The 57671-nt window shown below is 33.5% G+C and carries 47 protein-coding genes and 1 pseudogene (1 of these 48 cut by a window edge); 40 read left to right on the top strand and 8 right to left on the bottom strand.

All coding sequences use genetic code 11. The features are described 5' to 3' along the window. Nucleotide 1: 1 nt before the first annotated feature. A complete protein-coding gene (gene purB / locus H1220_08150; GenBank protein QMI85645.1) occupies nt 2–1300 on the top strand; it encodes an adenylosuccinate lyase in 1299 nt (432 codons plus the stop codon). A gap of 582 nt (nt 1301–1882) precedes the next feature. Next, nucleotides 1883–2635 carry a C40 family peptidase gene (locus tag H1220_08145; protein ID QMI86696.1) on the top strand — a complete coding sequence of 251 codons (753 nt, stop codon included), beginning with the start codon at nt 1883–1885 and terminating at the stop codon, nt 2633–2635. Between the two features lie 952 nt (nt 2636–3587). On the opposite strand, the gene H1220_08140 is transcribed toward H1220_08145, so the two are convergent. Further along, nucleotides 3588–4844, bottom strand: a complete 1257-nt coding sequence (locus H1220_08140; GenBank protein ID QMI85644.1) for an NAD(P)/FAD-dependent oxidoreductase — start codon at nt 4842–4844, stop codon at nt 3588–3590. 101 nt (nt 4845–4945) lie between these two features. On the opposite strand from H1220_08140, the gene H1220_08135 reads away from it, so the two are divergent. The 8 genes from H1220_08135 (at nt 4946) to H1220_08100 (ending at nt 14970) form a co-directional block, all read left to right on the top strand. Continuing rightward, nucleotides 4946–6427 carry a UDP-N-acetylmuramoyl-L-alanyl-D-glutamate--2,6-diaminopimelate ligase gene (locus tag H1220_08135; GenBank protein ID QMI85643.1) on the top strand — a complete coding sequence of 494 codons (1482 nt, stop codon included), beginning with the start codon at nt 4946–4948 and terminating at the stop codon, nt 6425–6427. A gap of 162 nt (nt 6428–6589) precedes the next feature. Beyond that, nucleotides 6590–7294, top strand: coding sequence for a response regulator transcription factor (locus H1220_08130; protein QMI85642.1), 705 nt, complete (start codon nt 6590–6592; stop codon nt 7292–7294). Nucleotides 7295–7303: 9 nt separating this feature from the next. Next, nucleotides 7304–9160: a cell wall metabolism sensor histidine kinase WalK gene (gene walK / locus H1220_08125; protein ID QMI85641.1), complete on the top strand. Its 1857-nt coding sequence runs from the start codon at nt 7304–7306 to the stop codon at nt 9158–9160. Next, entirely contained in the window at nt 9160–10407 is a 1248-nt protein-coding gene (locus H1220_08120) for a hypothetical protein (protein QMI85640.1), read from the top strand. The genes walK and H1220_08120 overlap by 1 nt, the downstream gene beginning before the upstream one ends. A 9-nt stretch (nt 10408–10416) precedes the next feature. Beyond that, on the top strand, nt 10417–11256 hold the full coding sequence (locus H1220_08115) for a two-component system regulatory protein YycI (GenBank protein ID QMI85639.1): 840 nt from the start codon (nt 10417–10419) through the stop codon (nt 11254–11256). Nucleotides 11257–11284: 28 nt separating this feature from the next. Next, nucleotides 11285–12073, top strand: a complete 789-nt coding sequence (locus H1220_08110) for an MBL fold metallo-hydrolase (protein QMI85638.1) — start codon at nt 11285–11287, stop codon at nt 12071–12073. Between the two features lie 126 nt (nt 12074–12199). Further along, nucleotides 12200–13921 carry a selenide, water dikinase gene (locus H1220_08105; GenBank protein QMI85637.1) on the top strand — a complete coding sequence of 574 codons (1722 nt, stop codon included), beginning with the start codon at nt 12200–12202 and terminating at the stop codon, nt 13919–13921. 470 nt (nt 13922–14391) lie between these two features. Then, nucleotides 14392–14970: a hypothetical protein gene (locus H1220_08100; GenBank protein ID QMI85636.1), complete on the top strand. Its 579-nt coding sequence runs from the start codon at nt 14392–14394 to the stop codon at nt 14968–14970. 344 nt (nt 14971–15314) lie between these two features. Here the strand turns inward: H1220_08100 and H1220_08095 are convergent, their stop codons facing one another. Genes H1220_08095 through H1220_08085 form a run of 3 tightly spaced genes read right to left on the bottom strand, consistent with a single transcriptional unit; the run spans nt 15315 to nt 16313 of the window. Then, on the bottom strand, nt 15315–15566 hold the full coding sequence (locus tag H1220_08095; GenBank protein ID QMI85635.1) for a hypothetical protein: 252 nt from the start codon (nt 15564–15566) through the stop codon (nt 15315–15317). An 11-nt stretch (nt 15567–15577) separates the two neighbouring features. Beyond that, on the bottom strand, nt 15578–15808 hold the full coding sequence (locus H1220_08090) for a hypothetical protein (GenBank protein QMI85634.1): 231 nt from the start codon (nt 15806–15808) through the stop codon (nt 15578–15580). Nucleotides 15809–15818: 10 nt separating this feature from the next. Then, nucleotides 15819–16313, bottom strand: a complete 495-nt coding sequence (locus H1220_08085; GenBank protein QMI85633.1) for a hypothetical protein — start codon at nt 16311–16313, stop codon at nt 15819–15821. A 758-nt stretch (nt 16314–17071) separates the two neighbouring features. Here H1220_08085 and alaS point away from each other — a divergent pair. The 8 genes from alaS (at nt 17072) to H1220_08045 (ending at nt 28038) form a co-directional block, all read left to right on the top strand. Beyond that, nucleotides 17072–19702 (top strand): alanine--tRNA ligase, encoded by a 2631-nt coding sequence (gene alaS / locus H1220_08080; GenBank protein ID QMI85632.1) that lies wholly within the window; start codon nt 17072–17074, stop codon nt 19700–19702. 238 nt (nt 19703–19940) lie between these two features. Continuing rightward, nucleotides 19941–22565 (top strand): family 20 glycosylhydrolase, encoded by a 2625-nt coding sequence (locus H1220_08075; protein ID QMI85631.1) that lies wholly within the window; start codon nt 19941–19943, stop codon nt 22563–22565. 85 nt (nt 22566–22650) lie between these two features. Beyond that, nucleotides 22651–23685: a M42 family metallopeptidase gene (locus H1220_08070; protein QMI85630.1), complete on the top strand. Its 1035-nt coding sequence runs from the start codon at nt 22651–22653 to the stop codon at nt 23683–23685. A gap of 141 nt (nt 23686–23826) precedes the next feature. Then, nucleotides 23827–24591, top strand: a complete 765-nt coding sequence (locus H1220_08065; protein ID QMI85629.1) for a mechanosensitive ion channel — start codon at nt 23827–23829, stop codon at nt 24589–24591. Nucleotides 24592–24768: 177 nt separating this feature from the next. Further along, nucleotides 24769–25764 (top strand): serine hydrolase, encoded by a 996-nt coding sequence (locus H1220_08060; GenBank protein ID QMI86695.1) that lies wholly within the window; start codon nt 24769–24771, stop codon nt 25762–25764. A 275-nt stretch (nt 25765–26039) separates the two neighbouring features. Further along, nucleotides 26040–27155 (top strand): 23S rRNA (adenine(2503)-C(2))-methyltransferase RlmN, encoded by a 1116-nt coding sequence (rlmN, locus tag H1220_08055; GenBank protein QMI85628.1) that lies wholly within the window; start codon nt 26040–26042, stop codon nt 27153–27155. A 140-nt stretch (nt 27156–27295) separates the two neighbouring features. Then, nucleotides 27296–27559, top strand: coding sequence for a hypothetical protein (locus H1220_08050; protein QMI85627.1), 264 nt, complete (start codon nt 27296–27298; stop codon nt 27557–27559). After that, the gene (locus H1220_08045; protein ID QMI85626.1) at nt 27556–28038 is read left to right on the top strand and encodes a hypothetical protein; all 483 of its coding nucleotides are present in this window, start codon (nt 27556–27558) and stop codon (nt 28036–28038) included. The genes H1220_08050 and H1220_08045 overlap by 4 nt, the downstream gene beginning before the upstream one ends. A 401-nt stretch (nt 28039–28439) precedes the next feature. On the opposite strand, the gene H1220_08040 is transcribed toward H1220_08045, so the two are convergent. Next, nucleotides 28440–28658: a hypothetical protein gene (locus H1220_08040; GenBank protein ID QMI85625.1), complete on the bottom strand. Its 219-nt coding sequence runs from the start codon at nt 28656–28658 to the stop codon at nt 28440–28442. A gap of 70 nt (nt 28659–28728) precedes the next feature. Next, nucleotides 28729–29019, bottom strand: coding sequence for a bacteriocin immunity protein (locus H1220_08035; protein QMI85624.1), 291 nt, complete (start codon nt 29017–29019; stop codon nt 28729–28731). Nucleotides 29020–29318: 299 nt separating this feature from the next. On the opposite strand from H1220_08035, the gene H1220_08030 reads away from it, so the two are divergent. From H1220_08030 to H1220_07965, 14 genes and pseudogenes are all read left to right on the top strand, one after another. Further along, on the top strand, nt 29319–30194 hold the full coding sequence (locus H1220_08030) for an ABC transporter ATP-binding protein (GenBank protein ID QMI85623.1): 876 nt from the start codon (nt 29319–29321) through the stop codon (nt 30192–30194). After that, complete coding sequence (locus H1220_08025) at nt 30194–30922, top strand: ABC transporter permease (protein ID QMI85622.1); 729 nt, start codon at nt 30194–30196, stop codon at nt 30920–30922. The genes H1220_08030 and H1220_08025 overlap by 1 nt, the downstream gene beginning before the upstream one ends. Next, nucleotides 30922–32013 carry a sensor histidine kinase gene (locus H1220_08020; protein ID QMI85621.1) on the top strand — a complete coding sequence of 364 codons (1092 nt, stop codon included), beginning with the start codon at nt 30922–30924 and terminating at the stop codon, nt 32011–32013. The genes H1220_08025 and H1220_08020 overlap by 1 nt, the downstream gene beginning before the upstream one ends. Then, entirely contained in the window at nt 32010–32609 is a 600-nt protein-coding gene (locus H1220_08015) for a response regulator transcription factor (protein QMI85620.1), read from the top strand. Before H1220_08020 ends, H1220_08015 begins: the two co-directional genes overlap by 4 nt. A gap of 245 nt (nt 32610–32854) precedes the next feature. Further along, nucleotides 32855–34609 (top strand): SpaH/EbpB family LPXTG-anchored major pilin, encoded by a 1755-nt coding sequence (locus tag H1220_08010; protein QMI85619.1) that lies wholly within the window; start codon nt 32855–32857, stop codon nt 34607–34609. A gap of 198 nt (nt 34610–34807) precedes the next feature. Beyond that, nucleotides 34808–35995 (top strand): prealbumin-like fold domain-containing protein, encoded by a 1188-nt coding sequence (locus H1220_08005; protein QMI85618.1) that lies wholly within the window; start codon nt 34808–34810, stop codon nt 35993–35995. Further along, nucleotides 35976–36857, top strand: coding sequence for a class C sortase (locus tag H1220_08000; GenBank protein QMI86694.1), 882 nt, complete (start codon nt 35976–35978; stop codon nt 36855–36857). The genes H1220_08005 and H1220_08000 overlap by 20 nt, the downstream gene beginning before the upstream one ends. After that, a complete protein-coding gene (locus H1220_07995; protein QMI85617.1) occupies nt 36826–37677 on the top strand; it encodes a class C sortase in 852 nt (283 codons plus the stop codon). Before H1220_08000 ends, H1220_07995 begins: the two co-directional genes overlap by 32 nt. Beyond that, nucleotides 37664–38275, top strand: coding sequence for a hypothetical protein (locus H1220_07990; protein ID QMI85616.1), 612 nt, complete (start codon nt 37664–37666; stop codon nt 38273–38275). The genes H1220_07995 and H1220_07990 overlap by 14 nt, the downstream gene beginning before the upstream one ends. Continuing rightward, the gene (locus H1220_07985) at nt 38260–38964 is read left to right on the top strand and encodes a transposase (GenBank protein QMI85615.1); all 705 of its coding nucleotides are present in this window, start codon (nt 38260–38262) and stop codon (nt 38962–38964) included. The genes H1220_07990 and H1220_07985 overlap by 16 nt, the downstream gene beginning before the upstream one ends. Further along, nucleotides 38963–39658: pseudogene (locus H1220_07980) on the top strand (ISL3 family transposase). The gene H1220_07985 and the pseudogene H1220_07980 overlap by 2 nt, the downstream one beginning before the upstream one ends. Then, nucleotides 39651–44051: a hypothetical protein gene (locus H1220_07975; protein QMI85614.1), complete on the top strand. Its 4401-nt coding sequence runs from the start codon at nt 39651–39653 to the stop codon at nt 44049–44051. Before H1220_07980 ends, H1220_07975 begins: the two are co-directional and overlap by 8 nt. 67 nt (nt 44052–44118) lie before the next feature. Then, nucleotides 44119–45189: an iron-containing alcohol dehydrogenase family protein gene (locus tag H1220_07970; GenBank protein ID QMI85613.1), complete on the top strand. Its 1071-nt coding sequence runs from the start codon at nt 44119–44121 to the stop codon at nt 45187–45189. A 33-nt stretch (nt 45190–45222) separates the two neighbouring features. Continuing rightward, nucleotides 45223–46506 carry a serine hydrolase gene (locus H1220_07965; protein ID QMI85612.1) on the top strand — a complete coding sequence of 428 codons (1284 nt, stop codon included), beginning with the start codon at nt 45223–45225 and terminating at the stop codon, nt 46504–46506. Between the two features lie 158 nt (nt 46507–46664). Here the strand turns inward: H1220_07965 and H1220_07960 are convergent, their stop codons facing one another. Then, a complete protein-coding gene (locus tag H1220_07960; GenBank protein QMI85611.1) occupies nt 46665–49307 on the bottom strand; it encodes a cation-translocating P-type ATPase in 2643 nt (880 codons plus the stop codon). A 674-nt stretch (nt 49308–49981) separates the two neighbouring features. Here H1220_07960 and H1220_07955 point away from each other — a divergent pair. Further along, the gene (locus H1220_07955) at nt 49982–50152 is read left to right on the top strand and encodes a hypothetical protein (protein QMI85610.1); all 171 of its coding nucleotides are present in this window, start codon (nt 49982–49984) and stop codon (nt 50150–50152) included. Nucleotides 50153–50262: 110 nt separating this feature from the next. Here H1220_07955 and H1220_07950 read toward each other — a convergent pair whose 3' ends face one another. Further along, nucleotides 50263–50883 (bottom strand): helix-turn-helix transcriptional regulator, encoded by a 621-nt coding sequence (locus H1220_07950; protein QMI85609.1) that lies wholly within the window; start codon nt 50881–50883, stop codon nt 50263–50265. Nucleotides 50884–51328: 445 nt separating this feature from the next. Between H1220_07950 and H1220_07945 the strand changes: the two genes are divergently transcribed. The 7 genes from H1220_07945 to H1220_07915 form a co-directional block, all read left to right on the top strand. Then, nucleotides 51329–52147, top strand: a complete 819-nt coding sequence (locus H1220_07945) for an HAD family phosphatase (GenBank protein QMI85608.1) — start codon at nt 51329–51331, stop codon at nt 52145–52147. Nucleotides 52148–52149: 2 nt separating this feature from the next. Then, a complete protein-coding gene (ftsY, locus tag H1220_07940; protein QMI85607.1) occupies nt 52150–53178 on the top strand; it encodes a signal recognition particle-docking protein FtsY in 1029 nt (342 codons plus the stop codon). Between the two features lie 71 nt (nt 53179–53249). Beyond that, on the top strand, nt 53250–54386 hold the full coding sequence (locus tag H1220_07935; GenBank protein ID QMI85606.1) for a nucleotidyltransferase family protein: 1137 nt from the start codon (nt 53250–53252) through the stop codon (nt 54384–54386). Further along, nucleotides 54367–55233: a YitT family protein gene (locus H1220_07930; GenBank protein ID QMI85605.1), complete on the top strand. Its 867-nt coding sequence runs from the start codon at nt 54367–54369 to the stop codon at nt 55231–55233. The genes H1220_07935 and H1220_07930 overlap by 20 nt, the downstream gene beginning before the upstream one ends. Continuing rightward, nucleotides 55233–55706 (top strand): nucleoside deaminase, encoded by a 474-nt coding sequence (locus H1220_07925; GenBank protein QMI85604.1) that lies wholly within the window; start codon nt 55233–55235, stop codon nt 55704–55706. The genes H1220_07930 and H1220_07925 overlap by 1 nt, the downstream gene beginning before the upstream one ends. 383 nt (nt 55707–56089) lie before the next feature. Then, the gene (locus H1220_07920) at nt 56090–57181 is read left to right on the top strand and encodes a spermidine/putrescine ABC transporter substrate-binding protein (protein QMI85603.1); all 1092 of its coding nucleotides are present in this window, start codon (nt 56090–56092) and stop codon (nt 57179–57181) included. Further along, nucleotides 57181–57671 carry the beginning of an amidohydrolase family protein gene (locus H1220_07915; GenBank protein QMI85602.1) on the top strand. 1099 nt of this gene lie beyond the right edge of the window, so the window shows 491 of its 1590 coding nt (coding positions 1–491); its start codon is at nt 57181–57183; its stop codon lies beyond the right edge, outside the window. The genes H1220_07920 and H1220_07915 overlap by 1 nt, the downstream gene beginning before the upstream one ends.

Below are 57671 nucleotides of genomic sequence, written 5' to 3'. Positions count from 1 at the left end.
TATGTTATCACGTTACACACGTCCAGAAATGGCAAAAGTATGGTCAGAGGAAAATCGTTATCAAACATGGTTAGAAGTAGAAATTTTAGCTGATGAAGCTTGGGCAGAATTAGGTGAAATTCCAAGAGAAGATGTTGAAAAAATTAGAAAAAATGCAACATTTTCTATTGAACGTATTTTAGAAATTGAGGAAGAAACAAGACATGATGTGGTGGCATTCACACGTGCTGTATCAGAATCTTTAGGTGATGAAAAAAAATGGGTGCATTATGGATTAACGAGTACAGATGTTGTGGATACAGCTTATGGCTATCAGCTAAAACAAGTTAATGATATTTTAAGAAAAGATTTAGAGAACTTTTTGAATGTATTAAAAGAAAAAGCAATTACCTATAAAGATACGGTATGTATGGGACGTACGCATGGTGTACATGCAGAACCAACAACATTTGGATTGAAAATGGCACGTTGGTATTCTGAAATGAAGCGGAATATCGAACGTTTTGAACATGCAGCCAAAGGTGTAGAAGCAGGAAAAATTAGTGGTGCTGTAGGGACTTTTGCAAATATTCCAACAGAAGTAGAAGCGTACGTTTGTCAAAAATTAGGCATTCGTCCTCAAGAAGTGTCAACACAAGTTTTACCACGAGATTTACATGCAGATTATTTATCAGCAATAGCTTTAATCGCAACAAGTATTGAAAATTTTGCTGTTGAAATTCGTGGATTGCAAAAATCTGAAACAAGGGAAGTTGAAGAATATTTTGCTAAAGGTCAAAAAGGATCTTCGGCTATGCCTCATAAACGTAATCCCATTGGTTCAGAAAATATGTGTGGTATTGCTCGTGTTATTCGTGGGCATATGGTAACAGCTTATGAAAATGTTGCTTTGTGGCATGAACGTGATATTTCACATTCCTCAGCAGAACGTATTATATTACCAGATAGTACATCACTGTTAAATTATATGTTAAATCGTTTTGCAAATATTGTAAAAAATTTAACGGTATTTCCTGAAAATATGAAACGTAATATGGATGCAACATTTGGTCTTATTTATTCACAACGTGTTTTACTGAAACTGATTGATAAAGGGATGAGTCGTGAACAAGCATATGATTTGGTTCAGCCTTGTACAGCAAAAGCATGGGATAATCAAACAGCTTTTAGACCGATTTTAGAAGCTCAGTCAGAAATTATGGCTGTCTTAACGAAAGAAGATTTAGACGATGCTTTCGACTATCATTACCATTTAAAACAAGTAGATACTATTTTTAAACGAGTAGGATTACTCGATTAGTATCTTTTGTTACATTTATATTACAAAGTGAAAACAATTTCGTAAAAAGGCATGTATTCAGTATATATTGTGTTAAAATGTATAACGTAACAATATATGTATGATTTTGTCATACTCACGAAGCGAGGAATAGACTTGAATAAGAAATTATTGACAGTATTGGCTGTTGCATCATTAACTGTAACATCAGTTGTAACACCTTATATGGCTTATGCCGAAGATGTAAATAGTCAAATTGAGAAAGCAAAAAATCAAGTTGAGAATTTAACAAATAAGTTAAGTGAAGCTGAAAAAGAATTGGCAAATGTGTCGGCACAAATTACTGAAGCAGAAGAAAAATCTGCTCAATTACAAGAAGCAATGACACAAACGCAAAAAACGTTAACAACATTAACAGAAGATATTAAAACTTTAGAAGAAATTATTGCTAAACGCACGGTTAAATTACAAACACAAGCACGTGCAGAGCAAACAGAAAATACATTAGAAAACTATCTAGGGGTTATTTTAAGTTCTCGTTCTATTGTAGATGCTATCGAGCGTTTCAATGCTATTTCTGCATTAGTAACATCTGGAGCGGAAATGCGTGAACAACAAGTACGTGATAAAGAAAGTGTTGAAAATAAAAAAGTAGAAGTTGAGAAAAAATTAGTAGAACAATCTCAAAATGCAAAAGAGTTAAGTGACTTACAAAATGAATTATCTGTAAAAAAAGCAGAACGTGAAGTATACGTTTCTTCGATTGCCATTGAAAAAGCAAGTGCTGAGAAAGATAAAAAAGATTTAGAAGCAAAACGTGACGAAGCAATTCGTCAAGCAGAAGCAGCTAAAAAAGCAGAAGCAGAACGTATTGCGAAATTAAAAGCAGCACAAGAACAACAAGCAAAAGAGCAACAAACACGTAATGCTTTGGCAGCACAACAAGTGGGGCAAGGTATTGCGACAGCGACATCATCTCAACAATCGATTACATCACAAGCAGATGTATCCATTGGTGCAACATCAAGTGCTAAAGGTCAAGCTATTGCAGCAGCAGCCTTGGCACAATTAGGTGTGATGCAAGATTGTACAAGATTAGCAACGAATGCATTAAGAGCAGCAGGTATCAATTATCATGGTTGGCCAATTGGTTATATGTCATTGGGAACAGTTGTTTCAGCAGCTGAAGCTCAACCAGGAGATTTGATTTATTACGCAAATGGTGGTATGGGCTTAGCACATATTGCTGTTTATATTGGAAATGGTAAGGCTGTTCATGGTGGATGGAATGGAAATACAACAGTTGTAAATACAGCTTATGTTGGTTCAGGTCCAGTTTTCATTCGTGTAAAATAGTTGAAAAAGACCACTAAAGATTTCTTTAGTGGTTCTTTTTATTTTCTGTGTCAAATCGTGTGGGTGGAGAGATTTAGATAATGAAAGGCATTTATTAGTTATTTAGTACTTTTTTATTTTTTAAATAGTATGTTAGGAAATCTACGGAATGATTTTGATAAAAGCATGTATGATTATTTTCTACTATATCTAATATGTGTGCTAGTTTATTTGAAAAATATGGTTATGCTCATAAAATGATGATAATGGCTATATTTCTATTTGTACTATTGAAAATGCATCGTATAATGACAGATATTTCTTTTATAGTGGTGAGCGAGTGAGTATTTTTTAATTGTATAAAATGTATATTTTTTACGTATTGAAACAAATAAAAACGCTTATTAAAAAAGGATTATTTATATTTTTTATTTTTTAATGTAATATAACAAAAAGTTAGCGTAAAAGACATAATAAATGGGATTGTTTCTTCTGAAACATAAGATTTTTAATCGTAGAGAGCTTAAAATAATAGAACATTAAGAAAAAATAATTTTCTTATAAAAAATTATAAAAATTTTATTTTTTTTAAAGACAAATAAAAAATAATGTGCTATAATTTATCAAGTCAAAGGATTACGTCCTTTGATTGGGTATAAAATGATTGTTCCCCCTTTTTCAATCATTTTATGCTTATGTGTCATAGTTTGATAAAAGTCATTTATCATTGCATAGAATTCTCCCCTTTTGTTCTATTGCTGAATGATAATGAATTTTTTCTAACTATACTTGTTTGTTCTAAATCTTATCCCCTTTTGATTTAGACCCCTATTATAACCGTAAGAGTAGTTAGTTTCTAACTGCTCTTATTTTTTATAGCGATATGAAAAGAGCCGACCGCGTGGTCGGCTCTTTGAGTTTATCATAAATCATGTTGATAGAGGGAATTTACTAATGCGATTTGATGAAGAGCTTATTTTTGTTGTCCGGCATGAAAGCCACTTAAATAACCTGTGACAAAAGCAGATGTAATATTGTATCCACCGGTGTAACCGTAAATATCAAGTACTTCTCCACAAAAGTATAGGCCTTCTTTTAATTTAGACATCATTGTTTTAGGATTGATTTCTTTTGTGTTTACACCTCCGCCAGTGACAAAACTTTTTTCAAGGGGTAAAGAGCCATTAACCGTAAAAGTGAAATGTTTTAGTAGATGACAAATATGTTTTATGTCTTGATGAGATAATGTTTGTAATGGCGTTTCAGGTATAAGATTGGCTTGATTTAAGTAAAAAAGAGCCAAACGTTCAGGAATGTATTGTTTTAAAATGGTTTTGATTTCTTTTTTACTTTGTTCTTTTTGGTGTTTCATAAAGTCCTGTTCAAGCTGCCCGATAGATATATCTGGTAGACAATCTAAGTGCATGTGTATGTCATTTTTCTTTTGTTTTTTTTGTTCTTTGTATACAAAGCTGGAACATCTTAGTACAGCAGGACCCGAAATACCAAAGTGCGTAAAAATCATATCCATTTGATGAGAAATAATTGGTTTTTGTTTTTGGTTTAGTACACTCAATGAAATATTTCTTAAAGATAAACCTTGTAATGTTTTTTGTTGAATAAAATGCTCACTTGATGTGAGAGGGACTTCAGTTGGGAATAAAGGAACAATCGTATGTCCTGCTTGTTCTGCCCATTTAAAGCCGTCGCCTGTTGAACCTGTTTTTGGGATAGATTTCCCCCCAGTAGCAATAATAACGCTTTTAGCATGAATAGTTGTTCCGTCTTCCAGATGAACGCCACATACTTTATTTTCGTCAAATAAGAGATTAGAAACAGTATTTTTTGTTTGTACATGTATGCCATGTTGTTTAATCAAAGAAATAAAAGTATCTAAAATAGTTCTTGCTTTATCAGTTGTTGGAAACATTCTACCGTGATCTTCTTCTTTTAAGGTCACGCCATTTTCCTTAAAAAATTTAATAATGTCATAATTATCAAATTGAGAAAAAGCACTATATAAAAAACGTCCGTTTCCTGGGATATGTGCTACAATTTCTTCAGCAGGGCGATTGTTTGTAATGTTACAACGTCCTCCACCTGTTAATAAAAGTTTCTGTCCTAAAGAAGCATTTTTTTCTAGGAGTAAAACTTTGGCACCCGTCTTTGCAGCAGAAACACAAGCCATTAATCCGCTTGAACCACCACCAATGACAATTACATCGTACATTATTCATTTCCTTTCTTCTGTCTATTCTTACATACTATCATACCAAAAGAATAAAAAATGTGATATAGTAAATCTACGTGAAGAAGGAAGAGGGCTAAAAAATGAAAGTCAGTCAGATGTTTGTAGATATACCGGTCATTGAATATATTGGGAATGTAAGTCTATTAGAAACGGCGATAGAGGATTTAAGTTATAATACGAAAACAGTTAAAGAAAAGACAATATTTTTTGCATTAAAAGGTAGAACGAGTGATGGTACGACATTTATACCCCAAGCGTACAAAAAAGGATGTCGGGTATTTGTTGGACAAACACGTGTACAAGTGCCTGAAGATGCACTACTGATTCTTGTTGAAGATAGTCGATATATATTAAGTAAAGTATCCTCTTTGTTTTTTGAAGAACCGTCTAAGAAAATGACAGTAGTAGGCATTACGGGAACAAAAGGAAAAACAACGATAACAACATTACTTTATAAAATTTTGAAGGATGTAGGCTTAAAGACTGGAGTTATCGGAACGAACGGTATTTATTATGGAGATACATATTTACAAACGGCCAATACAACACCAGAAAGTTATGAATTACATAAAGTGATGCATCAAATGCTCCAACAAGGGATTACAACCTGTTTTATGGAAGTGTCTTCCCAAGGGTTGATGATGAGCCGTGTCGAGCATATTGATTTTGATATAGCTATTTTTACCAATATGGCCTATGACCATATTGGAGATTTAGAGCATCCGACTTTTGAAAACTATTTGCACTGGAAAACACATTTGTTTGATTTAACAAAAATAGCAATTGTCAATCATGATGATAGGTATGTTAATCACTTTATCAAACAAAACCAAAAAGTGTATACGTATGGATTGGATAACAAGAGTGATTATCAAGCGACAGAATTACAGTATTTATTTGATAAACGTCAAGTGGGCATGTCTTTTGCTTATCACAAACAACATGTAACGAAATCTGTTTTACTACCTGTGCCAGGAAAATTTAATGTGTATAATGCTTTAGTTGTTTTAGCTGTTGCAGATATTTTGAATCAAGATGAACAAAAGGTTATTTCTTTATTGAACCAAACAACAGTAGCAGGACGTATGGAACTCATTCCAAATCATAAGCAAGTATTAGCTGTATTGGATTATGCCCATAATGGATTTAGTTTAGAAAATGTTATTTTGACATTAAACCATTATAACTATGAACGATTGATTATTTTATTTGGTTCTGTTGGAGATCGTTCACAAATTAGACGAAAAGAATTAGGGGATGTTGTGTCTAAATATGCAGATATTGCGATTATTACATCGGATAATCCAGGACATGAAAATCCTCAACATATTATTGATGATATTAAACAATCCTTTACAGACACAAATTGTATTGTGTATGAAGAAATTGATAGACAAAAAGCTATTGAACTTGCGGCTTCATTAAGCAAAAAAGGAGATATTGTCGTCTTTGCTGGAAAAGGACATGAAACATATCAGTTAATAGGCAGTGAAAAAGTACCATTTGATGAAAAGCAATTTATTATAAATTCATTTGAAAAAGAGGGAACAATATCTATTTAGAAAAATAGTGAATGACAATAGTCATTCGCTATTTTTATGTGTAAACTCAATGTATTATCCCCTCCTATTTATTGAGTTTTTGTAAGTGTATTGGTATACTTATTATAGAATGGTCTTAGTGTATCTAAAAAGGCATATAGACGAAATATAAGGAGATTAACGATGAAAAAAATTTTAGTAGTAGATGATGAAAAATCAATTGCAGAAATTGTGAAATTTAATTTAGTAAAAGAAGGTTATGATGTTTATGTAGCTTTTGACGGAGAAGAAGCGATTGAAATGGTAAAAAAAATATCTCCTGACTTGATGCTACTAGACTTAATGTTACCAAAAATTGATGGTTTAGAAGTTTGTCGTACGGTACGTCAAACGCATGATATGCCAATTATTATGGTAACAGCTAAAGATTCAGAGATTGATAAAGTATTGGGATTAGAATTAGGTGCAGATGATTATGTGACAAAACCTTTTTCAAATCGCGAACTTGTAGCGAGAGTAAAAGCGAATTTAAGAAGAAAAGCAACTAAAGCTGTTGTGGAAGAAACATCTCCTGCTAATGAAATTGTATTGGGAGATTTAATCATTCATGAAGATGCATATATCGTATCTAAACGTGGAGAGGAAATTGAATTAACACATCGAGAGTTTGAGTTATTACACTACTTAGCAAAACACTTAAATCAAGTCATGACTCGAGAAGATTTATTACAAACCGTTTGGGGATATGACTATTTTGGAGATGTGCGTACAGTCGATGTGACCGTTCGTCGTTTGCGTGAAAAAATTGAGGATGTTCCAAGTCATCCAACTTGGTTAATGACACGTCGTGGTGTTGGCTATTTTGTGAAAAGTAGTGAACAAGAATAGGATAGAGATATGTTTAGAAAATTTTTATTAAATTTAAATTTTCGTTCCATCCATTTTAAAGTACCAGCTATTTTTGGATTGTTATTTTTAGTATCGTTTCAATTAGTAGGTGTCTTTTTTACACGACAATTAGAAACACAGTTAATTCAAAACTTTGAAACGCAAGTAACAGGACAGACGAATTTCTTAGCCAATAGCGCTACTGCTGTTTTGCAAGAAATAAACAAAGAAAAACGTATTGAAAAAAGTTCCGAATTATTTCAAGCAACACAAGGGCAAAATATTTTAAATATTCAAATTGTTGATAAACATAATGAAGTGGTTGATGTAGCCAGTCAAGTGAATCGTGATGTTGTCGGGAAATTGACCGAAGAACCTGATGTGAAAGAAGTACTACTAACAGGTGCCTCTAAAAAATATCAATATTCATCTTCTGAAGGGAATCAAACCATTTTACGTGTTATTATGCCTGTGATGTCACAAGATAGAACGTTAATGGGTGTTGTCGTTGTAGACGCTAATATTTCTAGTGTGTATGTGCAACTACAAGAGATTTCATCTTTATTTTTAAACGTTATGGTCATTGCATTATTTGCGACAGTGGCTATTGCTTTTGTCATTTCTAGCAGAGGAATTGCAAAACCCGTATCAGAAATTAAAAATAAAACTGAAAAAATTGCTGAGGGAGAATACGACTCTGGCGATGTTACAGTATATGGAAACGATGAATTAGGGACATTGGCAAATTCAATAAATAACCTAGCTATTCGGATTAAAGAGGCAAATGCGTCTATCGAAGCGGAGCGTCAACGTTTAGATAGTGTGTTAAAACACATGAGTGATGGTGTGGTTGCCACAGATAGACGTGGGAATGTTGTGATTATCAACGAAGCAGCTTTACGTCTATTAGATACTAATGAAGAAGATGTTATTAATGCGTCTATTATGGATGTATTTGGTATTCGTCAAAAATATACATATAGACAATTATTACAAACGCAAGATGAATTGATTTTGTCGTCTGTTAGTGAGGGAGAAGAAACGATTATTCGTGGTGAATTTTCTGTTATTCAAAGGGAATCGGGTTTTATTAGTGGATTGGTATGTGTGCTGTCAGATATTACAGAACAAGAAAAAATTGATCGTGAGCGTAAAGAGTTTGTGTCGAATGTATCACATGAATTAAGAACACCACTAACAAGTATTCGTAGTTATACAGAAGCGTTAATTGATGGGACGTGGAAAGATGATGTACTGGCACCAAACTTTTTAGAAGTTATTCAGTTTGAAGCAAATCGTATGATTCGTATGGTTGCAGATTTATTAAACTTGTCAAAAATGGATGCAGGTATTCAAAAACTAGAGCTTGAAATGATTGATGTAACAAAATTGTTAAATCGTATTTTAGATAGATTTGATATGCTCTTATCAACAGAAGACTATGCACATAAATCTCATAAAATTGTACGAGAAGTAAAAAACCATACGTTATGGGTTGAGGCAGATCAAGATAAGTTAACACAAGTTATCGACAATATTATGGACAATGCGATTAAATATTCTCCAGACGGAGGAACTATTACATGCCGTTTAGTAGAAACAGATGACAATATTGTTGTGAGTGTCACAGACCAAGGTTTAGGTATTTCACGTAAAGCATTGCCGCATATTTTTAAACGTTTTTATCGCGTTGATAAAGCTCGTTCAAGAGCACAAGGCGGAACGGGACTAGGGTTGGCTATTTCTAAAGAAGTAATTACACTTCATGGTGGGAATGTGTGGGTAACCAGTCAAGAAAATAAAGGGTCAACATTTTTTATTTCATTACCAAAAGTAACGTTCTATGGCGATGAGGAGGAATGGTGATGAAAGTTTCACGATTTTATACAGTCATTTTAGCTGTTTTAGTGGCGATAAGTTTAGTGTGTACATACTGGGTTATGTTTAAACCAAAACAAGATAAGGTGGATACCACAACGATTGTAACAGTCGCAAAAAATGATAAACAAATTGGTGCGTTCTTCAAACCTAATCAAATGCTTATGTATCACAATGACACATTACAACTGACGTATGAAGAAGAGAGTATAGATGCTTTTGTAAATTTGTTAGATCATCAAAAGATGACTTTTTCAAGTGATAGAGTATTATCTTCGGCAGATTATTTAGCATTTTTATCTCAAAAAAGTGCACAATATATTTTTCCTGCACCAATGACTTTTCAAATTGCAAAATATTTATGTAATATAGATAGTGGCGATAAAATAGAAGAAACATTTACACGATTTGTGTTTGTTTTTTCAGATAGCAATACACTTTATGCAGTGAATGATAAAACAAAGCATGTGTATAGTTTTTCACTTGAAAAACCAATGAATTATGATACTTTTTACAGTCTTGAACAAAAGTATCGACCAAGTTTTTTTGATGTGGAAGCTGTACAAGGAAAAGATACGTACTATTATGTGTTATCGCATAATGAAATTTTCAAACAACGTATGTATTTATTAGAACAAATCAACCCAACACAGTATATAAAAACTTTATTTGGTTCAACAATTAATTTAAAAAATGAATCAACATCCACGGCGTATAGATACGTGAATAATCAATTTGATTTAACGATAGGTAAAGATACAGGATTGGTCTTGTCTACTCAGTATCGAACCTTTTCAACGCCACAATATTTACAAACCATTGCGACACAACTAGATTATTTTGAAAAATGGCCAAAAAGAGTATTGTTTGCAGGGCAAAATGGTGAAACATTGCATTTTAGAAGATATGTCGCTAAATTACCCATTATGGATACGGTAGAGAATTTTTCTACAACACGGTTAAAAGTAAGACAAGACGGTATTATTACAACCATGTCATCGTCGTATATTTTACAAACAGAATTATCCATGAAACGAAAAGATATTGCGATGATGTCGTTTCAAGATATGCAAGAAGCATTTGAACAACAAGATAAAAGTATGGCAGATATTGATGGTGTAGGTATTTTTTACACGATACAACCAAGTAAGACAAAAGTCATTACGCTTGTACCGGAATGGTATGTTTTTGTGAATGACACAGCCAAACGACTTGTCGATTACTTGGCAGAGTGAGGTGGATATATGAATTTTAAGCAAGTACAATTCATTTTTATTATCACATTTTTATTATTAGATATATTTCTTTTGAAATTGTTTCTTGATAAAACAGTCTTTTATCGAACAGATGCCGTGGCATTCAATGTTCTGTCCGAATTAAAAAGTAAAAACGTTAAATTGGATAAACATATAGCGGATATGCTCGAGCAAGAATACACCGAAAAAAGAGTACCTTACATTAGTAGTTTAAGACAAGGTGAAGACCTATCGGTTGTCGAGCAAACTATTAAACAACAAACGGTAACGTATGATATTGAAAAAAGAAAAGTGAATGTCGTCTTTCATACACCTATTTCACTAACTTTAGAAAATGGACAATTAACTAAGCAAGACCAAGAACAAGTGAATAATATATTGCATAATGAATTGTTGGTTTACAATGGCGATAAATATAAACCTTTATATTATTCCGCTGTTCGACAAGAAATTGTGTGTGTACAATTTATTGATGACATGCCTATTGTAGATGATAATGCTAGAGTTGTGTTTGTGTTGAATGGCAATCATATAACAGGGTATACACAAACGTATACAGGTCAATTTACAGTAGAAGATGAAAGTCGTATTTTATTTAGTGAAAAAGATGCTCTAACAAGTTTATATGCGAGTGCGTTATTGCCTGAAGGAAGTGTTATTGAATTGATGACATTAGTTTATCAACGAAACACACCTGTTGAGGATATGTTTATTTATACACCTGTGTGGTTTTTAGATGTGAAACTATCTGATGGGACACGTAGTGTTTTGCGTGTTGATGCGCTCACAAATGTGCCATTAACAAATAATATAGAAAGTAACAAATGAAAGAGGTCATATAGTGGACGATTTTACAATGAAAATCAGTATGTTAGCAAGTGGTAGTTCAGGGAATGTGACCTATATTGAAACACCAAAAAAGAAAATCTTAGTAGATGCAGGCTTAAGTGGAAAAAAAATCGAACAACTATTACAACGTATCAATCGCAATATTGCAGATGTTGATTGTATTTTTGTGACTCATGAACATAAAGATCATATTCACGGTGTAGGTGTTCTAGCTAGAAAATATGGTATGGATATTTATGCCAATGAAAAAACATGGACAGAATTAGATAGATTGGTTGGTAAGATTGACGTGTCGCAAAAACATATTTTTAAAATGGGGACACGCATGACATTGGGAGATGTCGATATTATCAGTTATGGTGTATCTCACGATGCGATTGCTCCTCAGTTTTATGCTTTTGAAAAAGACCACAAAAATTTTGTCATGCTAACCGACACAGGATATGTTAGCCAATATTTAAGAGATGCTTTAACGAATGCCACAGCGTATTTAATGGAGAGCAACCACGATGTTGATTTATTACGAGCAGGAAGTTATCCATGGTCAACAAAACAACGTATTTTAAGTGATAAAGGGCATTTATCCAATGAAGACGGGGCGTTGGCTGTTTCAGATATGTTGGGGTACCATACAAAACAGATTTATTTAGGGCATTTGAGTAAAGAAAATAATATAAAAACATTGGCAAATGAAACTTTTTCTCATGTGTTAAAAGAAAAAGGACATGCTGTCAATCACGATTTTGTCATTCGTGATACAGATCCAGACGAACCAACGACATTGTTTACCTTGTAAAAGTTATCATTTTGTTACCTATTTGTTATGTTTTCTATTGTTTTATATAGTGACAAAATGTTATACTAATTAGGATATGTGAGAATTTTATATTATATAGATAGAATTATTGTTGGAGGAACTGATATGGGTATTGTGATATTATTTTTGGTGCTAATCGTGATTGTACTAGGAAGTTATGGAGTAGCACTTTTTATGAAAGGCAAACAAGTTCAAGCTGTTTCAGCATTAGATGAACAAAAAGTTGCTATTTTCGATATCCCAATAGATGACATCATTATTAAATTAAAAAATATGCATTTAAGTGGGCAAACAAAACGCTTGTCTGAAAGTTGGCAAGCACGTTGGGATGAACAAGTAAAAGAAGTATTGCCAAATATTGAAACAAGATTATCTGATGCAGAACAATATGCCGATCAATTAAGATTTTTCAAATCTCGTCGAGCGATTGATGAAGCCAGAGAAATGATTGATGAAGCAGAAAAAAATGTGTTTCAGATTGATGAAGCTTTACAACGTTTAGTGGACAGTGAAAAAGAAAATCACGAAGAAATTGAAGCGGTTAGCGAACACTATAAAACATTGCGTAATAATGCGCTAAAAGATAGTGTGAAATTTAAAGAAGCTTTTGAAACCATTGATGAGCGCTTGTCCAATATTGAAGCATCTTTCCAACAATTTGATACTCTAATGGAAGAAGCGGACTATATCGAGGCACGTGATGTATTAAAGCAAGCAGAAAAACAAACCATTGCTTTAGAAGAAATTCTACCAATGATACCTGCCTTCTACAATTTAGTAGACGTAGATTTTAAAGAACAACTTGATGATATTAAGCAAGGTCATGCACGCTTAGTAGAACAACAATTTAAATTTAAAGATATTGATTTAAACAAAGCGATTGAAACATTAGAGAATCTGATAGATTCAGCAAGAGAAGATGTGACAGCTTTAAATATCGGTATTGCAAAAGAGAAAAAACAAGATATTGAAAAAGAAATTGAACGTTTATACAATGTAATGGAACAGGAAATTGACGCAAAAGAGTACATTCAAAAAGCGTCTGTACGTTTAAATGCGCACTTAAAACAAATTTCTGAAAGTAATCGTTATGTGACATTGGAAATTGACCGTATTTCACAAAACTATGAATTAACGGATAATGAAGAAGAACGTGTGGCAGAATATAAAGCCCAATTAGACAAAGAGGCAGAGGCTTTAGAACATTATCAATCTTTATTGGAAAATCATGATATTGTCTTTTCAACAGTAAAAGAATATTTTATTGAACTGGCTGAAACATTATCACGAATTGACAATGAACAAGCAACGTTGATGAAAGAATTAGGTGATTTGCGTCAACGTGAACGTTATGTACGTGAACAGTTAGATATGTTTGAAGTCGATTTACGCAATATGAAACGTGCGTTAGAAAAACAATATTTACCAGGATTGTCCAAAACATACTTAGACTTATTCTTCGCTACAACGAAACGTATTGAAACATTATCTGAAAAATTAAATCGCATTAAAATCAATATGAAAGAAATTGATGAACATGTTGCTCTATGTACAGAAGATGTCGAGCAACTTGACGAAGCAACTGAAAATATTATTGACAATGCCGTTTTAACAGAACAACTCATTCAATATGCTAACCGTTATCGTATGGAACATGCCGCAATTGAAAAAGCTATTAACACAGCAATCAATTTATACCAACACCAATACAAATATGCCGAAGCAAAACAAACGGTTGCTAATGCATTAAGTAAAGTGGAAGCAGGTGCTGTCCAACGTGTTGAAAAACTGTACCAAGAAGATAAAAATAGACGTGTTTATTTATAATCAAACGAGTATATGAAACCCCAGAGAGAATCGACAGATTCTCTCTGGGGTTATTTTAAGTTCTTCGTCAAATCGTGTCGTGAAAGATAAAAATCTATTATTATAAAAATGATTCGTTTTAAATAATTTTAAGAAAAATATCTTGACTTTTGTTAAAAAAAGGTGTAAAAGGAAGTTGTCATGACAATAAAGAAAGAATGGATTGGTAATAATGTAAAAAATTAATTCCTTAGTAATAGTTGTATAGTTAGTAAGAGTGTCGTGAAAGTAATAATGCAAAAAAAGACAAAAATATATTTGATTTTAGTTGTGTGAGCAAGCCCTAATAAAATCAGCGATAGTAAATATATTTTTGCAACATTATCAATTCCACGTATAGTGAAATATATTGTGAAAATTGTAAGTGATAGAAGTAATATTGTTTTTTTCATTTGAATCTCCTTAACAAAAAATTGAAAGAAGGAATTAGTATGTCAAAAAAATTTATAGGTAAATTCATTTTGTTAGTTAGTTTGTTTTCTGTTTTATCAATAAGTCCTTTAAAAGTATATGCTGATTATAGCATAAATAATAATATAAGTGAACTTAAGAAAAATGGAATTGAAAATTTAAGTAATGAAAAAATAAATTTGTTATTTGAAGCTGTTGAAAAATTAGACCAAAAACTTATAGATAGTAAAAATATGGATGCTATACAAAAACATTTTTCTAAATATGGTATAGATTTTAATATCAAAAATCAATATAACAAATATTCTTTTGATAATCGCTCTAGAGATTTTTTTGGTGATATTTGGGGTGTTACAAAATGTGTAGGTGCGATTATTGTTATTGTAGGTTCAACTGCTTTAGGTGTTGGGCTATTGATTAAATTAAAAAATTTCATTGCAGCAGCAGGAGGTATTCAAGCAGCAGCTACCGCTATTATGGCAATAGCAAGAACAGGTTTCTCTCAAGAAAATATACAAAGATTTGGAAATAGTTTAATTGCTGCTGGAAGTGCTATTTTAGGGATACAGCAAATTCAAGATAATTGTACTGGTAAATAAGAAATTTGATATATATAAATGAACTGTACTTGATATATTTATTAGAGTTCATTTTGGTATATAATATAACTTATCAAATATATTCAATTATGAGATTTTTAATAAATGTTGTTGGAGGATAAAAATCACCAATATATAAATGACTCTGAGTATTTTGGATTACCTCGTAATGTGTTTTCAATTCTCTTAGTGTTATTTATTACTCTCTACCAATACGATTTAACGCAGAACCATAATAAACCGGAGATAATCGACATTCGATTGTCTCCGGTTTCCCTATAGGTTAACTTTTGGGTCAGCCACTTTTTACAGTATGTATTGTTAATATGTCTATATAGATGGTACTATACAAAGAAATGTTCTTCAGAATAACCATAAAAATGTATCGTATGCCCTTGTATTGTATAATGCATATTCCATATTGGCTGGGTTATAAGGGTTTGTGTATCAGTGTTATACTTTAATATAAAGCATGCTTCTGTCATGTTTTTATCCGTGATAACCATGCTTTGTTTTTCTTTATCAAAAATATAATTGAGTGTGTCGTCAAATCTTAGAGTATACCCAAAAGCTTGGCATTCTGTATAAGTATTCATCTAATCTCCTTTCATGCTTCCCATTTTGCTCGAATGTATATGTCTTTTCCTTTTATATCACAAGCCATATAATTTCCCTTGATGTCCAATGCGTCTGTATCAGCGTGGTAAGCAATCACAAGGCAAATATGTGGTTCTTTTTCATCGAAAAAAACGAGCATTTGTTTTTTTTCATCATACGTATATGTAGATGTATTTGAAATAATAAATGTGTATCCAAAACAAGACAATCTTTCTTTCATGTAATCTCCTTTATTTTATCAATAGATAATTGTCAGACACCACGTATGTCAACTGTGCATGATTGACAATGATTTTTTCTTCTTCGTGTTTTGTTAAAATGGCATACACGACTGTTTCGTCTTTGCTTGTCACAAGTGTGTGTTTTCCTAATACGACATGTAAATAGTCGGTATAACGAAAATCGTCGTGTTCGCAAAAGGTATGTATTTTTGGTTTTTCTATTCTCGGTGTACTATAAATATCAGGGTCAAATATGAGATATATCACATTTTGTTTTATGTTTAATGTTGCTTGAGTGTATAGTTGTATCTCTACACCTTGATTTTTTTTAATAGTAGCATAAATCTTGGGAAGTTGTTTATTGATAATCGTGTAGTGATGTTGTTTTTCATCAAAAAGACAACAAGAGTCATCATCAAGCTGTACACGATACGTGCCTATTTCAATCATCTTTGTTTCCTTTCTTGTCGGGATTAGAGGTTTAGCCAATGCCATTTCTGTCAAAAGGACCTACTCTATTTTCGTATTTGTCATATAGTTTCCAAAAACTGCCTCCATGTGTCCTGCTTTACTATTCACAGCTCTATCTCTTACCAATGTATATGAGGTAGAAGTATAATTACCTATTCTATCACTAACTTTAGAAATTCCGTATTTGTTAACAAATCTGCTAGTACTAGAGCTCTTGTTTTCATCTTTAAAATTACACTAAAATTTTGAATATTGTGTGTAGTTAGTGCTAATGCATATTTGCTATATTTAATAATAAATTAAAAAAAGATTAAAATCAATATCTTTCAAAAAAGAATTACTTTTTAAAACACACTATTTTTAAAATAGAAAATAGATGGTATAGCTATAAATATGACAACCAGTTGATGAAGTTGTTGGTTTTTTATGATAATTTTCACGAGCGGAGAATTTCTCATGCTTAGGGTATTTTTTATAGTCTACGTCTTTGAAAAAAATCCATTATTCATGTGTTAAAAAACTATTTTCTATTGACGAAAGCAAAGAAATCTTTTATACTCAAGCGGTAAGTTGAGGGACATGTTGTAGACAATTTAGAGAGCTTTTGAGTGGTGAAAGAAAGCACGGATACAATGCTACCCGAGATAAAGATGTTATAGAAATATGACCGTTTGCCAACGTTATCGGCATGAAGAGATGTAATGAACGAAAGTGTGCATTGCAAGTAGGGTGGAACCGTGCGGAAGTGCCCCTACATGCAAGGTGCACTTTATTTAATTTAGGAGGAAAAAATGGTTTTAACAAGTAAAGAAATACGTCAAAAATATTTAGACTTTTTTGCATCAAAACAACATGAGATTATTCCAAGTGCGTCTTTAATCCCAGTCAATGATCCAACATTATTATGGATTAACGCAGGTGTGGCACCGTTAAAAAAATATTTTGACGGAACAGAAGTACCAAACACACCACGTTTGGCAAATGCACAAAAATGTATTCGTACAAATGATATTGAAAATGTAGGGGTAACAGCACGTCACCACACACTATTTGAAATGTTAGGGAATTGGTCTATTGGAGAATATTTCAAGGAAGAGGCTATTTCATGGGCGTGGGAATTTTTAACAGATGAAAAATGGTTAGGTTTTGAACCTGAAAAATTATACGCAACATATTATCCAGAAGATACAGAAACACCAAATATTTGGAAAAAACAACCAAATTTTGATGGTTCACATTTAGTACCATTCGAAGATAATTTTTGGGATATTGGTGCAGGGCCATGCGGACCATGTACTGAAATTTTCTATGACCGTGGAGAAAAATATTTGGATATACCTGAAGATGATCCAGAAAACTACCCTGGTGGTGAAAATGAACGTTATTTAGAAATTTGGAACTTGGTATTTTCTGAGTTTAACCACATGCCAGATGATACATATCAACCACTGCCACGTAAAAATATTGATACGGGTATGGGATTAGAACGTGTAACATCTGTTTTACAAGATACACCAACAAATTTTGAAACAGACTTATTCAAACCAATTATTGACAAAATTGGTACATTAACTTCTATTCAATATGGTGATAATAAAACGACAGACACATCATTTAAAGTGATTGCGGACCATGTTCGTGCTGTAAGTTTTGCGATTGGAGATGGAGCATTGCCATCAAATGAAGGGCGCGGCTATATTTTACGTCGTTTAATTCGTCGTTCTGTTATGCACGGACAAAAATTAGGTATTCACCACACTTTTATGAAAGACTTAGTTCCAGTTGTTGCGGAAATTATGGGTGCATTCTATCCAGAAATTGTTGAAAAAACAGCCTTTATTCAAAAAGTAATCGGATCTGAAGAAGAAAAATTCCACGAAACAATTAATGGTGGATTAGAATTATTACAACATATTTTCAAAAATATGGATGAGAACAAAGAAACGGTTGTATCTGGACGAGAAGCCTTTAAATTATATGATACATATGGTTTCCCATTGGAATTAACGCAAGAATATGCAAGTGAACATCAATTCACAGTGAATACAGAAGAATTTGACATTGCGATGAACGAACAACGTGAACGTGCTAGAGCGGCTCGTCAAAAAGAAGAATCAATGGCTATTCAATCTGAAGTATATACATCAATTCATGTGCCAAGTGAGTTTGTTGGTTATCAAACACATGAAGCAATAGGAGAATTAAATGCGATTGTTTGTCATAACGAACAAGTGGATAACGTAGATGCTGAACAATATGCAAATGTGTTCTTCTCAACAACACCATTTTATGCTGAAATGGGAGGACAAGTTGCTGATACGGGTGTTGTGGAAACAATGGACGGACAAGTTGTTGCGATTGTTGAAAATGTGAAAAAAGCACCAAATGGACAACCAATGCATAGTGTTAAAGTAGTGTTACCACTACACGTTGGCACACAGTACAAATTAGTTGTTGATAAAGCACGTCGCCGTAAAATCACGAACAACCATACAGCGACACACTTATTGCACAAAGCCTTAAAAGATGTATTAGGCACGCATGCTAATCAAGCAGGTTCTTATGTTTCTCCAACTTATTTACGATTTGACTTTACACACTTTGGACAAGTTACACCAGAAGAACTAAAACAAATGGAACGTATTGTTAACGAAAAAATTTGGGAAGCATTAGATGTTGTGACGATTGAAACAGATGTTGACACAGCTAAATCAATGGGAGCAATGGCACTCTTTGGTGAAAAATATGGTAAAGTAGTACGTGTTGTCAATATTGGTGGTTATTCGATTGAATTATGTGGTGGTATTCATGTAGGCAACACACAAGAAATTGGTTTATTCCAAATTGTATCCGAATCAGGTATCGGTGCAGGAACAAGACGTATTGAAGCTGTTACAAGTCAAGAAGCATATGAACTATTAAATAGCTTTGAACGTACACTTGTTGACACAGCAAAAACAGTAAAATCTTCTGTGATGGATGTACCAACACGTGTTGGACAATTATTACAAGAACAAAAAGAATTGCGTTCAGAACTAGAATCATTAAAAGCAAAATTATTGAAGCAAGAATCAAATGCTTTATTTGATAATGTACAAGTCTACCATGATTTACGTATCATTGCAGTGGAAACACCAAATAAAGATATGAATGCATTAAGAGGACTAGCAGATACATGGAAAGAAAAAGATAGTTCAGATGTCTTTGTAGTTGCTACAGTACAAGATGACAAAGTGAACTTGCTTGTTGCCGCAAATAAAAAAGCCAATGAAAAAGGCGTGAAAGCAGGAGATTTAATCAAACAAATTGCTCCACTTGTGGCAGGTGGCGGTGGAGGTCGTCCAGATATGGCACAAGCTGGTGGTAAAAATCCTGCAGGTGTCAAAGATGCTTTAGCAAAAGTAATTGAATTATTAAAATAAAAAGAGAAAAAACATCACACAACCAATCTTGGTGTGTGATGTTTTTTAACATGATAATTAAGAAAATGTATAAAATATTCTACGATTTGTCTAAATATTTGATGAGTATTGGATGATAGGGTGTAGTTAATTATATGAAAAAATAAAAGCGGTATCATGAAAAAATCCCCATAAATATAGTTTTCTTATTTATATATTGTTATAATAAAATCAACAACACAATATTGGAGGGGTTTGTATGAGAAAATGGATACAAAAATGGATAAAGTGGTTAATGGTAGTTGTGCTTTTCGTAGGTATTTCACCGAGTTTGAAAGCGTATTCCGATCAAGAGAACTATATGCGTGTGTTTTCGATTGATGCAGGGCGTAAATATTTTTCATTAGAACAACTCAAACAGCTTGTCGATAAAGCACAAGAATTAGGCTTTACTGATTTACACGTTTTATTAGGTAATGATGGTTTAAGATTCGTTCTAGATGACATGGAAATTACAACAAATAGTAAAACGTACCCAAGTAATGCTGTCAAAGAAGCGATAAAAGAAGGGAATAGATCTTATTATAATGATCGAAATGGGGATGCTTTAACCCAAGCAGAAATGACAGAGTTATTGGCGTATGCTGCTTCTAAGAAAGTGTCTATTATTCCAGCTGTCAATAGCCCAGGACATATGGATGCGATTTTAGTTGCTATGGAAAAATTAGGGATTGCTAATCCGTTCCACACAAATAATGGTATAAGTTCCGATAGAACATTAGATATTACGAATACAGAAGCCGTTGATTTTACAAAACAATTAGTTAAAAAATATGCTAATTATTTTTCTGGAAAAGTACGTATTTTTAATTTTGGGGCAGATGAATTTGCTAATGACTTATACACACAAGGCACGAATGGATTTAAAGCATTACAATCAAAAGGACTTTATAAAACATTCGGAGAATATGTGAACGCTCTGGCACAGATTATTAAAGATGCAAATTTACAACCAATGGCGTTTAATGACGGATTTTACTATAACAATAGTGAAGAGGTAACGTTTGATAAAGATATTATTATTTCTTATTGGACATCGGGTTGGAATGGGTATAATGTTGCCTCTGCAAAAACATTGAGTGCAAAAGGACATAAAATTCTAAATACAAATGATGCTTGGTATTATGTGGTGGGTCGTGATTATTCAGGTAGTGGTTGGTATAACTTACAACAAGGATTAGATGGCGTTCAAAAAGCACCATTTAGACAAGTGGCAGGTACCACTTATAATCCAGATGATCCAAGTGCAAACGTGAATATTATCGGAAGTATGGTTTGTACATGGTGTGATACACCGTCAAGACAATATAAACCAAATTTAGCCTTTAGACTTATGCAAGCTTTTGCAACAAAAAATGCAGATGTGTTTGCTAAAAAACCGAATGCTGATTATGCAAAAGTGGATGCATTACTTGCACGAGTACCAAAAGATTTGACAATATACAACACAAATGTTGTTGATGCATTAACAAAACTAATTAATTCGATTGATCGAACAAAAACAAACGATCAACAAGAAGAAGTGAATGAATATGCTAAACAATTAGAAGAATTGTTAAATACATTGGAACTAAAACCTGCAGATTATACAGCATTAATTGAAGGTATATCAAAAATACCTCAAGATTTAGATAACTATACAGAAGAAACAGTTGAAAATCTAACGAATTTTATTAATAATATTGATGAAACAAAAAATATCACACAACAAAGTGATGTTGATGCATACGTGGAACAGTTAGAAGATTTAGTAAAAGCATTAACATTGAAAAAAGCAGATTACACAGCATTAGATAAAGTAGTCGCAACAGTACCAAAAGATTTGGATAGCTATACAGAAGAAAGTGTAAAAGCTTTAACAGATTTTATCAATGATATTGATAAAACAAAAAATATCACACAACAAAGTGATGTTGATGCATACGTGAAACAATTAGAAGATTTAGTAAAAGCACTAACATTGAAAAAAGCAGATTACACAGCATTAGATGAAGTAGTAGCGACAGTACCAAAAGATTTGGATAGCTATACAGAAGAAAGTGTAAAAGCTTTAACAGATTTTATCAATAATGTTGATAAAACAAAAAATATCACACAACAAAGTGATGTTGATGCATACGTGAAACAGTTAGAAGATTTAGTAAAAGCACTAACATTGAAAAAAGCAGATTACACAGCATTAGATAAAGTGCTAGCAACAGTACCAAAAGATTTGGATAGCTATACAGAAGAAAGCGTAAAAGCTTTAACAGATTTTATTAAAAATATTGATAAAACAAAAAATATTACACAACAAAATGATGTTAATCATGATGTGCAAAAATTAGAAGAAACGATTAAAGCACTTGTCTTGAAAAAATCTCCAGTATTACCACATCTACCAAAAGATGCAGAAATAGAATATATGATAATTGATGGAAATAATCAAACAATTTCAGCGGGACAAACACTTAGAATGGCATCAAATGCTGATTTTAATAAATTCGTATCTGTTATGGTTGACGGTAAAATGGTAGATAAAAGTATGTATACGGTAAAAAGTGGTAGTACGATTGTTACATTATCAAATATGTATACAGCAACATTAACAACAGGCAAACATCAATTAAGTATTGTTTCTCGTGATGGTAAAGCAGTGGGAACGTTCTATGTGAAAAAAGCAACTGTTAAAGAAAATGCAAATATAAAAACAAATAGTACACTGTCAAAAGAAACAACAAAAAATAAAACACTGGTGAAAACAGGAGAACAAATGGCATTGTGGACAATGTTCATTGGACTACTTTGTATTGGTGTTGCTGTATGGCTTAAAAAACAACATTAAGAAAATCAAAAAAACGCAATAAGTCACGCTTATTGCGTTTTTTTGATATAATAAATGTAATAAAGTCAAAAATAAGGAGAATAAGATGAACACATTAAACTATTTACAAGAATTGTTGGCAATAGCATCTCCAACAGGGTTCACAAAAGATGTTATTGAGTATTTGATAGAAACGACTGAAAAAATGGGATATAGAGCTAAACGTACCAATAAAGGCGGTGTTTTAGTAACCGTTCAGGGTAAAGATGATACTAAACATAAAGTAGTGACGGCACATGTGGATACTTTAGGTACTATTGTACGTGCGATTAAACCAGATGGACGATTAAAATTAGATAAAATCGGTGGATTCCCTTGGAATATGATTGAGGGAGAAAACTGTACAGTACATATTGCGAGTACGGGGGGGAAAGTAACAGGAACAATTTTATTACATCAAACGAGTTGTCATGTGTATCGTGAGGCAGGTACGATTGAACGTACACAAGATAATATGGAAGTACGTTTAGATGAGAAAGTCAAAAAAGCAGATGATACAAAAGCATTAGGCATCAATGTAGGAGATTTTGTTAGCTTTGACCCAAGAACTACCTTAACCGATACGGGATTTATCAAAAGTCGATTCCTTGATGATAAAGTGAGTGCTGCTATTTTACTGGCACTTTTAGAAAAATACCAACTAGAAAAAATAGTACTACCATATACAACACATATCTATTTTTCAACAAATGAAGAAATTGGATACGGTGCTAATTCATCTATTGATGAGCGTACAGTAGAATATTTGGCTGTGGATATGGGAGCAATGGGGGATGATCAACAAACAGATGAATATACTGTATCTATTTGTGTGAAAGATGGTTCTGGTCCATATCATTATGGATTTCGTCAACATTTAGTAGCGTTGGCGAATCAATATGCTATCCCATTTCAGTTAGATATTTATCCATATTATGGGAGTGATGCCTCCGCAGCAATGCGTGCTGGTGCAGATGTGAAACATGCTCTATTAGGAGCGGGGATTGAATCAAGTCATTCCTATGAACGTACACACATAGATTCTATTGTGGCGACACAAAACTTAGTGGATGCGTACATTCAAAGTGGGTTAGTAGAATAGAAAAATCGGCTACTAAGAGGAGTAGGGTATGAAGTGGCTATAATGGATATGCACCGACTAATACTAGACATAGACTTATGAATGGTGTGTATTCAAGATGTTCTCATAAATAATGAATATTTTATTAGAAAGGAAACGGAGATGCTAGATTTATTAAAAGACACTAAAGTGTGGACGATTTTATTTGCCATTGTATTTTATATCATCGTACGTACGATTTCGGATAGGCTTCTAGCCAAACGTAATAATTTATCTGTACGTTTTATTGGAAATTTATGTAAAACAGGAGCATTGATTTTTGGCTTTTTTCTTATTTTAAGTCAGTTTGAAAATTTTAGAGGATTTATTACATCTCTACTAGCTAACTCAGCACTTGTCGTGGCAGTATTAGGTTTTGCTTTACAAAATGTGATTCGGAACTTATTGGCAGGTATTTTATTGATACAATCAGATGCCTTCAAAATCGGTGATAGAGTACGATTATCCGATAAAAATATTACTGGTGTCATTGAAGAAATGAATTTACATTATACAGTGATTAAATTGTATACGAATGAGCGTGCGATTGTTCCGAATTATGTGATGAATGAAACGGTCGTTATCAATAATGACAAAAAGGATTCAACAACAAGCTATCCGATTTCCTTTTATATTCGATTGGATAAAGATTTAGATAAGGTCATAGATATTATTAAAGAACAAATTATTCGTCATCATCTCGTGCTGAATAAAGAAGATACTAAAGTGACGCTGGCGGAGTTGAGTACAACGTATGTTGAGGTGAAAGCTTTCATTTGGACACGAGATATTGAGGAAAGTTTTATTACGGTATCGGCATTACGATTGGATATTATTAAAGCCTTGCAAAAGCATGATTTAATTAGTGTTGAAACGACTCTTTCATAAGAATAAAATGACTAGTGAAAAACTAGTCATTTTTGTTTGTAAAGTATCTTGTTATTTTCCAAATAATCTCTTATAATAAGTGGACAATAATGGAGGATAGACGTGAAAGATAAAACAAAATTAGGGATTGCTATAGGTGTTTTAGTCACATTTATTATTGGTTTGGCACTCTATTGCATGCCGAATCCAAAAGTGATGTTTGTAGAAAATACGCAGCAGAGTACAACTCAAGAATCCATCAGAGAAACAGAAAGTGAAATATCATCAGAATCCGTAGAGAAAATAGAGGAAAAAGCAGTCAAAAAACGACAAAAATCAATGGAAGAAAAACAAGATGTGATGAAAGCCGATTTGGCAGAAATGGATGCGTATGGTTTGTATTATGACTACCCCAATTTATCTTTAGTAGATACTGTAAAAGCTTATTTAGACGAGTTTGGTATTGATTATAAGAGTATTGCTTTTTCTTATAAAGATATTGACACAAATGAAACTTTTTCTATGAATGATACACAGCCGATGACAGCTGGTAGTACATATAAATTACCATTAAATATGTTAGTAGTTGATGAAGTAGAAGCAGGGCGGTTATCTTTAGATGAGGCATTTGATATTACGGGAACAACCTATGAATACAAAGGGGAGCATGATACATACGTCTCAGTTTTTGGCGGAGCTATGACTATTCCACAAATGCAAAAATATTCCTTACAATATTCTGAGAATACCCCCGCCTACGCATTGGCAGATAGAGTAGGAGGCATTGAAGCCGCGTATGCCATGTTTGGACGGTATGGGCAATCCAAAGCAGATACTAAAACAATCGACTTGAATAATAAAACAACCACAGATTACTATATTCAAGTATTAGAATACTTGTGGAATGATAGAGAGAAATATCGTGATTTAATCATGTATCTTGGCTACTCTTTCCCAGACGAGTATTATAAGACATTTGTGAAAGTACCTGTGTATCAAAAACCAGGATATGTTCGTGAAGCTTTGAATGTTTGTGCGATTGTAGAAGAAAATAAGCCATATTTAGTATCTATCTATACTGCTGGATTAGGTGGTAGCACTATTCATAGTACGGAAGTAAGTGGTGTAGGTGCATATCAATTAGGTGCTTTAGCTTACGTAATCAATGAGTGGCACAGAGTGAATATGAATTAATAGTTCTTTATCAATTGTATTGGTAAAGAGCACATCACTTGGCAGTGAATGCCTTTGTCATTCACTGCCTTTTTCTTTTAGTATAAACATTATCAAAATACAGTTGCTTTATTCTCGATAGAGCTAAAATCTAAATAACGAGGGAAAATTGATATTATGAAGTGTTTATTTTCTTTTATTTTTACAGAGATTTTACTTGATTTACTACGAGAAAATCTTATAAACGAAAGGAGAGTATGCTATAATAAGCACAGGATACTGATTAGGAGATAAATATGGTTAATAAAAAAGTAGCAAAATATGAATTAGAAAGTAAACCACTGATTTATAGTTACCCATTAGCAGATTTAGAGGCGTGGTTTATTGAGAATGGACAAAAAAAATTCCGTGCCAATCAAGTGTGGGATTGGTTATATCGAAAACGTGTCAATTCTTTTCAAGAGATGACAAATTTATCTAAAGATATAATTGATTTATTAGAAGAAACATTTGCTTTTCCTGTTTTAAATGAAAAAATTAAGCAACAATCAACTGATGGGACACGTAAATTTCTATTTGAATTAGCAGATGGCTTACTCATTGAAACAGTATTGATGCCTCAAGAATATGGTTTATCTATTTGTGTCACAACGCAAGTGGGTTGTAATATTGGCTGTACATTTTGTGCCAGTGGTATCATTGCCAAACAACGTGATTTAGTTGCTGGTGAAATTGTTGCACAAGTGATGCACGTTCAAAAAACATTAGATACTTTAGGTAAGGACGAACGTGTTAGTCATATTGTTGTAATGGGAATAGGAGAACCTTTTGATAACTATGATAATGTCATAAAATTTTTATCCGTTGTAAATTCTGACAAAGGATTGGCGATAGGTGCTAGACATATTACCGTTTCTACGAGTGGACTAGCTCCAAAAATTATAGAATTTGCAGATAATGGTTTACAAGTGAACCTCGCCTTATCTTTACACGCACCAGATAATGAAACACGTTCGAGAATTATGCGTATTAATCGTAAATATCCGATTGAAGTTGTCATGGGTGCGATTGATGAATACATTCGTAAAACAAATCGACGTGTGACGTTTGAATACATTATGTTAGATCATGTCAACGACTCTGTTGAACAGGCTCAACAGTTAGTTGATTTATTAAAAGACAAAAAACATCTATCATACGTCAATTTAATTCCATATAACAAAGTAAGAGAGCACGACCAATATGAACGTAGTAGTAAAGAGCGAGTAGTTGCCTTTTACGATGTTTTAAAGAAAAATCGTATTAACTGTGTCGTACGTAAAGAATTTGGACACGATATAGAAGCTGCATGTGGTCAATTACGTTCAAGTCAAATGAAAAAGCAAGCTAATAAAAAAAGTTCTCTAACCTAAAATGGTAGGTTAGAGAACTTTTTTGTTAGGTCTTTTCATCTTTTTGTCTATCTACATAGAAAATTTCTTTATCTTTGCATATAGTATGTATAGTACATGATGTGTCATGTTGATAAAATTTGTAGATAAGGAAGTGAGATATGGACTATTTTTCTTGGTTAGAGCATTTAAAATCTAGTTTAGATGCCAATGTACCATTTGGTATATGTGCAATAATTGTTATTTTTGAATTTATTGGATTTACTTTACATCAAAGGCATGCAAGAAAAAATTTTGATGTGATTATTTTTATTGAGGAGAGAGCAATTATCCGTTTAGAGCGTGTCGTTGACAAAAAAGATGAGATGATTATAAAACTTCAAAGTAAGTTATTTCATAAAAAAGAATTGGAGGAAGATAAATGAACAATGCTAGTTTTTTAATACTATGTATTTTTGTTACTATTGTGTTTTACGTATGGGATATATCTCAGCATCGAAAAACATTGAATAGAGCTATGTTAAAAGTTCACTGGCAACATAAAATTTTTGTAAATATTCACCTGAAACAAATGTGTTCTGTATATCCAATGCTTTCTAAAGTAACGGCTTCATTTAGTCAATCAAAATTACAAGATGATAGCATACAAGAGATAGTAAGTCGTTCAAAATTATTAGACATAATTGATAAACAACAATTAAATAAGGAAATAGATGATTTAATGGAGAACGGTTCTGAAAATGATAAAGATGTTTTTATTTGGTATCTATTAACGTGTCTATGGATACAAGATTATAAGTATCATCACATGAAAGTTATGAATATTGAAAAAGAAACGCAAAAATTAAAGGATGAGAAAAGTGAACGAGATAGAATTTTAAATCGAGGATTTTGCTTAATGTAATAGAATATTTTGAAAAGTGACTAAGTATTGTATAGCCTATAGAAGAAAATATTAGATAATCAGCTGGGTGCATCCTCTATATTTCGAGTTGAGATAATTAGATTACCTAATATATAGAAATATACTACTAGTGCATTGATTAAGTTAGGTGTAATGGTGTTATTAAGTGTCTTAAGTGTCAATGTATACTTTCATAATTTTAATAAAAGGAAAAGACTTCAAAAAAGCTAAAAATTTTTGAAATCTGCTTTTTTCTTGCAGTACATTAGCAAAACGAACAACTGTGTATATTATAGGTAAATGATAGAGATAATTTTTATTTATCAATATAGCAGCCATTAAGAAAGGCATGTACGAATGACGTGCATGCCTTTTTGATTTCATACAAGTTTATCATATATTTATTTTGAAAAATAAACGCCTAGTCTATATTTCCTATTGATAAAGCGAATGGCTTTTATTTTATCCAACTGTTGTTGTGAGATTGCTTGTTTTAACATAGCCATTTTTTCATTTTTGATGATTAAATTGTATATGACAATTTTTTTCTGTTTGTCCTCTCCATATGCTGCTATGAGTGTAAGAAGAAGTATGATATATAAGAAAAATTTTGTGTCCATCTATCACCACTAAAACAATTATCTTGAATGCCTTTAAACACTAGAATAGTCAAGTATTGATACCTTTCATTTAACGTATTAGTGAATCATAGAAAGAATATCCCAATTTATGACCTGGAGTTTTTCTTGAAATTTCTGAAAAAAATACGCTGACATCTCGTGATAATTCTCGTTTCAAAGCAAGTATTCCTAATTGTGTTTTTAAATCTTCCACAACTTTTCTCTCATACATATTATTTTCTATCTTATTCTTTGCTTCTAATAAAAGTTCTCTTTCTTTATCACTTATAAGATAATTCAATACTAAACGATATATTACAGTTAATAACTCTTGATTTTCATTTTCCCATTTTATTTTCATAATCGTACATCTCCATAATATCTATTTAAACATAAATTGTCCTTATAAAACGATGTGTACATTGGTGTCGCCGGTTTCTTTTCATAAGTATATTATAGACCTCTGTTAGATTAATGTAAATTTATATATCAACATAAAAATGATATAGCATTTATTTTCTGTACTCTCCACCTAAAGCTTTATATCATGTGATGTGACAAATGTCATTTTTTTATGTGACATCTTTTACTAATAAGAGTTGGAAATAGAGATTATACTATATCTATCAAACTAAATACGGAGCATGAGGAGTGTGTTATATGATTGAAGTAAATAAAATATATAAAGCGATAAGTGGACAACATATTTTAAAAGATATTTCTTTTACGATTAATAAAGGAGATTGTGTCGCTTTGATTGGTCCGAATGGAGCAGGAAAAACGACGTTAATGTCCTGCTTAATTGGCGATAAATTTGTTTCAAAGGGTGAAATAACGATTGATAAAATGCCTGTCACACATGCGTCCTTAAAAACAAAAGTCGCCATTTTACCACAGGAAAATGTAGCACCTCAAAATTTAAAAGTATTCGAATTGATTACATTCTTCCAAAAAATTCACAAAAATTCATTATCCACAGAAGAAATTGATGCTTTACTAGGTTTTTCAGCAGAGCAAAAAAATCAAGTTACCGAAAAATTATCGGGTGGGCAAAGACGGTTGATGTCTTTTGTACTAACACTCATTGGTCAACCAAGTATTTTATTTTTAGATGAACCAACAGCAAGTATGGATACGTCGACAAGACAACGGTTTTGGGAAATTATTTCTCAATTAAAAACAAAGGGTGTCACGATTATTTACTCCTCACACTACATCGAAGAAGTAGAACATACGGCAGATAGAATTTTAGTGTTGCATCATGGGCAACTTTTACGTGATACGACACCGCATAAAATGCGTTCGGAGGAACGAGAAAAGCAGTTTAATATACCGATTATATATCAGAAAAGTATCCAAAAACTTGAGATAATTTATGATGTCAAAACATCACGTGATACGATAACGTTTATGACAAAAGAGCCCCAAAAAGTCTTTGAATATCTACAAAATTTAGGGTGTTCGATTGAAGATATGGAAATGTTAAACAAAACATTATTAAATACACTGTTTGATAATACAAAGGAGGAAAAATAATGGGTGCTTTATTAAAAATGGAATTGATTTTAACAAAACGTGATTTGTTTTCATTTGTTTTAGGGATTGGTATGCCCGTTTTGTTTTTCCTGCTTTTTTCATCTATGTTTGATAGTAGTTATGGGGATGTGGCGATACTAACACGCAATTATTTAATTACCATGACCGCTTTTAGTATGAGTAGTTTTGGATTATACGGTTTTCCAATTTTACTGGATACAGATAAGAAAAATAATTGGTTGATACAAATACAGCATTCGCCGATTTCGTTAGCACAATACTATGCGGTAAAAGTGATACGCATGTTTGTATCTTTTGTTATTTCGATTATCATCAATTTTGCTGTAGGTATTTTTATTAAAAATGTAGCAATGAGTGTGGGGCAATGGATTGTGAGTGCTCTATTATTGTTAGTAGGCAGTTTGACGTACTTAGCGATTGGGTTATTATTAACCCTTTTTAAAACAACACAAACCATGAATATCGTTGCGAATATTTTGTATTTTGTTTTGGCTATTTTTGGAGGTTCGTGGATGCCTTATGAAACATTACCACAATGGATGCAGCAAGTAGCTCATATGACGCCAAGTTATTATGCAAATCAGTTGGTCTTGGGGTATTTAAAGAATGATACCGTGAATATCTTAACTTTACTAATTGTTGTTGTGTATGCCATAATAGTAGGAGGAATAGCGTTTATTTTGAGAAAAAAACAGGAGGTAAAATAATGTCGATTTTCAAAAAAATACACCCAATGTATTTTGTATCACTTGTTTATCTTATTTTTCCATTTTACTACATTTTTACGGGAGAATATTCTCTATGGTTTTTACCATTAACAATTCTTTTTGTTGTTTCATACTTATCGCTTATACTGGTTAAACAAGAGAGCATTGAATGGATATTATTTCTTTATCTATGTGTGTACACCATTGTGTTAACGGTATTTGGGAGTGTCACGTCATCACTATTTATTTTCTATATTACCAATATATTGACATGGCATTTTCAAGATGATGCTTTAACAAGTAAACGCTACATTATTTTTTATATGACCTATGCCGTATTGCTTTATTGTATATTCCAAGTAAAAGACATCGAAGTAATTATCTTTTTGGTAATTTTTCATTTAGTAGCGGTTGGTATGATGTATGTGATGAGAAAAAGCGTAAAAGAGGAGCGGTTAAAGAAAATACTTCAAGAAAAAAATGAATCTATCAATTTACTACTAGCGGAAAATGAAAGAAACCGTATTGGACAAGATTTACATGATACATTGGGACATGTCTTTGCCATGTTAAGTGTAAAAAGTGAATTAGCAATAGCGTTCATGGAAAATAAAGAGTATGACAAAGCGAGAAAAGAAATTGAAGAACTTAGAGAAGTGACGACAATTTCCATGAAAGAGGTTAGGCAGATTGTTCAGTCTTTGAAAAAACATACAGTGGAAGAGGAATTGCACATTTTACAAAATATGTTTGCTATGGCACAAATCACATTGAATGTGACAAATCGTGATATGATAAAAGTTTTATCAGAACCGTTACAAGCAGTGATTACGATGATATTAAGAGAATGTGGTAATAATTTAATCAAGCATAGTCAAGCAACCCATTGTCATATAGGATTTGAACGAAAAAGTAAAGAAATGCTAATAACGGTAGAAGATAATGGTGTTGGATTTGATACATGGACAGGGCAAGAGTTGCATTCAATACGAGATAGATTGACAACAATAAAAGGACAGCTAGAAATGACATCACTAAAAGACCCAACACGTTTGATAATGTGGATACCATTGGAGGAGGACTTGATATGAATGTATTAGTTGCAGAAGATCAAGGGATGTTATTAGATGCGATGTGTCAATTACTTACAATGCAAGAGGAAATTCGTCATGTTCACCAAGTATCTAATGGGAAATTAGCCATAGATTGTTTAGAAAAAGAGCAGATTGATGTAGCAATACTAGATATTGAAATGCCCTACATGACAGGACTAGATGTTTTAGAATGGATACGTGAACGACAGTTAAACACGAAAGTGATTATTGTGACAACATTTAAACGTCCGGGATATTTTCAAAGAGCAGTTAGAGCAGGTGTAGATGCTTTCGTATTAAAAGAACGGAGCATTTCAGACTTGATGATAACCATTCAAAGTGTTTTGAAAGGTCAAAAAGAGTATTCCCCAGAACTTATGGAAGTGATGTTTATGCAAGAAAATCCATTGACAGAACAAGAACAAGTATTATTAAAACAAGTATCTTTAGGATTGTCTAATAAAGAAATTTCCCAAAAAATGTTTTTATCTAATGGAACAGTTCGGAACTATATGTCAACGATTTTACTAAAATTAGAAGCAACAAATCGTATTGAAGCAGTAAACATTGCAGAAAAAAATGGCTGGGTTTAAAATTAAAATTTAATGAGAAGTACACAGAATATAGATCGTAAAACAAAAAAATCTATATTTTGTGTATTTTTTAGGGAGGGAGGGTTAGAAAATCCTTTTTTGTAGATAGATAAAAACCTATGTATTAAATAAAAACGCTTTAAAATATATAAAAATTAACGAGGGAGGGCTATTATGGAGAGTTGACGAATAAATATTCAAGCGTTATAATTCGTCTATCACAATAAAAAAGGAGAGAAAAACTTATGACAAGAACAAGTAAGTTAAAGCGGGTTAATCGTGTTGCTTTAGCCATGATGTTACTTGGTGGTGCTTTTGTTCCGGCTGTTCCGTATGCGCAACCTGTTTTTGCAATTAACGGTGTTTCAGCTAGCGTTCCTGATAGAACAACAGTAACCATTGTGAAGTTACAAGCAGATGCGTATAACAGTACTGTTCCTAAAGTAAATGAAAATGGTCAAGCATTGACTAATACAGAAATAGGAGCATTAGGGACAAATGTAAGAACATTATCAAATGTTACCTTCAAATGGTATAAAATTCCAGAGGATAAACTAAATGATCCAGAATGGACAAATGAAAAACTGATGGCTAAAACAGAAGCACAGCTAGATGCGTTAATTACTGGTAATGATAACTCAGGACTGTTAGATCCAACAGCTGAAAATGGAGAAGTGCGATTTATTCGTACAAAAGAACAAAATGGTACATATTGGATTATCGAACATTCAGCACCGTCAGAAGTATCAGCAGGATATGCTGTGCCATTCCGTTTGACAGTACCTTTAAGTGCAAGTGATGGATCAGGCTATTTATCAGAAGCTCATGTGTATCCAAAAAACGTAACAGGTAAATTACCGTCAGTAGACAAGGATGTGAATCAACTTGGTTCAAATGAGGGTAGCTATAATGCTGGTCAAGACATTCAATTCTATTTAAAAGGAACGATTCCGACAAATATTGATACCTATTCTAAATATGACTTTACAGATACATTGGATGAAGCATTAGATTATGTAGGTGTTGGTAAAGTTCAATTTGGTACAACTGAATTGATTAAAGATACAGACTATACAGTAACACCTCCAACAACAGATAATAGAACAGTTACTGTTTCTTTAACATCAGAGGGGTTAGATAAAATCACACGTAGCGTTTCGCTAGATAAACGTAATCATCCAAGTGCTACGGAAATTGGTAATGTGACAGAAAATACAGATGCAAATCCATTTATTCAAGTCGAGTTAAAAGCAAAAATCAATGATAAAGCAATTATGGGTAAAGGGATTAAAAACGAAACGAAAATCGTTTATAAAAACAGTGGCGGTAATCATCATGATCCAAATGATCCACATAAACCAAATACACCACCAAGCACACCACCGGGTACACCAGATACTCCACCAGAAACACCGGAAACACCACCTTCTCCACCGGTATACGTTTATACAGGAGGTAAAAGATTTACAAAAGATGATGCAACAAATGAAAATGTGACATTATCTGGAGCGGAATTTAAACTGTATAATACTGATCAAGATGAAACACCTATGAAATGGACAGACGGATTAATTGCAGCAAATAAAGCAGCGATTGATGCGGGTAAATTTAAACTAGCTGTTGCGGGTGAAGACATTGTATTAGTTTCTGATGAACATGGAGAATTTGAAATTAAAGGGTTAGGATATCTTCCAGATACATCAACCACAGCAATTGGTGACGGTTCAAAACAATATTACTTAAAAGAAACAAAAGCACCAACTGGGTATCAACTATTAACGTCAAAAATTTCGTTTACAGTATCACAAACATCATACTATATAGATCCAACAGCAATAATGTCAGCAACCGAGAACGGAAATGCGACTGCAGATAAAGTGCATAATAACAAACGTCCAACCATTCCAGATACAGGTGGTATTGGTACAGTTATCTTTATTGCTTTAGGATTAGGTTTAATGGGCTTTGCCTTTATTGGTATGAAAAAATCAAAAAAATAAGCAGTAAGTAGAGAACAGGTGTTTATCACCTGTTTTCTCAAACACGATTTAGCGATAAATAAAGGTATGTTCCCATCATATTCTCAATACTTTGTTTGTCGGCGTATGAATAACATACGTTAAGTCGTGTTTGAGAAGATAAGAATGTTCGATACTAGAAAGATATTGAAAAGATATTAAAAAGGAAAGGAAGATAGGATGACATTTTCTAAATTAGTCAAAAGAATATGTGTGTTGATTGCGTTTGTCTGTTTACCATTTTCTAATCATGCGCATGCAAATGATACGGTAACGATTGAAATTATTAGTCCGAATGCTTTTGCCAATAATCAAGATATTCAATATCATCTGTTTAAAATTGGAGCAGACCAGTCTGAAGTAGATTGGGTGAAAACGCAAGATTTGCACACTTTGAAAAATAAATATACTGCATCTGTTGTGTCATTAAATGACCAGTCCTATAAAGTCCAGTTGGAGAGAGGCTTGTATTATGTACTGGCAGTATCTGAAAAAACAGAGCTTGCTATAACAGAAATTGTACCTTTTTTTATTGATTTAACAGGGAATGATTTTGAAAATAAAACGATTCATGCAAAGCAATTTCATCCAACAGGAGAATTACATTTGTTTAAATATGAACAACAAGGAAAAGAGCGAACACCACTAGCGAATGTTGCCTTTTCTTTGTATACAAAAAATAATGAGATTGTACATGTGAAAAACGGCTTAGCAACACTTGATGCAGACGGAGAAACGGTATTAAACACTGATGAAATGGGAAATATTCGTATTTTCGGTCTTGCTGAAGGGGAATATATTATCAAAGAAGTCAAAGCGTTGCCGGGGTATCAACTATTAACAGATACACCAATGATTATGATTAAAGCGAATGACGTGACGAATATTGCGATAGAAAATCACCCAACACATTTTGGAGGGAAACGATTTAAGAAAGTGAATGAACAAACACCCGCTAAGGCTTTACAAGGTGCTGTTTTTGAAGTGTTAGACGCTGACAAAAAACCACTATTAAGAGGTGGACATACATATACTCTTACCTCTGGGGAAAATGGATATTTTGAAGTACAGGATTTGCCTTATGGAAAATATTATTTAAGAGAAGTAAAAGCACCGATTGTCGATAATGTTGAATATGCTGTATTGGGTGTAGATATTGCATTCGAGATTACACCTATATCATATACAGATGATACGCTGACAATTATTGTGAATAGACCTTTACCACCTGATCTTATTGGGCGTTGGTTACCACATACAGGTGAATTGTTGAGTAATGGGTATGTATGGGGCATTGTTTTCGTTATTGTAGGGATATTCTTAAAGAAAAAGAGTGTGAAACATGACAATGAAGAAAACCAAAACTAGAAAAAGTCGTTTCTTTTTTTATCTAGTATTTTTAATTGGTTTAGGTATATTGGCATTCCCTTTAGTTAGTCAGTATTTATATTATCGTGCGTCTATTGTGCAAGTGACGAGTTTTAAAGCAGAAGTGAAAAAATTAGATACAGCAGATATTAAAAGACGTATTTTTTTAGCAAATGCTTATAATGATGCGCTTATATCTAGTAAACATATAGATGTTGAAGATCCTTATTCGGAAAAAGATAGAAAAGAAGGAACAGCAGAATATGCCCGTATGCTAGAAGTAAATGAACAGATTGGGCATGTATCCATTCCGAAAATTGTACAAGACTTACCCATTTATGCAGGGAGTTCGGAGAATGTTTTACAACGAGGTGTTGGGCATTTAGAGGCAACTTCTCTGCCTGTTGGGGGGAATAGTACGCATGCTGTTTTAACAGCACATCGGGGATTACCCACTGCACAATTGTTTACAGATTTAGACAAATTGGAAATTGGCGATAAGTTTTATGTTCATAATATTGGTGGAACATTAGCGTATCAAGTGGATCAAATCAAAGTGGTAGAACCTACTAATATTGAGGATTTACGTATTCAAGAGGGACACGATTATGTGACGTTGTTGACGTGTACACCTTATATGGTTAACACACATCGTTTACTTGTTAGAGGATTTCGTATTGATTATGTGGAAGCGATAGAAGAAAAAGAAACTAGTTATTTTAAAGAGAATGATTTATACAAGCGCTTGTTTTATGGTACGTTTTTTGTATTAGTGATTTTAGTTATTTTATTTGTTAAATTGCACCGAAAATATAGAAAAGAGAACAGATATGCGAAAAAGGGTAGTCGCCAAAAGACGTAAGAGAGGACTTATTATCATCTTTTTACTTGGATTAGGAATAACATTATTTCCCATTGTTAGTCAAACCATGTATTATTTTGCCTCAAAAGTTGTGGTGACAGAATTTGAAAAAAATGCATCGCATATTTCGACAAAAGATGTTGATAAACGCATTGCTTTAGCAAAAGCATATAATGAAACGAGGATTCAAAAAGTTTGGATACAAGATCCATTTACGGATTTACAAAAAGACGGTATCAAAGAGTATGCCCGTATGTTAGAAATAAATGAACAAATTGGATATCTACGTATACCTAAGCTGTTAGAAGAAATTCCAATTTATGCAGGCACATCGGAAAATGTTTTGCAAAAAGGCGTGGGACATTTAGAGTTGACGTCGCTACCCGTTGGTGGAGAAAGTACGCATACCGTTTTATCTGCGCATAGAGGATTACCTACGGCAAAGTTATTCACTGATTTAGATAAAATGGAAATCGGCGATATGTTTTATATTCGCAATATCAAAGAAACATTGGCTTATCGTGTGTTTCAAGTCAAAGTAGTAGAACCTACAGACTTAGGAGCCATTGCTATCCAAACAGGAAAAGATTATGCAACACTATTGACATGCACACCTTATATGATAAATAGTCATCGACTTTTAGTCATGGGAGAACGTGTACCATATGTTGAACAAGAACAAACATTACAAACCAATCAATATCAAACATTGTGGTTATATAGATGGCTATTTTATCTCGCATTGAGTGGAGTCGTTATATTGAGTGGAATAATAATTAGAATGCGAAAGAAGGGAAGGTTGAGTCGTGAAAAAAATTAGACGTATAATCGCCATTAGTTTATTGATTTTATCTCATGTTTTTGGAGGTTTTGTTTATGCGCAAGAAAATGTTTCGGTTTCTACGTCAGATATGAGTATCTCGCAAGCGAATGATGAGCAATCTCAACCAAAAAAAGAAGAAACTGAAACAAGCCGTCAAACAGAGATTCAAACATTAAGTCAAACTGTCACGGAACGTATTGAAGAAACAACGGAAGAAAATGCAGGGTCGGTTATGTTCCGTTCAGCCAATCGAGAGAATCCACTAAGTGACGACACACCAGTAGCAGATTCAACAACTGTTAATAACCCTGACGGTTCTACGACGACAACAACTGTCACACGTTGGTGGGACACGATTAAGCGATTGACATTTGATCTAGGTAAATTTAGTATTCCAATTAAATTGGGAGATTTTGAACAAAAATCAACATTATATAAACAAGATATTGTGACAGATTCACAAGGGCGTTCCAAAATCGTTTGGGTATATAAAACACATATTTCAGGTAATATTAACCATACGGCAAGAGATTTAAAAACATTCTTTACGACAACAAAAGATTGGCTCTATAATAAATCGTGTTGGTGGGAATAATCCACCAACACGATTTTGTATATAAAAGTGGACAAAAAAAGAGAAATACCTGTATGATTAAATCACCACAATTAAACAAGGAGGTATTTCTCATGGATTATTATACAAAAAAATTATTGACATTAACAGATAAATCTTTCATAGCTGATGAACATTGGTTAGAAGAAAAAACAATAAATGGTATTCCACACCACTTTATTAAAGGTACTTGGACAAAGCCTTGCCACACCTGTCCACATTGTCATGCTAAAACACTCATCAAACATGGGACATATCAAACGAAAACATTATTACCAAAGTTTAGACAAATCAAAACTGTTTTACTTCTTAAAAGAACCCGTTATCGCTGTAAAACGTGTCTAAAAACCTGTTCTTCTTCGTGTTCTTTAGTCGATAAACATTGTTGTATTTCTAAAGAATTAAAACAACTTATTGCACTTGATTTAACGAAAAATATTTCAAGAAAACATATCTGCCAAGACCACTTTGTATCTGATGTGACCGTACAACGTGTCTTAGATAAATATACAAAACAAGTTAAACCGTCTTTTCATTATCTACCTAAGGTACTATGTATCGACGAATTTAAGTCTGTGACATCTCATTTAGGGAAGATGAGTTTTATCTGTGTAGACGGATTGACGCACCGTATTATTGATGTGTTACCTAGTCGCCAATTAGACCTTTAATCACTTTTTTAAACAATTTTCTAAAAAAGCAAGACATAGCGTTCGCTATCTTGTTATGGATATGAATGCCAATTATGGCAAACTTATTCAGAAGGTTTTTCCTAATGCCGTTATTGTCACAGATAGATTTCATATCATACAACATATACATCGGAATTTAAATACACTACGTATAAAAGAAATGAACACCTTTAAAAAAGAAGAAAAGGCTTATAAACACTTAAAGAAATACTGGAAATTATTATTAAAAGATGCCTTTGATGTAAATGATACAGACTATCACTATCACCAATCCTTTAAAACATATCTGACACACGCACAAATCCTGGATAGATTATTAGACTATAGTCCTGTTTTAAAACAAGCATATGAGTTTGTACAAGAGTTGAGATATGCTTATAGACAGCGAGATTTTGAGTCATTTATGGAGGTTATTCATCATATTGACCCGTCATTACCAGAGTGGTTTAGAAAGAAATTTGATATTTTTAAAACCTATCAGAATGGTATTTATCAAGCTTTTACCACACCTTATTCAAACGGTATCACAGAAGCTATCAACAATCATATTAAAGTCATCAAACGGATTGCCTATGGCTACAGACGTTTTTCTTATTTTAGATTGCGTATTTTAATCATACAACACCATTCTCAGTGGCAGAAAAAGAATGTGAAAAAGGTAGTGAATGGTTAATGCCATTCACTACCAACATACTCACTATTTCTCTCCACCAACACAATTTGACGAAGAGCCAAAAGATTCCGGTTTAGGTGCACCAGTGATTACCTCTATTAAAAGGGATGATACAGAGATATTAAACGAGCATGAAATAGGAACAACTCAGGCAGATTTAATGTGCTCTACAGAGCATCGGATGGGTACTATCGAAAATGGTGAATATATTTATACGATTGAAACACCAGTTACAGATGTTCGAGATTTTTACGCTTTAGATTTTCATACGACTTTAACTGCTGAATTAAAAAAAGGAGCAGACTTAACGTATGGAGGTACTACAACCGTTTTAGATAGAGATACGGTTTTAGAGGTACCGTCAACAGCAAGACTATTATTACCTGGAGCATTTCATCATGATGACAGTAGCCCTGTTATCAATACGAGTGGAACTGAAGATACGGTAACAGCTGGAGATTATATAACCGATACATCTATTCGTTGGACATCATCAGTTGTAAATAATGGTAATACACCTAAAACGAAAACATTTGATATGACACCAGATGCTTCACAAAATGTAACGAGTGTTAAAGTCTTTTATTATAAACCGTCAAATAATGGATATGTTTTAGAAAGAACAGAAACAAAATCTGTTCATGACACTCAATTTACAGTTTCCGATATACCTACTGGTTATATTGTTCAAACAGAAGTGTTAACCAATATTACAAATGAAAAAGTAAATCATACTATTCCACAAGCCGGTTTAGAGGCACTAAAAGTCGATTTGAAAATTAGAAAATCTTGGGAAGACGGTGCTACACCAGTTGATACACGTTATGAAATACGTGCTGACAATACACTTATTCGCACAGAGGTGTTAAATGCGAATCAAACAGAAAAAGTGGTCGAAAATATTCAAAAATTTAAATTAGATAATTATGGAGAAAGAAAGCGTATTGATTATTCTGTAGAAGAACTTGCACCTTCAGGATATTATTTGTTATATAGTGGTTCAGATGATAAAGCGTTAGATTATTATTTTGTGAATAAACAAAGAAAACAACATCCTGTTGCGAATATTCAATGTAGTGAATACGGTGTCACAAGAATTACAGATTTAACATTAAACTCATTTTCAACGGCTGATTCAGCAGGTTGGGGAGGTATTTATCAATTCCATTTCAAAATACCTGCTAATGCGAAACCGGGAGACTATTTCACGGTGTCTTTACCGGATGACTACGTTATCCAGCACGTGCCTAATTCGAATAAGCGATGGCAGACATTGGATCCGGAAGGTAAACACGGTGCAGTTGATGTATATCATGTGGCAAAAGATAAGTTGAAATTTGTGGTTACGGAAAATGGTGTATCCTCACAAGATTATACAGGATTTTTTGAATTATCTGGTTCTGAAAAGAAAACAGATGCTGAGTTAAATAGTGTCTATTATGTGAATGGTAGACGAATGAGTTTGGAAGAAAAACGAAGAATGCGTGTTTTCTCAGGGATAGAGCCTAGAGCAGGGTTCTTCTACGACCCAGACCATCCTAAATCAACTATTATTTCAAAAGAGGTTGACTACACAGCTGAAAATCACTTTGGGGCAACTGATTCATGTAGTAAAAATTTAACCAATATTGTGACAGCGCATTATGAACCAAATCCAATTTCAGAAACAGCACCGACTATTCGGAAAAATACTATTGATATAGGGGAAGATTATATTACGTGGGAAGTTTTGTTTAATGCTAGAGGAGACAATAGAAATTTTCCTAAAGATAGATATTTAGAAGATCATTTAGGGGACGGGATTGAACTATATCATGGGAATAATCCTAGCTCTTTTGATAAAGATATTGACGTATTTATGGCAGACCCGGGCAATGGGCAAAACTATATGGCAAATACTATTTTGAGAGTACCTAAATCAGAATATACGATTACAGGTAGTCCCCAAGACAAATATTATTATGGCCCAGATGTTGACTATAATTATCGAGGAACAGATAAATTTAGAAGTTTATATCGTCTAGATTTTTCTTTTAATCATCGTACAATCAGTAGAAAAGTAATGGTTATTCGTGTCAAAACAAAGAAAAAAGCATCAGGCCGTCAAGTAAACTTAGCACATGCACGTTCAGGTGGTATTTTTGGAGAAGTGCATAATGTATTAGGTAGACCATTTTTTTATGATACTCGTGTGAGTGCGGAACCAATACATGTGTATCAATATAAATTTAAAAAAGTAGAGAATATAAATGGGACTACTGTTCCAATTAGAGAACCTGCACGGTTTGCTTTATATGGAATCGAACAACATACAAATCAAAAAATTATTTTATCAAATGAAGAATCTGACGATACAGGGACGGTTACGTTTGATCGACTAGAAGCAAATAAAACATACTATTTTAAAGAAATAGAAGCACCAGAGGGATATACGCTTGATGACACCATGCATACCTTGGTTGTTGCTCAAGATGGTAGTATTCGTGTTGACGGAGAACCCTATGATGCAAATCACTTAAAAGAGATTATCAACGTGAAGGCACATACAACATCTACGTCTGTTGAGTTAGAAAAACTAGATAGTCAAACGGGAAATGCACTTACAGGAGCTATCTTTAGACTACAATCAAATACGGGTTATAATGTTGTTTCACGAAATGATGTCAACGCCTCAAGAGTCATATTTCATGCGTTACAAGAAGGGCATTATCGTTTAACCGAAGAAAGTGCACCAAATGGATATATACCATATACACAAGCATTTGAATTTGATGTCGATAGTCAAGGAAATATTAGCAATACATCGCAAGATGATTCTTACTTTACATCAGAATTAGTCAATGAAAATAAAACGATAAAATTAAAAATGAAAAATCATAAAGACCATTTCGATATTCGACTGATGAAACATGATGTAGCAGATGAACAGCATGTATTAAAAGATGCAATTTTTAGACTGTTTTCATCTGATCAAACCACTCAAATTGGCTATGATAAAGTAACAGATGAACGTGGTAATCTACAATTTGAGAATTTATCTCCAGGGACATATTACATTCAAGAAATAACATCTCCAGATGGGTATGAATTGAATACGAAAAAATATGAAGTTATTTTACATGAAGACGGCACAGCTGGAAGTCACAATGCCGATGATGTATTCGTGTTGAAGAATATGGATAATCGGGTGTTAAATATTGTAGCGAAAAATAGAAAAAAAGAGTATCGTGTGAAATTGCAAAAGATTACGGAAGAAGGTACGGGTCTTGATGGCTCGAGATTTGAAATTGTAGATGAAAACGGACAACGTGTAAATGATTATGTGGCTACTTTATCAAGAGATGGGTTTATCTTTGGTGAGGGGCAAATTAGAAAATTGTCTTCGGGAACGTACTATATTAAAGAGTTACTCGCACCAAATGGATATGTGCCTTTATCAGAAAGTATTCCGTTTACACTATCTCCAGACGGTGTATTGAGTGTTCCAGAAAATAAAGCACATCTTGTTGTACTTGGAAATAGTTCTGAGCATGATGATTTAGTATCTATTAAAGTAAAAAACTATAAGCCAGAAATTCGATTAACAAAAGTATCCAAAGATGATACATCTGTTCTTTTAGAGCATGCTCAATTTACACTGTATCAACAAGACGGCGTGACAGAAGTGGCGACGAAAGAAACGGATAGTCAAGGTATGGTGTCATTTAAAGAGTTGGCACTTGGAACGAGTTATTATTTACAAGAAAAACAAGCGCCAATCGGTTATCAAAGGGATGATACTAAATACAAAATTAGTATTGCTCAAAATGGCATCATGACGGTTAAAGTTGCTACGATTGAACAAAACAGAGAAGTGTTGACAGATGTTACTGATACATTGACTGTTCAGCAACAAGAAAATATACTGTCTTTAATGATGAAAAATACACCAATACGTTATATGTTGAAAGTGATAAAAGTTGATGCGAAAACAAATCAGACATTGGCGAATGCACGATTTATTATTAAACAAAGTAAAGATGCGAATGCACCGGCATATAATGGGCAACAAGCGACATTGACAACGGGAGAATTTACGTTTACAAATAGAGATAAAGGGTTTGTACCGGGTGTGTATTATTTAGTCGAAGAAACAGCACCAGAACATTATCAAAAATTACCCGAGCCTGTGATGATTACGATTGGGCAAAATGGAGATGTGACAGTATCAGATACGTTTAAAGATATTGTTCTTATTGAAAAAGAGAGTAACTCAAATATTGTAGGTATTCGTGTGAAAAACTTCAAACCGGGAGAATTTCCAAAAACGGGTGGTATCGGTGTAGAAATCTTTATGATATGTGGTATAAGTATAATGCTTATTTCTGTTTTATATTATCGTAAAAAGCAATAGAAAAAAATCGGAAAAGATGATAGAATAACGATATTCTATCATCTTTTTTTAATTATAGGAGGACATTATGCGATTTGAACAAGTGACAAGAAGTACCCCAGGACAATATATTAGTGAAGCAGGTGCTTTAGTTTATTTATCAGAAAAATTAAAAGCATTTGATAAGCCTTATATTGTTACTGGAGAAAAATCTTATGAAGCGTTTTTAACATTTACACCGGATAAGTTAGAAGGTATTCCTGTTTTAAAATATGATAAAACATCTAGTCATGAGGACGGTGAGCGTCTAGCGGCATTGGCAAAAGATGCTGATGTGATTGTGGCAATCGGTGGTGGAAAGGTTTGTGATACGGCTAAAATTGTTGCAGAACGTTTAAATTGTGACATTATTTCTGTACCAACAGTCGTGGGAACATGTGCTCCTACAACACCGGTAGCGGCGGTATATCACCCAGATAAAACGTTTAAAATGGTGGATTATTTTTCAAGAACAGCGTATTGTTGTATTGTAGATTTAACATTATTAGCACATTCTCCAAAAGCGTATTTTGAAGGTGGTGTTTGTGACACGCTTGTGAAATGGTATGAGGCAGAAAGTATTGTGCGTCATGTTGAGGATACGTTGGAGGCGAATGTTGCGTTAGGATTAGCTGCGGCAAAAGTCACACAAGAAATTTTATTACGTGATACACCTGAAGCGTTAAAAAATTTAGAGAATCATGACGTAACACCTGCTTTCAAACGTGTTGTGGATACAGTCTTTAATGTGGCAGCTGCTGTAGGTTGTTTTGCTTGTGAATATGGGCGTATGTCTGGAGCACATGCTGTACATAATGCTTTATCATTATTTAAAGAAACACATGCTATACAGCACGGTGTTAAAGTGTCTTACGGGCTACTCGTTCAATTAGCAGCAATGAATGAATTAGAGGAATTACAACGATTAATTCTGTTTTATAAAGAGAATGGTTTTATTTATTCATGGCATCAATTAGGCATAGAAGAAACTATGGAAACAGCTGTACCAAAAATGGCATCATTTGCAGCGAGCGATAGGGAAACATTTCGTCTTGCTGTTCCGAATGTTCAAACGGACGATATAGTAAAAGCTGTGCATTTAGTTGAAAAATATGTATAATAAAAATGTATTTTTAACTAAGGGAGCGACTTTATGCTTAAAAAGAAGAAAATATATCAAATTTTATCATTGAGTATCGTGTTAACTAGTATTGTGCTCATTTATTTGTTGTTTTTGCTACCAGCAACAAAACAAGATGTATTTGCATATACTTGGGGAGATGACCTACCTTTAACTGCATCACTTTATTTGGATCATGCCAAACCAGACACACAAGTGGAGATAGATAAGAGCCAGCTTGAAAAAGAGGGATTGCAGACAGTTAATGTTGTTTATGAGGGAAAAACATACCGTGTCAAATTTAATATCAATAAGCCTGATATATCAACGATTGTTGCCTTAGATGCAGCCAATCGAGTATTTTATAAAGGACAAAATTATCAAACGATTTTTAAAGTAAATCCAAAGTATGCTTCTCAAGTGACGTATAATAAGAACAGTCAATCACTGTCAAGTGGCGAAGAACGTGTGTGTGCGACAGCGTATGGACAAGAAAGTTGCCAAGTGCTAACGGTGGCGGATAAACCGGAAGTACTGGAGGGATTGGTTTCTAAATATGATTATGTCAACAAAGATTTGGTTACCATTGTTAGAGAATTTTTAGCCGATAAAAATGTGAGTGAAGAACTTGTGTCGTTTGCGTATAAATCAGTTGATTCAGATGATGTGATTGCAATGAACAAAAATGCACCTATGAAATCAGCAAGTACATATAAACTGCCATTAAATATGTTAGTGTCCGACAAAGTGAAAAGTGGTAATTTATCTTTAGACCAAAAAGTGCCCGTATGTAGCGAATGCTATGAAAGTATTGACGAATACAGAGGATTCCTCAATAATTATGGACAATCCGTAGACGTTAAACTATTACAAGAAGAAAGTATTGTAAATTCAAGTAATGTAGCATCACTTGTTTTATTTAATACACTAGGTGGCGTGACGAAAGTATATGAAGATATTGCTGTTTATGGTCAAGCTGAGGGAGATATTAAAACCATTGCTTCCAGTGATTATAGTTTGACGACAAGTGATTATTTTATACAAGTACTAAATTATTTGTATAAAAACCAAAATACGTATGCAGATATTATTGCCTATATGAAAAAAGCAATGCCGGGTGCATATCTGAAAAAATATGTGACGGATGCGGATATTGCACACAAATATGGAGATTTTGGTGGTGCACATAATGATGTTGCGATTGTGTATGAAAAAACACCTTATCTTTTAGCACTATACACAACAGGAGTTGGTCTTGAAACTTTTGAACAACTTGCATTTGTGATTAATCAGTATCATATCACGCATCAAAAATAGGAAATAATAAAGTTTATTGCTAAGTGAAAGGTAAGAGAGCTAGTTATCTTAAAATAGTAAAATGCTTAACATCGATACATTGATGTTAAGCATTTTTGTTAATATAAATAAAAGAATAGAAGGAACTTCTAGCAGTTCCTCCTATTTTGGTGTATCTATTATTTTTTATGTGCAATACGTAAAACAATTTTACAAATTTCAACAACAGGAACAATCGCAAAGGCTACGCCAACGACCATACCCCATTGAGCAAGTGTTAAGCTTGAAGAACTAAAGAATGTGTTTACACCTGGTACAATCATTACAATCAGTAACATTGCTGCAGAACCGATGGTTGCATAGTTTAACCATTTGTTTGCGAATGGGTTCATACTAAATAGAGATTGGTAAACAGATTTTACATTATATGCGTGGAACAATTGGATTAAACCGAGTGTTGCGAATGCCATTGTTTCGGCAACTGGAACACCAAAGTGGTCTTTTGCATACCAGAAAATTCCTAGTGTAAATAATGATTCTAAAATACCTTGGTAAATAATACTATGTCCAACACCGTTAGATAGGAAGTTAGAGCTTTTTCCACGAGGTTTCATCGTCATAACGCCTTTTTCAGTTTCTTCCAATCCTAGTGCAATAGCAGGGAATACGTCTGTGACTAAGTTAATCCATAAAATATGAATAGGTTCTAAAATAGTCCAACCAAGCATTGTTGCAACGAATAATGTCATCACTTCACCTAAGTTTGCAGACAATAAGTATTGAATAGCTTTTTGAATATTTGCAAAGACTTTCCGTCCTTCTTTCACGGCAGCAACGATTGTTTTGAAATTATCATCAGCTAAAACCATATCAGAAGCACCTTTGGATACTTCCGTACCAGTAATACCCATACCTACACCAATGTCGGCAGCTTTTAAAGACGGAGCATCGTTAACGCCATCACCTGTCATGGCAACAACTTTGTTGTGAGATTGCCATGCTTTCACAATTCTTACTTTATGTTCTGGAGATACACGAGCATAAACAGAATATTGTTCGACGTGTTGGCGTAATGCTTCATCAGACATTGCATCTAATTCAGCACCTGTTAAAACGGCGTGTTCTTGATTTTCTTCAATAATACCTAAACGTTTCGCAATAGCTTGAGCTGTGTCTTTATGGTCACCTGTAATCATAATTGTGCGAATACCTGCTTTTTTGGCAACAGCAATCGCATCAGCAGCTTCTTTACGTTCAGGGTCAATCATACCAACTAGCCCCGCAAATACCATGTTTTGCTCTACATATTCAGTTGTCAATTCACTTGGCACAGCGTCCACTTCTTTATATGCCATGGCTAAAACACGCAATGCTTGAGTCGCCATTTCATGATTTAATCTTGCCAATGTATCTTTGTCAGTGTCAGTAATTGGTCTTACGGCACCGTTATCTAAAATATGTGTGCAACGCGTTAATAAAATATCTGGAGCACCTTTTGTTGCGATAAGGTATGCATTGTTTACTGGGTGAATAGTTGACATCATTTTGCGGTCAGACTCAAATGGTACTTCTGCCACACGTGGATAAGCACTTAAAAATTCTTGTAGGTTTAATTGTTTATCCAATGCGAATTGTACAAGTGCTGTTTCAGTTGGATCGCCGATTAGTTGTCCTTCTTTTGACAGTTTTGTGTCGTTTGCTAGTGTCATCACTTTTAATACAGATAAGTCTAAGTCAATCGGCTCGCTAGCATTATGAATGGTATTGTTATAAACTACTTTTTCAACTGTCATTTGGTTCAGTGTCAATGTTCCTGTTTTATCGGAACAAATAATTTCTGTTCCACCCAATGTTTCAACGGCAGGTAATTTACGAATTAACGCATTTTGTTTTGCCATAGATTGAGTACCTAAAGCTAAAATAATTGTTGAAATAGCAGGTAACCCTTCAGGGATTGCAGCAACAGCGATTGAGATAGCTGTTAATAACATAGCTGTGGCAGGTCTACCTTGGGATAGCCCGATACCAAAAATAATTGCAGCAATCACTAAAATTAAAATAGTCAACCATTTTCCAAGTTGATCTTGATTTTCTTGTAGTGGTGTTTTGCTTTCTTTTTCAGAAACAAGCATATTGGCAATTTTACCAACTTCGGTATCCATACCTGTTGCTACAACAACACCAAGTCCACGTCCATACGTTACGTTTGTACTTGAAAATGCCATATTTGTACGGTCACCGATACCAGACTCCTCACTATTTGGAATAGCTAATGATTTTTCAACGGGAACAGATTCTCCAGTTAGTGCAGACTCTTCAATTTTTAATGTGTTGACTTCTAATAAACGCATATCGGCAGGGACAACATCACCTGCTTCTAATAAAACAATATCTCCAACGACAATTTCTTCACTTTTTAGTGATAATGTATGCCCGTCACGCATCACACGTGCAAGAGGAGATGCCATTTTTTTCAAGGCATTTACAGCTTCTTCGGCTTTTGCTTCTTGAGCAATCCCCAACACCGCATTGATAAGTACCACAATCATTATCATAATCGCATCATGATACTCTGGATGTCCTTCAGCATAAGATACCACAACAGACAACACAGCAGCTGCCATTAAAATAATAATCATGAAATCTTTGAATTGATCTAAAAATTTAGCAAGTAAAGAACGTTTTTCTCCTTCTTGTAACATATTCTCGCCATATTTAGCAAGACGATCGCTTGCCTCTTTGCTAGATAAACCAGCTAATGAACTATCTACATCTTGTAAGACTTCTTCTTGTGATAATAAGAAATAATCTTTCTTTGTCATATTTTTCCTCCTAAAATCATATAGATTGTTTTAGATAAAAGAAAAAGACTTATAGATACAGCTAGCTGTATCTATAAGTCTCACTGTTTAAGATAGCACCAGCAGAAACCTGCTTGTCGTTGTTGATACTATCGCACAATTTTAAATTGTACCAGTTACTCCCTTATAAAAAACATATCACATGCAACATATTATACAAGAATTGAAAAGAAATGCAAGAGAAAAAATTTTCTGAAAAATGTTTATAAATAGGAAAATAGTTACGATTATTTGATAAGTATAAAAAAGATTATCTAGAAAAAAGTGGTATCGTTTACATTTCTTTAGATAATGCTCTACTATTAGTAGAGTAAGGCACGATTTAAGTTAAATATTAAGGTAAGAAGATAGTGAATATGTTTGATGTATATTATTCAATATCAATTGTTCTAATGGTTGTGTATAAAGTATTAGAATGTATATTTTTAATTTTAGGAATTTCTTTTTTCTGGAAACATAGAAAAAATAAACCAATAAGTACGGGGAGAAAATCTATGTTCAAAAATATAGAAGATATTTGGAAAAAAGAGATGTTGCAATATATCTCTTAGCTTAAAAGAAAATGATAAAACACCAATGCTACAAAGTGTTTTGTTGGCTATTCAAAGCACAATTTGCGAGTTGAATGGTAAGCATTGTGGCGGTGGGCAGATAGATTGGCTATCCAGCGATTGATGCAAGATATTCGATTGAAAAAATACGATAAATGGATTATTTTGACAGAAGAACAAATGGCATTATTACAAAAGATACAAGACACTGATGATGGTTCAGTCGGTATCGCTGGTGGTTGGGGTAGGTTTTAAGATGAAAAATAAGAGCTTTTCAATAGATTGTTAAATATGTTTACATCAATATAAAAATGGTGATTGACACTTAAAATGTTAATTCACCATTTTTTATATTAAAGAGATTTTTATAGGGTATTTTGTACCATTTTTCTTTTGATTTTTCGTAATATCCAATAGCAACATAATATATAGATAAACCATAATAGAATATAGAAAACAAAGAGGGAAAAGTCATATCCATAAAATATTGGTAAAAATAAGTCAACGCCTGTTAGTGAGCTAAGGTATATAGAAAAAGGAGTGAAACTAACAAGCCAAATATTGATTTTCCAAAAATGATATTGTTGCTGTTTGGTTATATGAAATAGTTGGATACTTATTTGATGTAATAAAATACTTAAAGTCGTACAAATAATAAAAGCAATAAGGCTTAATATACTGTGTGTAGCATGAAAGATAATAATAGATAAGAAAAAACCTAATGTATTGAGTATCGTTGACAGTATTATGCTTGTTTTTGCATTGAATAAGGATACATGTGTGGTGGTATTTTTTCCAGTTAATAAATAATCTGTTGTGACATGAAAGTAATCACTTAATAAAATAATGTTATCAATATCAGGCGTACTTTGTTGGCTTTCCCATTTTGAGACAGCCTGCCGAGAAATGTGTAATGCCTCGGCTAATTGTTCTTGTGAAAGTCCTTTTTCTTTTCTTAAACGATAAATGCGTTCATGAATTGTCATGATAATGCCCTCCTTTTGTTTATATGTATAGTAACATACAAAATGGTTGCATAGCTGTATTTTGTGCCTCTCTTTTTGTCAACGAGGCGTTGCATAGATAAAACATAGATAAAAATATTGTTCGTTTATATTGCATCATTTTGAAATAGGAAAGAATAGTCCCTTTGACATGCCATATCGTGTAACATAAGCCTTCGTGAGATTTAGGCATTCCCTACCCGATTTATTTGTTGGGGCAAAAAGTAAGTCTAGATTATCATCGAAATCATTTATCAAAAAATAAAATAAGAAAGTAAGCCCCTAACGGTAGATAGCATATTATTGTTGGCATCTCGGTGTCGAGCTGCTTTTGTTTTTACAGTGTTGTATAAGAGAAATGATTAGTAAGTAGAACAAAGGCTCTTTTTTTGCTATAATATAAGGGATTTCTAAATGGAGGTAGACAATGATAAAACTAATAGCAATAGATTTAGACGGCACCTTATTAACAAGTGATAAAACGATTAGTCAAAGAAATAAAGAAGTGATAAAACAAGCAAAAGAACAGGGCATAAAAATTGTATTGTGCACAGGCCGACCAATTATGGGTATTCGAGCATTTTTAGAGGAACTAGATTTGATATCAGAGCATGACCATTGCATTACGTTTAACGGTGGTTTAGTGCAAGTGACGGAAACGGAGGAAATACTCGCACAAAAAGCTCACACAAAAGCAGATGTGGAGCATATTTATGATGTGTGTTTTTCCGTAGGATTACCGATAAATGCTATTGACTTAGAAAAAGTGTATGAACCAATTTATCCACCACATAATCGTTCGCTTTATCCAGATATTATCAATAATCTGTTGTTTGAGCATAGAGATATAGACAGTTTTGATGCAGACCACATGTTTAATAAAGTTGTGTCTTGCTGTCCACAAGATGTATTAGATAGTAAAATAGCTGTATTGCCAGAAACTTTTAAAAATGACTACACATTATTGAAATCTCGTCCAATTTTGTTAGAAATTTTGCCTAAAGACGTTGATAAAGGATATGGGCTGAAATGTTTATGTGAGCTTTTAAATATAAAAGCTGAAGAAGTTTTGGCTTGTGGTGATGAAGAAAATGATTTGGCAATGTTGACGTATGCCGGATATGGTGTTGCAATGGGAAATGCGACACAAGATGTTAAAAATGCTGCCAAATATATAACAGATACAAATGACGCAGACGGTGTGGCAAAAGCCATTGAATTGTATGTGTTGCATAAAGGAGAATAATCATGGGATTTTTTGATCGAATAAAACGTGCGTTTACGGGAGAAGATGAAACACTCATTCAACAAGATACGCAACAAGAAGAAAAGAAAATTATTTTTGAGCAATATGATAAGGGAATGGAGAAAACAAGACGCAGTTTTTCAGAGCGTATCAATGACTTGTTTTCTAGCTTTAAAGGTGTTGATGAAGATTTCTTTGATGAATTGGAAGAAGTGTTTATAACGGCTGACGTAGGCTTTGATATGACGATTGCTTTAACGGACGCATTACGTGAAGACGAAGCTGTATGGCAAGCAAAAAATCCAGAAGCTGTCAAAAAAGCCATTGTCAGACATTTAGTAGCCATTTATGAAAAAGGAGAACAAGTGTCATCTAAATTGGCGAAAAGTGCAGATGATTTAACTGTTATTTTATTTGTGGGTGTTAATGGAGTTGGGAAAACAACAACAATTGGTAAATTAGCTTCTAAATTACAAAAAGAGGGGAATAAAGTGCTATTAGCTGCTGGCGATACGTTCCGTGCAGGTGCGATTGAACAAATCGGTGTGTGGGGAGAGCGTATTGGTGTTCCCGTAGTTGAAGGAGATATGGGTGGAGATCCTGCGTCTGTTGTTTTTGATGCAATCAAAAAAGCCAAAGAGGAGCATGTCGATTATTTATTAGTCGATACGGCAGGACGTTTACAAAATAAAGTAAATTTAATGAACGAGTTGGAAAAAATCAAACGTATTATTTCTCGTGAAATCCCAGGTGGAGCACAGGAGGTTTTACTCGTCCTAGATGCGACAACAGGACAAAATGCCTTAATTCAAGCGAAACAGTTCAATGAAACAACGAATATCACAGGTTTAGTATTGACAAAATTAGACGGAACAGCCAAAGGTGGCGTTGTACTAGCCATTCGTCATGAGTTAGATATTCCTGTTAAATTTGTTGGTCTTGGAGAAGGTGTAGAGGACTTAAGAGAATTTGCACCCGATGAGTATATGTATGGTTTAGTTAAAGATTTGATTGACAAACAATATGAATAAATCAGGAGGCTGTGTGACAAAGGGTGTGTCCCTTTGTCACACAGCCAGTATTGATAAATAGGAGGAATTGTGTGAGAGCATGTGCGATTATTGCAGAATATAATCCTTTTCATAATGGGCATGCTTGGCATATTCAACAAGCAAGAGAGCATAGTCAAGCTGACGTGATGATTGCTGTTATGAGTGGGAATTTTACGCAAAGAGGCGATTTAGCGATTTTAAATAAGTGGAATAGAGCAAAATTAGCCTTATCTCATGGGGTTGATATGGTTGTTGAATTACCAACAGTTGAGGCTGTTCAATCTGCAGATTTTTTTGCTGAAAATGCTGTGAGAATAGCTCATAAATTACAGTGTCAGTTTATATCATGTGGAGTAGAAAGTGGAACATCTCAAGCGTTTCAAGAAATTGCTGAAGCATTAATGAATCTACCAGAAAAGGATTTTACACAGTCTTATCATACGCAAGTGCTGATGTATTTATCGCAACTATTTCCTACTGAAATGGCAACACTTATATCAACGCCTAATAATCAGTTGGCACTATCTTATATGAAAGCAATTATAAAGCATGACTATTCGATGCAGTTATTACCAATTATACGCACGTCTGCCCAGCACTATGATACTCAAGTGGAAAGCAATTCTTGTTTTGCAAGTGGCACAGCAATTCGTCAAAAAGTGCTTTCTCATGAGGACTATATAAGTGTTGTGCCAGAATTATCGTATCGCACGTTACAAAATCATGCAGTACAACTCAAAACAGCGTACGATAAATATTGGGTTATTCTGCAAACCATAATTATGTCTAAGTCACTAGAGGAATTGCGTTGCGTGTATCAAATGGTGGAGGGGATAGAGTATCGTTTGAAAAAATGCGTGTATCATGCGGAAAGTTATGAGCATTTTGTAGAGTTGGTGATGAATAAGCGTTGGAAAAGAGCCAGAGTACAGCGCTTGTGTTTATACATTGTGCTAAATATACAAAGTCAAGAGCGACAAGATAGTGTGCGAGTATTGGCGATAAACAACGTAGGAACGCGATATATGAAGCAATTAAAGCACGTAGATTTTATTACACAATTCAAAAAAAATCATGATGAAAAGTGGCATAGACAAATATCATGTGATAAAATATATCAAACATTATGTGAACAATCTGAACAAAATTTTAGGTGGATAGAAAGAGATGCAAATGAAAAAGTTTAAATATTATCAAGATGTAAGGTCTATCGTTTTATTAACTGCGGCAACGCTGCTACAAGTGTTTACATTACAGGCGATTTTAACACCCGCTAATTTATTACCGAGTGGTTTTTTAGGTATTTCTGTGCTTATTCAAAATATATCTAAAATGTTTTTACCGACACCTATTCCACTAAATATTTCTTCTCTTGTGCTGAATGTTGTCGTTGCATTTTTGTGTTATAAAGGTTTAAGTAAACGATTTGCATTTTTATCTCTTTTTCAAGTCGTATTATCTAGTTTCTTTTTAAGTATCTTTCATTTTCAACCTATCTTGCACGATGTGATGTTAGCTGTATTATTAGGTGGAGCATTGAATGGTATTTATATTGCATTAGCACTATATGCAGACGGCTCCACAGGAGGAACCGACTTTATCGCATTATACGTGTCGAATAAAAAAGGAAAATCTATTTGGGAGTACGTGTTTGTTGGGAATGTCATTTTATTAATTGTTTTTGCCTTAACAAGTAGTTGGGAACAAGCAGGCTTTTCTATTTTATTCCAATTTGTTGCGACGAAAACATTGGAAAATTTCCACCATCGTTATGAACAGTTGACATTACAAATCACAACAGAAACTCCCGAGAAAATTATGGATTATTATTTTGAGAACTATAAGCATGGCATGTCGTGTATAGAGGGTGTTGGTGGTTATACGCATCGGAAAATTTATATTTTATATACCGTTATTTCTTCTTACGAATTAAAAGAAATTACAAAAGGTATTTTAAATTCAGATCCAAAAGCGATTATCAATGTGATGAGTACCGAACAATTTTATGGTAACTTTTATCGGGAGAAACACTAATGACCGAAAAAGAATATTTTATGAGAGAAGCCTTGAAAGAAGCTCAAAAAGCGTATGATTTAGATGAAGTACCTATCGGTGCTGTTGTTGTGTATAAAGGTGAGGTCATTGGTAGAGGATACAACTTACGAGAAAAGGAACAAGATGCGACACTTCATGCAGAAATAAAAGCGATACGTCAAGCAAATGCGCACTTAGGGAATTGGCGTTTAGAAGAGTGTGAGTTATTTGTTACTTTAGAACCGTGTCCAATGTGCAGTGGTGCCATTATTTTATCAAGACTAAAAAAAGTAACCTTTGGTGCTTTTGATCCAAAAGCAGGAACATGCGGTACTTTTATGAATTTAGTTCAAGATAGTCGGTTTAATCATCAAGCCGAGGTGGAAAGTGGCATACTAGAAGAAGAGTGTAAGGCTCTTTTACAGCGGTTTTTTAAAGAACTACGAGAACGTAAAAAACAGATAAATATATAAAAATTGTGTTGGAGTTTTTGTCCCAACACAATTTTTTGGTAAAGTATTTTTTTCTCCCGATACGTTTTATTGAAGTGCGTACTATTCGGTACAAAGTACATCTAGTAAAAATACTACTACTTCTAATTTTTTGTTTAAAAGAATTGTCTACCATTTTATTCTTTTTGCTTGTTTATATTTATGTTGTATTGTAGAATAATTTTAAGAAATAATCTTATTTCTCTAGCAATTCCTAGTAAGATGAGTAGTGTGGCTATTACTTTTTCGTCTACTAGGTTTTTTATTTTGTATAAAGAAATAAAATTTCTTTATATTTTGATAGCATATTTTTTTAAAAATAGGTATACTTAGAACGTTAAAATAGTATAGGAAAGAGGGTTAGTATGAAAAAATTAGGATTATTCTTTGGTAGTATTCTAGCTGCTGTGTCTATTCTTTTTTTTATGAAATTCGCTTTAGAGCAAGAGCGTGCATCTTCTGTTGGTGTAGAAGTTGATGCACAAAAACCGCTGTATATTTTTAACTGGGGCGATTATATTGACCCTGAGTTAATAAAAGAATTTGAGGAAAAAACAGGATATTCCGTTGTTTATGAAACGTTCGATTCTAATGATGCAATGGAAGCTAAATTAAAACAAGGTGGTACACCGTATGATCTTATTTTTCCAAGTGAGTCACGTGTCCCAAAACTATTAGAAGAAAACTTATTAAAACCACTTGATAAGTCTAAAATTATCGGGTTAGAAACACTTTCTCCTGCCTTGATGAATCAAAATTTTGATAGAGATAATCAATACACAATCCCATATTTTTGGGGAACGATTGGTATTATGGTCAATACAGAAATGGTCGATGCTGAAAAAATTACGACTTGGAAAGATTTATGGGATTCAGAATATAAAAATAATATTTTAGTGTTGGACAATTTCCATGAAATGTTAGGGTTGACTTTACAAAGTATGGGATATTCATTGAATACGCAAGATGAAGAGAAAATAAAAGAAGCGACACAACGATTGATTGCATTAAGTCCGAATATACGAGCGGTTTTAACAGATGAGATAAAACCTTTGTTAGTTGCGGGTGAAGCGGCGATTGGAATTGGTTACTCAGGAGATGCAGCTGCTGTTATTGCATCTAATCCAGCCATTACGTACATTATTCCAAAAGATGGTAGTGCTGTTTGGACAGATAATTTTGCTATTCCGCATACAGCAAAAAATATTGAGGGTGCTTATGCGTTTATTAACTTTATGTTAGAGCCTGAGCATGCAGCTAAAAATGCTGAGTATGTTGGGTATACAACACCAAGTCAAGCGGCTAGAGAATTATTACCTGAGGAAATGACAAGCGATACGATGTTCTATCCGTCAGATGATGTATTAAATGAATTGGAACATTATGAACATTTAGGTAAGCATTGGATAGAATTTTATAATGAACAATTTTTAAACTTTAAAATGGAGTTATCATAATGCATTATATTTTAAAAAGCAAAGCGATATTTGATACCGAAAAGAAAGAAACATTTTCTGGTGGTATTGAAATAAAAGATGGTTATATTACAGCTGTTTATCAACAAACTATCCCAACTGATAGAGGGTGCGATATTATTGATTGTGGTAGCCAAATGATTATTCCGTCTTTTATCGATGCACATGTTCATTTTTACTTGGCAAGTTTGGTTTATAACAAACGCTTAACAGTTGTATCTGGTCGTTCTCCCGAAGAAGTTGCTAAACAAGCAGAAACATTACCTATTCAAAATGGGTGGCGTATTGGTATTGGGTGGTATGCGAGTGATTTTGGACAACAAGTTTACCCAACAAGATGGAAATTAGATGCAACAACACACGATGTTCCGACTTTATTGATTTCAGGAGATGCGCATACGATTTGGCTAAACTCAGCTGGTATGAATGCTTTAAATATCACACCAGAAACATTACCGAAAGAGATTACAGG

This window comes from Carnobacteriaceae bacterium zg-84 (genome assembly GCA_013874835.1).
GTDB lineage: Bacteria > Bacillota > Bacilli > Lactobacillales > Aerococcaceae > WM01.
Note: the sequence above shows the minus strand (reverse complement) of the source record. Positions and strands in the feature narration are given on the sequence as shown.

Bases quoted from the DNA above. Each gene is read 5' to 3' on its own strand.
- purB (QMI85645.1), top strand. From the start codon at position 2: ATGTTATCACGTTACACACGTCCAGAAATGGCAAAAGTATGGTCAGAG.
- H1220_08145 (QMI86696.1), top strand. From the start codon at position 1,883: ATGCGTGAACAACAAGTACGTGATAAAGAAAGTGTTGAAAATAAAAAA.
- H1220_08140 (QMI85644.1), bottom strand. From the start codon at position 4,844: ATGTACGATGTAATTGTCATTGGTGGTGGTTCAAGCGGATTAATGGCT.
- H1220_08135 (QMI85643.1), top strand. From the start codon at position 4,946: ATGAAAGTCAGTCAGATGTTTGTAGATATACCGGTCATTGAATATATT.
- H1220_08130 (QMI85642.1), top strand. From the start codon at position 6,590: ATGAAAAAAATTTTAGTAGTAGATGATGAAAAATCAATTGCAGAAATT.
- walK (QMI85641.1), top strand. From the start codon at position 7,304: ATGTTTAGAAAATTTTTATTAAATTTAAATTTTCGTTCCATCCATTTT.
- H1220_08120 (QMI85640.1), top strand. From the start codon at position 9,160: ATGAAAGTTTCACGATTTTATACAGTCATTTTAGCTGTTTTAGTGGCG.
- H1220_08115 (QMI85639.1), top strand. From the start codon at position 10,417: ATGAATTTTAAGCAAGTACAATTCATTTTTATTATCACATTTTTATTA.
- H1220_08110 (QMI85638.1), top strand. From the start codon at position 11,285: ATGAAAATCAGTATGTTAGCAAGTGGTAGTTCAGGGAATGTGACCTAT.
- H1220_08105 (QMI85637.1), top strand. From the start codon at position 12,200: ATGGGTATTGTGATATTATTTTTGGTGCTAATCGTGATTGTACTAGGA.
- H1220_08100 (QMI85636.1), top strand. From the start codon at position 14,392: ATGTCAAAAAAATTTATAGGTAAATTCATTTTGTTAGTTAGTTTGTTT.
- H1220_08095 (QMI85635.1), bottom strand. From the start codon at position 15,566: ATGAATACTTATACAGAATGCCAAGCTTTTGGGTATACTCTAAGATTT.
- H1220_08090 (QMI85634.1), bottom strand. From the start codon at position 15,808: ATGAAAGAAAGATTGTCTTGTTTTGGATACACATTTATTATTTCAAAT.
- alaS (QMI85632.1), top strand. From the start codon at position 17,072: ATGGTTTTAACAAGTAAAGAAATACGTCAAAAATATTTAGACTTTTTT.
- H1220_08075 (QMI85631.1), top strand. From the start codon at position 19,941: ATGAGAAAATGGATACAAAAATGGATAAAGTGGTTAATGGTAGTTGTG.
- H1220_08070 (QMI85630.1), top strand. From the start codon at position 22,651: ATGAACACATTAAACTATTTACAAGAATTGTTGGCAATAGCATCTCCA.
- H1220_08065 (QMI85629.1), top strand. From the start codon at position 23,827: ATGCTAGATTTATTAAAAGACACTAAAGTGTGGACGATTTTATTTGCC.
- H1220_08060 (QMI86695.1), top strand. From the start codon at position 24,769: ATGCCGAATCCAAAAGTGATGTTTGTAGAAAATACGCAGCAGAGTACA.
- rlmN (QMI85628.1), top strand. From the start codon at position 26,040: ATGGTTAATAAAAAAGTAGCAAAATATGAATTAGAAAGTAAACCACTG.
- H1220_08050 (QMI85627.1), top strand. From the start codon at position 27,296: ATGGACTATTTTTCTTGGTTAGAGCATTTAAAATCTAGTTTAGATGCC.
- H1220_08045 (QMI85626.1), top strand. From the start codon at position 27,556: ATGAACAATGCTAGTTTTTTAATACTATGTATTTTTGTTACTATTGTG.
- H1220_08040 (QMI85625.1), bottom strand. From the start codon at position 28,658: ATGGACACAAAATTTTTCTTATATATCATACTTCTTCTTACACTCATA.
- H1220_08035 (QMI85624.1), bottom strand. From the start codon at position 29,019: ATGAAAATAAAATGGGAAAATGAAAATCAAGAGTTATTAACTGTAATA.
- H1220_08030 (QMI85623.1), top strand. From the start codon at position 29,319: ATGATTGAAGTAAATAAAATATATAAAGCGATAAGTGGACAACATATT.
- H1220_08025 (QMI85622.1), top strand. From the start codon at position 30,194: ATGGGTGCTTTATTAAAAATGGAATTGATTTTAACAAAACGTGATTTG.
- H1220_08020 (QMI85621.1), top strand. From the start codon at position 30,922: ATGTCGATTTTCAAAAAAATACACCCAATGTATTTTGTATCACTTGTT.
- H1220_08015 (QMI85620.1), top strand. From the start codon at position 32,010: ATGAATGTATTAGTTGCAGAAGATCAAGGGATGTTATTAGATGCGATG.
- H1220_08010 (QMI85619.1), top strand. From the start codon at position 32,855: ATGACAAGAACAAGTAAGTTAAAGCGGGTTAATCGTGTTGCTTTAGCC.
- H1220_08005 (QMI85618.1), top strand. From the start codon at position 34,808: ATGACATTTTCTAAATTAGTCAAAAGAATATGTGTGTTGATTGCGTTT.
- H1220_08000 (QMI86694.1), top strand. From the start codon at position 35,976: ATGAAGAAAACCAAAACTAGAAAAAGTCGTTTCTTTTTTTATCTAGTA.
- H1220_07995 (QMI85617.1), top strand. From the start codon at position 36,826: ATGCGAAAAAGGGTAGTCGCCAAAAGACGTAAGAGAGGACTTATTATC.
- H1220_07975 (QMI85614.1), top strand. From the start codon at position 39,651: ATGGTTAATGCCATTCACTACCAACATACTCACTATTTCTCTCCACCA.
- H1220_07970 (QMI85613.1), top strand. From the start codon at position 44,119: ATGCGATTTGAACAAGTGACAAGAAGTACCCCAGGACAATATATTAGT.
- H1220_07965 (QMI85612.1), top strand. From the start codon at position 45,223: ATGCTTAAAAAGAAGAAAATATATCAAATTTTATCATTGAGTATCGTG.
- H1220_07960 (QMI85611.1), bottom strand. From the start codon at position 49,307: ATGACAAAGAAAGATTATTTCTTATTATCACAAGAAGAAGTCTTACAA.
- H1220_07950 (QMI85609.1), bottom strand. From the start codon at position 50,883: ATGACAATTCATGAACGCATTTATCGTTTAAGAAAAGAAAAAGGACTT.
- H1220_07945 (QMI85608.1), top strand. From the start codon at position 51,329: ATGATAAAACTAATAGCAATAGATTTAGACGGCACCTTATTAACAAGT.
- ftsY (QMI85607.1), top strand. From the start codon at position 52,150: ATGGGATTTTTTGATCGAATAAAACGTGCGTTTACGGGAGAAGATGAA.
- H1220_07930 (QMI85605.1), top strand. From the start codon at position 54,367: ATGCAAATGAAAAAGTTTAAATATTATCAAGATGTAAGGTCTATCGTT.
- H1220_07925 (QMI85604.1), top strand. From the start codon at position 55,233: ATGACCGAAAAAGAATATTTTATGAGAGAAGCCTTGAAAGAAGCTCAA.
- H1220_07920 (QMI85603.1), top strand. From the start codon at position 56,090: ATGAAAAAATTAGGATTATTCTTTGGTAGTATTCTAGCTGCTGTGTCT.